At 69.7% G+C, this 56,182-nt stretch carries 46 protein-coding genes; 26 read left to right on the forward strand and 20 right to left on the reverse strand.

The annotated features are described in order from the left end of the window. Nucleotides 1–583: hypothetical protein (locus tag ACJ8AT_RS31055; protein ID WP_407741554.1), on the reverse strand; the 583-nt coding region annotated here is incomplete at its 3' end. A 98-nt stretch (nt 584–681) separates the two neighbouring features. Here ACJ8AT_RS31055 and ACJ8AT_RS31060 point away from each other — a divergent pair. The 3 genes from ACJ8AT_RS31060 (at nt 682) to ACJ8AT_RS31070 (ending at nt 3,738) form a co-directional block, all read left to right on the forward strand. Continuing rightward, nucleotides 682–807: a hypothetical protein gene (locus ACJ8AT_RS31060; RefSeq protein ID WP_407741555.1), complete on the forward strand. Its 126-nt coding sequence runs from the start codon at nt 682–684 to the stop codon at nt 805–807. Between the two features lie 493 nt (nt 808–1,300). After that, nucleotides 1,301–2,986: a hypothetical protein gene (locus tag ACJ8AT_RS31065; RefSeq protein WP_407741556.1), complete on the forward strand. Its 1,686-nt coding sequence runs from the start codon at nt 1,301–1,303 to the stop codon at nt 2,984–2,986. Nucleotides 2,987–2,997: 11 nt separating this feature from the next. Beyond that, nucleotides 2,998–3,738, forward strand: coding sequence for a hypothetical protein (locus ACJ8AT_RS31070; RefSeq protein ID WP_407741557.1), 741 nt, complete (start codon nt 2,998–3,000; stop codon nt 3,736–3,738). Nucleotides 3,739–4,024: 286 nt separating this feature from the next. Here ACJ8AT_RS31070 and ACJ8AT_RS31075 read toward each other — a convergent pair whose 3' ends face one another. Continuing rightward, nucleotides 4,025–5,866, reverse strand: coding sequence for a serine/threonine-protein kinase (locus tag ACJ8AT_RS31075; RefSeq protein ID WP_407741558.1), 1,842 nt, complete (start codon nt 5,864–5,866; stop codon nt 4,025–4,027). Between the two features lie 110 nt (nt 5,867–5,976). Next, nucleotides 5,977–6,555 carry a GAF domain-containing protein gene (locus ACJ8AT_RS31080; RefSeq protein ID WP_407741559.1) on the reverse strand — a complete coding sequence of 193 codons (579 nt, stop codon included), beginning with the start codon at nt 6,553–6,555 and terminating at the stop codon, nt 5,977–5,979. Nucleotides 6,556–6,741: 186 nt separating this feature from the next. Between ACJ8AT_RS31080 and ACJ8AT_RS31085 the strand changes: the two genes are divergently transcribed. Together ACJ8AT_RS31085 and ACJ8AT_RS31090 are read left to right on the forward strand one after the other, a co-directional pair. Further along, nucleotides 6,742–8,010: an ABC transporter permease gene (locus tag ACJ8AT_RS31085; RefSeq protein WP_407741560.1), complete on the forward strand. Its 1,269-nt coding sequence runs from the start codon at nt 6,742–6,744 to the stop codon at nt 8,008–8,010. Next, entirely contained in the window at nt 8,007–9,254 is a 1,248-nt protein-coding gene (locus tag ACJ8AT_RS31090; protein WP_407741561.1) for an ABC transporter permease, read from the forward strand. Before ACJ8AT_RS31085 ends, ACJ8AT_RS31090 begins: the two co-directional genes overlap by 4 nt. Before the next feature lie 30 nt (nt 9,255–9,284). Here ACJ8AT_RS31090 and ACJ8AT_RS31095 read toward each other — a convergent pair whose 3' ends face one another. Next, entirely contained in the window at nt 9,285–13,523 is a 4,239-nt protein-coding gene (locus ACJ8AT_RS31095) for a chemotaxis protein CheB (RefSeq protein WP_407741598.1), read from the reverse strand. Nucleotides 13,524–13,847: 324 nt separating this feature from the next. On the opposite strand from ACJ8AT_RS31095, the gene ACJ8AT_RS31100 reads away from it, so the two are divergent. Genes ACJ8AT_RS31100 through ACJ8AT_RS31110 form a run of 3 tightly spaced genes read left to right on the forward strand, consistent with a single transcriptional unit; the run spans nt 13,848 to nt 16,752 of the window. Continuing rightward, the gene (locus ACJ8AT_RS31100; protein WP_407741562.1) at nt 13,848–14,573 is read left to right on the forward strand and encodes an outer membrane lipoprotein-sorting protein; all 726 of its coding nucleotides are present in this window, start codon (nt 13,848–13,850) and stop codon (nt 14,571–14,573) included. Between the two features lie 8 nt (nt 14,574–14,581). Continuing rightward, on the forward strand, nt 14,582–16,012 hold the full coding sequence (locus ACJ8AT_RS31105) for a hypothetical protein (protein WP_407741563.1): 1,431 nt from the start codon (nt 14,582–14,584) through the stop codon (nt 16,010–16,012). A gap of 8 nt (nt 16,013–16,020) precedes the next feature. Further along, on the forward strand, nt 16,021–16,752 hold the full coding sequence (locus ACJ8AT_RS31110) for an ABC transporter ATP-binding protein (protein ID WP_407741564.1): 732 nt from the start codon (nt 16,021–16,023) through the stop codon (nt 16,750–16,752). A gap of 67 nt (nt 16,753–16,819) precedes the next feature. On the opposite strand, the gene ACJ8AT_RS31115 is transcribed toward ACJ8AT_RS31110, so the two are convergent. Next, complete coding sequence (locus ACJ8AT_RS31115; RefSeq protein WP_407741565.1) at nt 16,820–17,110, reverse strand: hypothetical protein; 291 nt, start codon at nt 17,108–17,110, stop codon at nt 16,820–16,822. Between the two features lie 312 nt (nt 17,111–17,422). Beyond that, the gene (locus tag ACJ8AT_RS31120; protein ID WP_407741566.1) at nt 17,423–17,665 is read right to left on the reverse strand and encodes a hypothetical protein; all 243 of its coding nucleotides are present in this window, start codon (nt 17,663–17,665) and stop codon (nt 17,423–17,425) included. A gap of 225 nt (nt 17,666–17,890) precedes the next feature. Here ACJ8AT_RS31120 and ACJ8AT_RS31125 point away from each other — a divergent pair, with 225 nt between their 5' ends. The 3 genes from ACJ8AT_RS31125 to ACJ8AT_RS31135 are packed head-to-tail and all read left to right on the forward strand — an operon-like array spanning nt 17,891 to nt 21,109. Beyond that, complete coding sequence (locus tag ACJ8AT_RS31125; RefSeq protein WP_407741567.1) at nt 17,891–18,352, forward strand: hypothetical protein; 462 nt, start codon at nt 17,891–17,893, stop codon at nt 18,350–18,352. Beyond that, nucleotides 18,330–19,772 carry a sensor histidine kinase gene (locus ACJ8AT_RS31130; RefSeq protein WP_407741568.1) on the forward strand — a complete coding sequence of 481 codons (1,443 nt, stop codon included), beginning with the start codon at nt 18,330–18,332 and terminating at the stop codon, nt 19,770–19,772. The genes ACJ8AT_RS31125 and ACJ8AT_RS31130 overlap by 23 nt, the downstream gene beginning before the upstream one ends. Beyond that, nucleotides 19,769–21,109, forward strand: coding sequence for a sigma-54-dependent transcriptional regulator (locus tag ACJ8AT_RS31135; protein ID WP_407741569.1), 1,341 nt, complete (start codon nt 19,769–19,771; stop codon nt 21,107–21,109). Before ACJ8AT_RS31130 ends, ACJ8AT_RS31135 begins: the two co-directional genes overlap by 4 nt. Before the next feature lie 6 nt (nt 21,110–21,115). Here ACJ8AT_RS31135 and ACJ8AT_RS31140 read toward each other — a convergent pair whose 3' ends face one another. Next, complete coding sequence (locus tag ACJ8AT_RS31140; RefSeq protein ID WP_407741570.1) at nt 21,116–22,768, reverse strand: hypothetical protein; 1,653 nt, start codon at nt 22,766–22,768, stop codon at nt 21,116–21,118. Nucleotides 22,769–22,940: 172 nt separating this feature from the next. Here ACJ8AT_RS31140 and ACJ8AT_RS31145 point away from each other — a divergent pair, with 172 nt between their 5' ends. The 3 genes from ACJ8AT_RS31145 to ACJ8AT_RS31155 all read left to right on the forward strand — a co-directional run bounded on the left by ACJ8AT_RS31145 (nt 22,941) and on the right by ACJ8AT_RS31155 (nt 26,439). After that, nucleotides 22,941–24,026, forward strand: a complete 1,086-nt coding sequence (locus tag ACJ8AT_RS31145; protein ID WP_407741571.1) for a vWA domain-containing protein — start codon at nt 22,941–22,943, stop codon at nt 24,024–24,026. A gap of 49 nt (nt 24,027–24,075) precedes the next feature. Continuing rightward, the gene (gor, locus tag ACJ8AT_RS31150; protein ID WP_407741572.1) at nt 24,076–25,482 is read left to right on the forward strand and encodes a glutathione-disulfide reductase; all 1,407 of its coding nucleotides are present in this window, start codon (nt 24,076–24,078) and stop codon (nt 25,480–25,482) included. Nucleotides 25,483–25,545: 63 nt separating this feature from the next. After that, nucleotides 25,546–26,439 (forward strand): 1,4-dihydroxy-2-naphthoyl-CoA synthase, encoded by an 894-nt coding sequence (locus tag ACJ8AT_RS31155; RefSeq protein ID WP_407741573.1) that lies wholly within the window; start codon nt 25,546–25,548, stop codon nt 26,437–26,439. A gap of 60 nt (nt 26,440–26,499) precedes the next feature. Here the strand turns inward: ACJ8AT_RS31155 and ACJ8AT_RS31160 are convergent, their stop codons facing one another. The 6 genes from ACJ8AT_RS31160 to ACJ8AT_RS31185 form a co-directional block, all read right to left on the reverse strand. After that, nucleotides 26,500–26,913 (reverse strand): secondary thiamine-phosphate synthase enzyme YjbQ, encoded by a 414-nt coding sequence (locus ACJ8AT_RS31160; protein WP_407741574.1) that lies wholly within the window; start codon nt 26,911–26,913, stop codon nt 26,500–26,502. Nucleotides 26,914–26,926: 13 nt separating this feature from the next. After that, the gene (locus ACJ8AT_RS31165) at nt 26,927–27,661 is read right to left on the reverse strand and encodes an alpha/beta hydrolase (RefSeq protein WP_407741575.1); all 735 of its coding nucleotides are present in this window, start codon (nt 27,659–27,661) and stop codon (nt 26,927–26,929) included. Nucleotides 27,662–27,668: 7 nt separating this feature from the next. Further along, on the reverse strand, nt 27,669–28,427 hold the full coding sequence (locus tag ACJ8AT_RS31170; protein WP_407741576.1) for a peptidylprolyl isomerase: 759 nt from the start codon (nt 28,425–28,427) through the stop codon (nt 27,669–27,671). A gap of 63 nt (nt 28,428–28,490) precedes the next feature. After that, nucleotides 28,491–29,894, reverse strand: a complete 1,404-nt coding sequence (locus ACJ8AT_RS31175; RefSeq protein WP_407741577.1) for a pyridoxal phosphate-dependent decarboxylase family protein — start codon at nt 29,892–29,894, stop codon at nt 28,491–28,493. A 186-nt stretch (nt 29,895–30,080) separates the two neighbouring features. Further along, nucleotides 30,081–30,764, reverse strand: a complete 684-nt coding sequence (locus ACJ8AT_RS31180; protein WP_407741578.1) for a hypothetical protein — start codon at nt 30,762–30,764, stop codon at nt 30,081–30,083. Nucleotides 30,765–30,833: 69 nt separating this feature from the next. After that, the gene (locus ACJ8AT_RS31185) at nt 30,834–31,835 is read right to left on the reverse strand and encodes a lipase (protein ID WP_407741579.1); all 1,002 of its coding nucleotides are present in this window, start codon (nt 31,833–31,835) and stop codon (nt 30,834–30,836) included. Nucleotides 31,836–31,973: 138 nt separating this feature from the next. Between ACJ8AT_RS31185 and speD the strand changes: the two genes are divergently transcribed. Genes speD through ACJ8AT_RS31215 form a run of 6 tightly spaced genes read left to right on the forward strand, consistent with a single transcriptional unit; the run spans nt 31,974 to nt 37,762 of the window. Then, nucleotides 31,974–32,300 carry an S-adenosylmethionine decarboxylase gene (gene speD, locus ACJ8AT_RS31190; RefSeq protein WP_407741580.1) on the forward strand — a complete coding sequence of 109 codons (327 nt, stop codon included), beginning with the start codon at nt 31,974–31,976 and terminating at the stop codon, nt 32,298–32,300. Next, the gene (locus tag ACJ8AT_RS31195; RefSeq protein ID WP_407741581.1) at nt 32,297–34,207 is read left to right on the forward strand and encodes a DUF4178 domain-containing protein; all 1,911 of its coding nucleotides are present in this window, start codon (nt 32,297–32,299) and stop codon (nt 34,205–34,207) included. Before speD ends, ACJ8AT_RS31195 begins: the two co-directional genes overlap by 4 nt. A 19-nt stretch (nt 34,208–34,226) precedes the next feature. Next, the gene (locus tag ACJ8AT_RS31200; protein ID WP_407741582.1) at nt 34,227–34,388 is read left to right on the forward strand and encodes a hypothetical protein; all 162 of its coding nucleotides are present in this window, start codon (nt 34,227–34,229) and stop codon (nt 34,386–34,388) included. Then, complete coding sequence (locus ACJ8AT_RS31205; protein WP_407741583.1) at nt 34,388–34,615, forward strand: DUF350 domain-containing protein; 228 nt, start codon at nt 34,388–34,390, stop codon at nt 34,613–34,615. The genes ACJ8AT_RS31200 and ACJ8AT_RS31205 overlap by 1 nt, the downstream gene beginning before the upstream one ends. 25 nt (nt 34,616–34,640) lie before the next feature. Then, entirely contained in the window at nt 34,641–36,137 is a 1,497-nt protein-coding gene (locus ACJ8AT_RS31210) for a polyamine aminopropyltransferase (RefSeq protein ID WP_407741584.1), read from the forward strand. Beyond that, entirely contained in the window at nt 36,128–37,762 is a 1,635-nt protein-coding gene (locus ACJ8AT_RS31215) for an FAD-dependent oxidoreductase (protein WP_407741585.1), read from the forward strand. The genes ACJ8AT_RS31210 and ACJ8AT_RS31215 overlap by 10 nt, the downstream gene beginning before the upstream one ends. A gap of 27 nt (nt 37,763–37,789) precedes the next feature. Here the strand turns inward: ACJ8AT_RS31215 and ACJ8AT_RS31220 are convergent, their stop codons facing one another. Together ACJ8AT_RS31220 and ACJ8AT_RS31225 are read right to left on the reverse strand one after the other, a co-directional pair. Continuing rightward, nucleotides 37,790–38,884 carry a GntR family transcriptional regulator gene (locus ACJ8AT_RS31220; protein ID WP_407741586.1) on the reverse strand — a complete coding sequence of 365 codons (1,095 nt, stop codon included), beginning with the start codon at nt 38,882–38,884 and terminating at the stop codon, nt 37,790–37,792. A 349-nt stretch (nt 38,885–39,233) separates the two neighbouring features. Next, nucleotides 39,234–40,619 carry a serine/threonine-protein kinase gene (locus ACJ8AT_RS31225; protein ID WP_407741587.1) on the reverse strand — a complete coding sequence of 462 codons (1,386 nt, stop codon included), beginning with the start codon at nt 40,617–40,619 and terminating at the stop codon, nt 39,234–39,236. 181 nt (nt 40,620–40,800) lie between these two features. Here ACJ8AT_RS31225 and ACJ8AT_RS31230 point away from each other — a divergent pair, with 181 nt between their 5' ends. After that, nucleotides 40,801–41,664, forward strand: a complete 864-nt coding sequence (locus tag ACJ8AT_RS31230) for a class I SAM-dependent methyltransferase (RefSeq protein ID WP_407741588.1) — start codon at nt 40,801–40,803, stop codon at nt 41,662–41,664. On the opposite strand, the gene mug is transcribed toward ACJ8AT_RS31230, so the two are convergent. Further along, nucleotides 41,661–42,161, reverse strand: a complete 501-nt coding sequence (mug, locus tag ACJ8AT_RS31235; RefSeq protein ID WP_407741599.1) for a G/U mismatch-specific DNA glycosylase — start codon at nt 42,159–42,161, stop codon at nt 41,661–41,663. The genes ACJ8AT_RS31230 and mug overlap by 4 nt on opposite strands. 195 nt (nt 42,162–42,356) lie before the next feature. On the opposite strand from mug, the gene ACJ8AT_RS31240 reads away from it, so the two are divergent. The 4 genes from ACJ8AT_RS31240 (at nt 42,357) to ACJ8AT_RS31255 (ending at nt 47,803) form a co-directional block, all read left to right on the forward strand. After that, a complete protein-coding gene (locus ACJ8AT_RS31240) occupies nt 42,357–43,403 on the forward strand; it encodes an ABC transporter substrate-binding protein (RefSeq protein WP_407741589.1) in 1,047 nt (348 codons plus the stop codon). Continuing rightward, on the forward strand, nt 43,400–45,070 hold the full coding sequence (locus ACJ8AT_RS31245) for an ABC transporter permease (RefSeq protein WP_407741590.1): 1,671 nt from the start codon (nt 43,400–43,402) through the stop codon (nt 45,068–45,070). The genes ACJ8AT_RS31240 and ACJ8AT_RS31245 overlap by 4 nt, the downstream gene beginning before the upstream one ends. After that, nucleotides 45,070–46,113, forward strand: coding sequence for an ABC transporter ATP-binding protein (locus tag ACJ8AT_RS31250; protein WP_407741591.1), 1,044 nt, complete (start codon nt 45,070–45,072; stop codon nt 46,111–46,113). Before ACJ8AT_RS31245 ends, ACJ8AT_RS31250 begins: the two co-directional genes overlap by 1 nt. 70 nt (nt 46,114–46,183) lie before the next feature. Then, complete coding sequence (locus ACJ8AT_RS31255; protein WP_407741592.1) at nt 46,184–47,803, forward strand: NADP-dependent glyceraldehyde-3-phosphate dehydrogenase; 1,620 nt, start codon at nt 46,184–46,186, stop codon at nt 47,801–47,803. 41 nt (nt 47,804–47,844) lie between these two features. Here the strand turns inward: ACJ8AT_RS31255 and ACJ8AT_RS31260 are convergent, their stop codons facing one another. The 3 genes from ACJ8AT_RS31260 to ACJ8AT_RS31270 all read right to left on the reverse strand — a co-directional run bounded on the left by ACJ8AT_RS31260 (nt 47,845) and on the right by ACJ8AT_RS31270 (nt 52,321). Continuing rightward, nucleotides 47,845–48,444 (reverse strand): DUF4390 domain-containing protein, encoded by a 600-nt coding sequence (locus ACJ8AT_RS31260; protein ID WP_407741593.1) that lies wholly within the window; start codon nt 48,442–48,444, stop codon nt 47,845–47,847. Nucleotides 48,445–48,449: 5 nt separating this feature from the next. Beyond that, complete coding sequence (locus ACJ8AT_RS31265) at nt 48,450–50,831, reverse strand: hypothetical protein (RefSeq protein ID WP_407741594.1); 2,382 nt, start codon at nt 50,829–50,831, stop codon at nt 48,450–48,452. Nucleotides 50,832–50,965: 134 nt separating this feature from the next. After that, entirely contained in the window at nt 50,966–52,321 is a 1,356-nt protein-coding gene (locus ACJ8AT_RS31270; protein ID WP_407741595.1) for a sigma-54-dependent transcriptional regulator, read from the reverse strand. A 183-nt stretch (nt 52,322–52,504) separates the two neighbouring features. Between ACJ8AT_RS31270 and ACJ8AT_RS31275 the strand changes: the two genes are divergently transcribed. Next, nucleotides 52,505–55,918, forward strand: a complete 3,414-nt coding sequence (locus ACJ8AT_RS31275; protein WP_407741596.1) for a protein kinase domain-containing protein — start codon at nt 52,505–52,507, stop codon at nt 55,916–55,918. Nucleotides 55,919–55,959: 41 nt separating this feature from the next. On the opposite strand, the gene ACJ8AT_RS31280 is transcribed toward ACJ8AT_RS31275, so the two are convergent. Beyond that, a partial coding sequence (locus tag ACJ8AT_RS31280; protein ID WP_407741597.1) for an aldehyde dehydrogenase family protein occupies nt 55,960–56,182 on the reverse strand: 223 nt, incomplete at its 5' end.

Raw genomic sequence — 56,182 nt, forward strand, 5'->3', positions numbered from 1 at the left:
CCGGAGCGAGTTCTGGAGCAGGTGCCTTGGCTCTCAGCGGAGCGGGAGGAGCCTCCCCCTTGCCCAAGCCCACCGGCTCCATCGACTCCGGGACACCCCACCCGGGCACCGGCCGCGTGGCCGTCATCAACTTGCCCGCGGCCACGCCTGTCGCCAGCGCCGTGAAGAACTCCTGGGCCGCGCCCAGTTGGGACACCGGCTGCGCGGTGAACAGCTCCTGGCCGCTGCCCATCTGCCAGCCGCGCTCCAGCGCGAAGTGCAGCGGGTTGATGTCCCTGGCCGCCCCATACAGCAGCAGCTGGTACCCAACGATGAGCGGGTGGGTGAGCACGTAGTGCGTGACGATGCGCCGCCGGTTCTCCCAGTGGGCATACGCCTGGGCGGCGGCGGCTCCTGGGCCCAGCTCCTGCTCCCCATCCTGCCGTTGCTGCGGGGTGAGGCGCTCGGGCGTCACCGGCGGCCCCATGCGGAGCGGCTCGGGCACCGTCTGGGCGCTCATGGCCTGCAGGTACTTGAGCTCCCACTCGGACAGAGGGTGGCTCCAGTGCGCGACGTCCTGCCCGGGGCCCGAGTTCCACCACACCTGGACTTCCCTCCAGCGCGCCGCTGCCGCCGGACCTCGACACGCGCGCCCAGCAGTGCAGCGCGGCGTGGACGGCCTGGTTCCCGAAGAACACGGGAGTGCGCGTGGAGGTGCGCAACCACAAGGGCAAGGCGGTGCTGAACCTGAAGGACGTGCCGCTGGAGCAGATGGAGCAGATCGCCGCCCTGCTGGGCCCGAGCCTGCGCCCGGCCCGCGCGGCCTGAGGCGGTCCTCAGCGGCACACACGGCTGTGAGCACCGGGCACTCCCTCTTCACTGGGGAGGGCCTTCGTGTTTGAGACTGCCCCAGTTTCGTGCAGGACAGTGGCAGCGGCGCGGCGCTACGTGGGGAGGGAGCAGGGACGTGGCGAGCGTCCAGGCGTCAGCGTCGGGCGCGAGGCTGCCCCGCAGGGGGGCTGGAGGTGAAGCACGGGCGCCACCCGGCGGATCCTCCTCTTCTCCGTGGCGGCCCTCTAACCTGATCACCTCCTCGCATGAAGGGGTGACACAGGCTGCCGTGGCAGAGGATTCTCTGGAAGGCAGGAGCGCTGTCCCTTGTGTTGCGCGGCGCCAGCGCCGGAGGCGCGGCCCTCGAAGGGCTTGCCGAATGAGGGGCCTGGGAGCGAGTCAGCCCTCGCGGTTCCATGCGGCTGTCAGCCTCTTGCTGTTGGCTGTCTTCGTCGCGCCCGGGGCGTACGCCTCTGACGAGACGAGCCATGTGCGGGCCGTTGTGGGGGCGGGTGTCTCTCGGGGCACCTCGCTGGGCAGCCCCTGGGCGCCGCGCACCTCGTACAGCGTGAGCCTGTGGGGCCTGTCGGAAGCAGGCCAGGGCGTGGGGGCGCGCTTGACGTTGCTGCCCCCGGCCACCTCCGCCGGGGCGTGGGATGTGTCCACGGACGCGGTAGCGCGCTTCACGGGCGAGGGGCCGCTGTACTTCAAGGCCCTCGGTGGAGTGGCCGTCACCCCCCGCCCCTGGGGGCCTCCCCGGCTGCGCGCTGGCGGCGAAGCCGGAGTGCACGCCATCCGTGGAAGCACCGGGCTGGAGGTGGGCGTTGCTGGCGTGTACTCGTTCCCGCCCTCCCAGCTCTCGCAAGGCGAAGGGGTGCTCTCCCTCGGGGTGGGTATCCTCTTCGGCTTCGGCACACCGTCCCGCGCGCCTGCCCTCGCCCCGCCTCGGAGCCAATGGGCGCAGCAGTCCGCCCAGAGTCCACAAGGCGCCTTGCCGCCACGTGGCCCAGGCCCCTCCTCCGCGGCGGAGGCGAGGACGGCGGAGCGTGCGCCCGCTGCTTCGGAGGTGGCGCTCCCCCCCTTCGGACAGCGGGACGTGATTCAGCAGATTCTGCTGCTCCAGACACCCGGGGCCGTCCAGTCCTGGTGGAACTCGGGCCCCTGGGAGGACATACAGCACTGGAGCCACCCGCTGTCCGAGTGGGAACTCAAATACGCCGTGGACATGAGTGCGGAGACGGTGCCCGAGGCCCTCCGCATGTGGCCGCTGGTGACGCCCGAGCGCCTCACCCCCGAGCAGCTCGAGGACATGGAGCGGCGCCTGGGCACGGGAGCCGCCGCCGCCGAGGGGTATGCCCACTGGGAGAACAGGCGGCGCATCGTCAAGCACTACTTCATGACGCACCCAACCACCCTTCAGCAGTTGCTGGGGCTGTATGGGTTGGCGAGGGATGTCAACCCACTGCACTTCGCGCTGGAGCGCGGGTGGCAGATGGGCAGTGGCCAGGAGATGTTCACCGAACGGGAGGTGTCCCAGCTCGGCGCGGCCCAGGAGTTCTTCAAGGCGCTGGCGGTGGGAGTGGCCGCTGGCAAGTTGATGACCGCCACGCGGCCCGTGCCCGGCTGGGGTGTCCCGGAGCCGGTGGAGCCGGTGGGCCCTGGCAGGGTAGAGACTCCACCCGCTCCGCCGAGAGCTGTGGCGCCTGCTCCAGAACCCGCTCCAGCGCCAGCACCGCCCCCTGCGGCGCCGGGAACTCTCGCGCCCTCACCTGCACTGGTCCAAGCCCTCTCGGGCAAGAACCCAACGCCGCAGGTGCCAGCAGGCCCGCGTCTGCGTCAGGACGTCACCGTCAAGCCGGACGTGCCAAAGCTGTTGCCACGGGGCCGTCCCATCAGCCCCAGCCCTAGGCAAAATGCGCAACTCCAGAGGGATATCGAGTATGTGAAGAACGAGCTACTCGCCGAGAACATTCGGGTGAACCAGCAGCAAGTTACGCTGGCGAACGGCCAGCGCGTGGGAATCAACAGGCCGGATCTGCAATTCGATTACCAGGGCCAGCGCTATCATGTGGAGTACGACTCACCCACCTCGGGCCGTGGCCCTGCCCACCAGTCGCGCCTCACCAACAACGACCCCAGCGCCATCATCATCCGGATCATCATCCCCGAGGAATGAGGCGAGCCTGAATGACGCAAGAGATGAAGGGACTGCTGCTGGAGGACCGTTGGGCGCCTGTCACTGAAGAGATGGGCTTTCTGGAGCTGGGGGCGGAGCAGGCGGCGCAAGCCTTCGCGACGTGGGAGAGAGAGGTGATGACGCCCCGTGGCATCAACGTGGAGGTGCTCCCCGTCACGGGCACCCTGGAGCAAGCCCTCTCCCGCCTGCTACCCCTGACCAGTGGGGAGAGGCGGCGGCGCCTGTTCATCCCGACGCGCAGCGCCTGGACAGCCTACGTCGCCGACCAGTGGACTGGGACGGATGCCGCCAGCCCCATGAGCGCCATGGCCCGGAGGCTGAGCATCCGGTGCCTGCGAGTGGTCGCCGTGCCCCATACGCGGCGCAAGAACCAAGGCGTCCGCTATGGCGCGGTGATGCTGGAGGTGTACGGCCCGGAGCAGCCGGGGAAGATCAGCAACACGGTGCGCGCCCTGGCCGCTGCCAATGATGGGGGCCGCTGGGTCTTCGAGCAGTCGGGTGAGCCCTTCCCCTTCGAGCAGGTGGAGCAGTACCAGGCACGCAGGCTGAGGGACCGGTTCACCTTTGAGATGCTCAAGGACTACCTGCGCCACCTGGGGCTGGCTCCCTTCGAGGAGGACTTCTACATGCCGCCGGGCTCCTGCGCGTGGCTCATCCAGAAGACAGGCCCCTTTGGCACCATCATGCAGGAGTACACGCTGGAGGAGGCCCGCGCCGCCCGCGTGTTGTGACCGCACCCCAGGCGGAGGACTGTCTTCGCGGCGCAGGGGCTCACGGCTCCTCCGGGGTGGGTTGGCGCGGAGCACACCCGCATCCAGGCTCGCCTGCTAGGCAGGTCGGGCGCGCACGTCGGACAACTCCAGCTCGGGCTGGTGGTGCGCGCACTCAAGAAGCGGTTGCAGGATTTCATGGAGCCGTTCCGAGACCGGTTTGCTCGTCATGAGGGAAAGCTCGCCGCCTGGCTCGGGAAAATCGGGCCTCGGCTCAGCCCCCCTGAAAAGACTTTGCCCCGAGGACCTAGCGGGACTTCTTGCCTCCCTTGGAAGGAGGCGGCGAGGCCTTGGCCGGCGTCTTCTTGGCGGGGGCCGGCGGGGGCTTGGGCACTGTCTTGGTGGGGACGGGAGCGGGCCGGGGCGTGGCCGTCAGCTCGGCCACGGTGGACGCGGGCGAGGACGCCGGAGCCTGCTTCACGGAGTAGTTGAGGCCCTCGACGCGGCAGGTGCCCTCGATGCAGCCGACAGCGGAGCGGGGCACCTCACCGAACTGCTTCTGCCACTCCCGGCCAAGCATGAGCGGCTCGCCAATGACGCGCCGGTCCTTGCCAGTCCCCACGAAGGCCCGCAGCAGGCCGTCGGGATCCACTTCCATCTCCAGGTGCGCGACGCCGGTGGGCGAGGCCTGCCCCAGCATGGTGCCGCGACGCTCGCCGAGCGCCCACTCCAGCGCCAGGGGCGCGCCGGAGCCTTCCTGGATGAGCGCCACATAACGGCCCGTGGTGCCCACGAGCATGAGCGCCACGCGAGGCTCCGGTGGCGGCCCGTAGACCAGGGTGCGCAGGCGCACGGCCGGCGTGAGCGGGGGCCCCTCGGCGAGCACATCCGCCTTGAGCAGGGCGACATCCCCCGTCATGTCCACCACATCCACCACGGCCCGGCCCGCGTGCACCAGGCTGTAGCTGCCCTCCACGGCGGGGAACACCAGCGCCTTGCCCTCGGCTGTCACGGGGCGGCCCGCCACCAGGAAGGAGAGCGGATCCGGCCCCTCGCCTACCTCCAGGAGCTTGCGCTCGGAGCCCTTGGCCAGCCGCCCCGGCATGCTGCGCACCGAGTCCGGCCCCAGCTCTCCTGCCAGCGCCGCGCCCGGCCGCATTGGAGCGCGCTTCTCTCCGCTGCGCAGCCACGCCACGCCCAGCACCGCCAGGGCCGCCAGCACCACCAGCGTGAGCACCACCTGGGTGGCGCGCCGCACCACGTGCCCCACGCCCACCTTCACCCGCTGCAGGCGGGTGAGCGGCTTGGGCGGCTGGGACATGAGCGCGGGCGCCAGGGGCTCCAGGTCCGCCATCAGCTCGGCCACCGTCGAGTAGCGGTCGGCAGGATCCGGCTTCAGGCAGCGCGCGACGATCGCGTCCAGCCGCACGTCGACGCCCGGCTTGGCCTTGGAGGGCGGATCAAACGTGCCCAGCGGCACCTCGCCGGTGAGCAGCTCATAGAGGATGACGCCCAGCGAGAAGATGTCGGCGCGCTTGTCGGCGTTCTTGGCGTCCACCCGCTGCTCGGGCGCCATGTACGACAGCGTGCCCATGGAGACATGAGTGCTGGTGAGGTTGAAGCGCGAGTTGGCGTCGTCCAGGAACGAGGCCAGCCCGAAGTCCGTCACCTTGGCCAGCCCGCCGGCCTGCTGATCAAAGAGGATGTTCTCCGGCTTCAAGTCGCGGTGGATCACCCCGCGGTTGTGCGCGTAGTCCACGCCCCGGCAGATCTCCATCAGCATCCGCAGGGACTCTTTGGGCGTCAGCAGCGGCGAGCGCACCTGCTCGCGCAGCGAGGGCCCCTCCACGAACTCCATCACCAGGTAATAGGTGGTGTCCGACTTCCCCTTGTCGACGATGGAGACGATGTTGGGGTGCGAGAGGGCCGCCAGCGCCGCGGCCTCCTTCTCGAAGCGCGCCACGAAGGCGGGATCCTTGGCGAGCTCCGGGTTGAGCAGCTTCACCGCGACGGTGCGGCCGAGCGACAGCTGCACGGCCTTGTGCACCTCGCCCATGCCACCCATGCCGACGAGGTTCTCGAGGCGGTAGCCGCTGATGGGATCCGGATGGCGCGACCGGCTGATGGCGGTGGTGTCCAGGGTTGACATGGTGCAGGCAGAGGAGGCGCAGGCTAGCAGACCTGGGGACGCGACGAATCCCCAGGGGGTGAACCCCCTTGCCTTCCGTCCTACCTGGAATGCGGCTCAGTGGAAACGGCTCAGCGGGCGCCCAGGGCCATCATCTCGGCCAGCTGGGTGCGCGTCTGCGACAGCGAGGAGCGCATCTGCCGGTGGCGCAGCGCCGTGCCGAGCCCGCCTGCCAGGGCCTTGAGCAAGGTGGTCTCCTCGGCCGTCCACACGCGGGCGCGCTGGCAGTCGTCGAGACCGACAAAGCCCCACTTCTCCTTGCCCATCTGGATGGGCGACAGCATCAGCGACAGCGTCTTGTGCTCGGTGAGCAGCAGCTTCAGCCGCGGCGGCGCGACGCTCGTCAGGCTGGAGACCGTCTGGCCCTGGGCGAGCGCATCCGCCCACAGGGGCGACAGCTCGCGCATGGAGATCTGCTTCATCGTCTTGGACTCGGTGAGCGAGCTCACCCCGGGCGCGCTCCAGCCGAAGCGTGCATCCGCCAGCATCCGCCCCTTGATGGGGAAGGGCTGGTGCTCGAAGAGGTACACCCGGTCCACGCCCAGCGCGGTGCCCACCTGGGCCAGCGCCGCGTTGACGTGGGTGGGGGCAAAGCCAGTCTCCATCAGCAGCTTGGAGGCTTCGGAGATCTTCGAAAAGAGTTCGATCATCGGAGGCTCCACGGGGGATGAGCGGTTGACGGATTTGGACAGGAAAAGCGCCTATCCAGTAATCACGGATTAAGCATGATTTCGTTTTTCCTGTCAAATCTTGATCTTACTGTATTTTGGGTGGGCGCATGTAGGGAGGCGCCTGCGAGCTTTCCGGAGGGCGAGGGGCCGACAAAGATGGGGCGGGTGACGCTCCTCGCACTGGCCACGCGCAACCTGCTGCGGAACCGCCGGCGGACGGCCATCGCGCTGGCCGCGCTGGTGGTGGGCGTGGGCGCCATGGTGGTGCTGCGAGGGCTGGTCAACGGGCAGCAGCAAGTCATCCTGGAGAACGTCGTCCAGGGGCAGCTGGGCGCGGTGCAGGTGCACCGCGAGGGCTACCTGGCCAACGTGCAGGGCTCGCCGCTGACGCTGGACATGGAGGACTCGGAGGCGCTGCGCCAGCGGATCGCCGCGGTGCCGGGAGTGCTCGGCGTGTCGCCGCGGCTGGCCTTCGGGGGGATGTTGTCCATGCCCGAGCCCGAGGGCGCGGCGGACAGCGAGCCCCGGACGACGTTCCTGCAGGTGATTGCGTTTGATCCGGCGCTGGAGCCGCGGGTGACGCCCAAGCGCATGGCGTGGATGGGCGAGGGGGCCTTCCTCTCGGGAGCGGGAGCGCCGGAGCTGATGCTCAACGCGGATCTGGCGCGCAGCCTGGGAGCGCGGGTGATGGACGGCAAGTCGCCGCCGCCGCCGGAGCAGTGGCCGGCGTTGCTGGCGGCGGACCGGGACGGCGCGCTGAACGGCGAGGGCGTGCGCATCTCCGGGACGCTGGTGTCGGCGTCGCCGGGAGATCGCCGGGTGGGGTACCTGCCGCTGGCCACCGCTCAGCGAGTGCTGCGCATGGAGGGCCGCGTCACCGAGTACGCGGTGTCGGTGGAGCCGCTGGAGCACGCGAACCGGGTGAGGGATGCGCTGAGGGCCTCGCTGGGGCCCGGCTACGAGGTGCACACCTGGGAGGAGGTGTTCCCGTTCGTGGCGCAGATCCTGGGGCAGCAGGACTTCCTGTTCGGGATTCTGAGCACGGTGTTCCTGCTGGCGGTGCTGCTGGGCATCGTCAACGTGATGTTGATGAGCGTGCTGGAGCGGGTGAGGGAGATCGGCACGATGCTGGCGGTGGGGATGCGGCGGCGGAGCATCATCGCGCTGTTCCTGCTGGTGGGGTGGGTGCTGGGGCTGGCGGGCGGAGTGCTGGGAGCGATGGTGGGCGGCGCGGTGACGTGGTGGCTGCACCAGCGGGGAATCCTGCTGCCCTCGCCGGGAGCGAACGCGGACAGCATCATCCGGCCGTTCGTGCCGCTCACCTACGTGGCGCGAGCGGTGGTGACGGCGGCGGTGGGGGCGGGGCTGGCGGCGCTGTGGCCGGCGTGGCGCGCCTCGCGGCTGCGGCCGGTGGAGGCGCTGTCGAGCACATGAGCACCTTTGTCCGGCTCGCCGTGCGCAACGTGGCGCGCAACCGGCGCCGAAGTCTGATCACGCTCTCGGCGGTGCTGCTGGGAGTCACCGCGGTGCTGGTGACTCGCGGAATCATGGACGGCTTCCTGCGGATGGTGGTGGACGACGTGGTGCAGGGCCGCACGGGCGCGCTGCAGATCCACCCGGCGGGCTACATGGCGAGCATCGAGGCGCTGCCGCTCGAGCCGAGCCTGCCGTATGACGAGGCGCTGCTGTCCCGCATCCAGGCGGTGCCGGGGGTGGCGGGGGTATCGGGGCACCTGATCTTCTCGGGGCTGGTGAGCAACGGGCTGTCGCAGACGACGTTCCTGGGCCGAGGGCTGGATCTGGCGCGGGAGAAGCAGGCGGTGCCTCGGTTCGGCGTCGAGGTGCGCGCCGGGGGCCGGGTGCTGGCGCCCGGGGATCATGCCCAGGCGCTGCTGGGCAGCGAGCTGGCGCGCTCCTTCAAGGCCGTGCCCACGAACCAGAAGGCGGAGGGGATGGTGGACCGGGTCACCCTGGCGGCCTCCAGCCCCAAGGGGAGGGCCAACTCGTTGGACGTGGCGGTGGAGGGGCTGACCGAGTCGACGCTGCCCTTCGAGAACAAGCGCGTGGTGGCGGTGCCACTGAAGCTGGCGCAGGAGCTGCTGGGGATGGAGGGGCGGGTGACGGAGCTGGCGGTGGCGGTGGAGGACCTGGGGGAGCTGGATCAGGTCGCGGAGCGGCTCCGGGCGGCGTTGGGACCGGCCTACGAGGTGCACACTTGGCAGGAGCTACAGCCCTTCGTGCGAGACATCCTCCGCCGGCAGAAGTTCATGCTGGCGCTCATCTCCACCATCCTCTTCGTCATCATCCTGACGGGCATCATCAACACGATGCTGATGAGCGTGTTCGAGCGGGTGCGGGAGATCGGCACCATGCTGGCGGTGGGCGTGCGGCGGCGGCAGGTGCTGGGGTTGTTCTTGCTGGAGGCCGCGGTGTTGGGGTTGGTGGGCGGGGTGGGGGGCGTGGGGCTCGGCGCCGCGATCGTGGGAGTGCTGGCGGCGCGGGGGATTGCGATGGAGAACCTGGGCACGGGAGGGCCGGTGCTGCTGCGCCCGGAGCTGGACCTGCCGTTCGTGGCCATGGCGTTTGCCGTCGCGGTGGTGGGGGCGGTGGTGGCGGCGGCCTGGCCGGCCTGGAAGGCGAGCCGGTTGAACCCCGTGGACGCGCTGCGCTCGAGCTGAGGAAGCGCCTCGTCTGCGCTCCGGGCCGGCTCAGCCGTGCTTGCCCGCCTCCACGAGGGTCTCCACGAGGCGATCGATGTCGATGGGCTTGCCCAGGTGGTGCTGGAATCCCGCGCTGAGCGCCTGTCGCCGGTCCGCGTCGCCGACCAGCGCTGTGAGTGCTACCGCCGGGACATCTCCCCCTCGCTCGGGGCCCAGGGCCCTCACCCTGCGCAGGAGCGTGTAGCCGTCCTCTCCGGGCATCGCGATGTCGCTCAAGAGCACCTCGGGCCTGAAGTCCTCGACGAGCGCCAGCGCCGAGGCCGCTGAGGTCGCCGCACGGACCTCCGCTCCCTCCTGTCTCAGCAGCTCGGTGGTGGCTTCGCTCGTTCCTGGGTCGTCATCCACCATGAGGATCCGCAGGCCCCTGAGCCGCGGGGAGTCTCCACCGTTCCGGCGCTGAGGCGCGGCGCGGGCGGGCTCGGAATCAGGAGGGCTGGCCATGCCGGCTTGGGCCGCGCGGGCATCCATGAGCGGCAGGGTGACGGTGAAGGTCGCTCCCTGGCCCTTGCCCGGACTCTCCGCCTGCACGGTTCCGCCATGGAGCTCCACCAGGTGGCGCACGATCGCCAGCCCCAGGCCGAGCCCACCGAACACCCGGGTGCTCGAGCTGTCCTCCTGCATGAACCTGTCGAAGATGCGCGGCAGGAACTCGGGCTCGATCCCCGCCCCCCGGTCGCTCACCCGGAGCCTGGCGTGGCCGTTCAGGGGCTCGAGCACGACGGCCACCTGCTGGCCCTCGGGGGAGAACTTGATGGCGTTGGTGAGCAGGTTCCAAACCACTTGTTGCAGCCGCGTCGGATCGCCGGAGACCGGCCCGAGCGACTCATCCAGGGTGACCTCGAAGGTGATCGACTTCTTGTCGGCCTGCGCGCTCACGCTCTCGAGCGCGGCCCGGACCACCGCGGGCAGGTAGGCCGGCTGGAGCTGCACCCGGAGCTTGCCGGAGACGATGCGCGAGACGTCGAGCAGATCATCAATGAGCTGCACCTGGACCTTCGTGCTCCGCTCGATGGCCTCGCTGGCGCGCTTGAGCTTGGCGGCCTCCAGGTCCCCGCGGCGCAGCAGCTGCGCCTGCATCAGCATGGTGGACAGGGGGGTGCGCAGCTCGTGAGACAGGGTGGCCAGGAACTGGTCCTTCGCGCGGTTGGCCTTCTCGGCCTCCTCCTTCGCCCGCTGCGCATGGGCGAGCAGCTCCGCGCGCTCGCGCTCCGCCTGCTTGCGCTCGGTGATGTCCTCGATGGCGAGCAGGAGCATGGGGACGCCGGTGCGTGAGTGGACAGAGCGCGCGGAGAGCGACATCCGCCGGGTGCCCAGGCGCGGGAACGTGTGCTCGATCTCCAGGCCCTGGAGGAGCGTGTTCTTGGCGAGCATCCCCTCCAGCGCGGCTCGCAGCTCGGGGACGTCCCACGCGCCTCCACTCAGCGCGAAGAGGCTCTCCTTCTCGGTCTCGTCCGCCGAGGCGCCATAGGCCAGGTAGAAGGCCCGGTTCGCCGAGATGACGCGCATGCTCTCATCGAGCACCATGAGCGGCACCTGCACGGCCTCCACGATGCCCGTGGCGTAGTCGCGCGCCCACTCCACCTGGCTGACGTGGTGCTTGAGCGCGTCGATATCGACGAGCGACAGGATGGCGCCGTCGATCTTGTTCTCGGTCGTCTTGTAGGGCCGCACCTGCATCCGGTGCCAGCGGCCGGCCCGGTCCTGGATCTCGGCCTCCCGCCCCGTGGCCGTCTCGATCACCGCGGCGATCTGCGAGTCCAGATCCGCCACGCTGATGTTCAGCGCGATGTCCGCGAGCGGCCGCCCCACGTCGGAGGACAGGACGTTCATGATGCTGCGCGCCTTCGGCGTGAAGCGCCGGATCCTCCGCTCGAGATCCAGGATGAGGATCGGGATGTCGACGGTGTTGAGCAGGTTGACGAGATCTCCGTTGGCCTGGTTCAGCTCCTGGTTGCGGCTGTGGAGCTCGTCGTTGACCGTGGTCAGCTCCTCGTTGGTGGACTGGAGCTCCTCCTTCGCGGTCTCGAGCTCCTCGTTCATGCTCTGGAGCTCTTCATTGCCCGAGATGAGCTCTTCGTTGGCGGAGGCGAGCGCCTCGTTGGTGTGGGTATGCTCGTCGAGCAGGGACTGGAGGTAGTCCTTCGTGGCGGCCAGCTCGAGCTTCATCGCGGGGACACGGGGTGTCTCCCGCTTCGTCTCCTTCCGGGTGGTTCTTCCCCGGACGGGCTTGCCCGCCCGTTTCACGGCCAGGGCCCCCTCTTCGAACAGCACCAGGTAGAGGCGCTCCTTCTGCTCGGGCCTGTCCAGGACGGGGACCACGACGATGTCACAGAGCTGCCTGGCGCCACCCAAGCCCACCTGCACTCCCTCCATCCGGACGGCGGCGCTCTGCTTCTCCGCCTGGGCGAGCGCCGCGCGCAGCGGAGAGAGCAGCCCCTCGCGCGCCATCTTGAGGAGGTTGAACTGGGCCTCTCCCTCTGCGGGCTCGAGGTAGGGGCCGGTGTGCCCGCGAAACTGGAGGATCTCCATCTTCTCGTTGATGACGACGGCCGGCGGTACGTACCGGCTCAAGAGGAGGCGATCGATCCGCCTGGCCACCTCGGCGCTGGACCGGACGGGCTCGCTTTCAGCGCGGGCGCTCCCCGGCTTGCCTGGCGGGTGGAGCTCGGCGCCTCGCGTGAACTGGAGCATGCTGGGACCCTCCCGCCGCGCCAGGAGCTTGTGGGACTTGTTCACCGTCGAGAAGAGCTGACCGAACGCCGAGAGGCTCTCCGAGCGCCCGAGCAGGAGGAAGCCTGGGCTGTTCAGGCAGTAATGGAAGGTGGCCAGCACCCGCTTCTGGAGCGCGGGGGTGAAGTAGATGAGGACGTTGCGGCAGGCCACCAGATCCAGCCGGGAGAAGGGGGGATCCCGGGCGAGATCATGCCGGACGAACACGCACAGCTCGCGCACGCTCTTGGCGATGCGGTAGCCGCCATCGACCTGTGTGAAGTAGCGAGCCCTTCGCTCCATGCTCAGCTCTCGCAGGGCGCTGTCCGGATAGACCCCGGCGCGGGCCTTCTGGATGGCCTGCTCGCTGATGTCCGAGCCGAAGATCTGGATCGGATGCGGGCGCGGTTGGTCTCCCAGGAACTCCAGGAGGCAGATGGCGAGCGAGTACACCTCTTCCCCGGTGGAGCATCCCGCCGCCCACATCCGGAACGGGGCTCCCAGGGGCTTGTTCTTGAGCAGCTCGGGGAAGACATGCTGCTTCAGCGTCTCGAAGGCCTCGGGATCCCGGAAGAAGGAGGTGACGTGGATGAGGACATCCTCGGAGAGGGCCTGCGCCTCCGCGGGGGTCTCCTCGAGGAGCTTCACATAGCCCCGCAGGTCCACCACGTGGCGCAGCGCCATCCGGCGGGCGAGCCGTCGCTCGAAGGTGGCCGACTTGTATTCGCTGAAGTCGATCCGGACGGCATTGCGCACCAGGGAGAACAGCCGCTCGAGCGTCCCGCCATCATGGGCATTCTTGCGCCGCTCCGTCTCGTGGGCCGTGGTGTACGGGTGATGGGCCAGCCGCATGAGCTCCTGGGCGAGCTGCGGCAGCGGCAGGCAGGAGTCCACCACGCCGGCCTGGAGCGCGTTCTGGGGCATGTCCGCGAACTTCGCCGAGCGCGGCTCCTGCGCGAGCGTGATGCCACCCTCCGCCTTGATGGCCCTGAGCCCTTCGGTGCCATCCGAGCCAGTCCCCGAGAGGATGACTCCGATCGCGTGGCTGCCGCGCGCGGCGGCCAGGGAGCGCAGGAAGATGTCCACCGGCAGGTGCAGCTTGCGCGGCTCGGCCATTCGCGCCCGCAGGGTGATCACGTCATCCGCAAGCTCGATGTCGGCGCTCGGCGGGATGACGTAGATGTGGTTGGGCTCCACGCGCACTCCATGGGTGGCCTCGGCGACGGGCATCTGGGTCGCCTTGGCCAGGGCCTGGCTCAGGAGGCTGATGTGCGTGGGGGACAGGTGCTGGATGAAGACAAAGGACATCCCGCTGTCGGGCGGAAGGTGCTCGAGGAGCTGGGTGAACGCCTCGAGCCCTCCCGCGGACGCACCGACTCCGACAATCGGAAAGGACGTACTGGAGGCACGCTGGGGAGGCAGAGACGCGGTGCGCTGGGGCTTGGAACCAGAAGCGGCGGGACGCCTCGCCTTGGCGGCTCGCGCCGTGCTCATCCTCTTGTTCACTGAAGCCCCCATTCCCAACAGGTGTGCGCGTGATGCCAGCGGTATGGGCTTCATGGTGCTGGGAGTCAACGGACGAGGGAGGAGATGAAAGGTGGTGTCCTCTTCTGCCTACACATCTGGCAACCTGTTCTTCCCTCGGCGGCCGGAGGCGGTGCTTGGCCGGATGGGCATCGGCGGCAGGCCACAGGAGCCCTTGGCGCACGCCGGACGCGGGGGGCCTGCGCCTGCACCGCTTGCCGCGAGCGAGGTGCGGGACGTGGGCTGGGTGGGACCCGTGGACGCGCTACGCTCGAACTGGCGAAGCTCCGTTGGCAGGCCTCACGGAAAGGACCTTGAATGAAAGCCCTCATGCTCATGTTGCTTGCTCTGCTGGAGGCCAGCCCAGCGCTCGCGGTGGAGCCCACGCCGGAGGAGCTGCTCCAGCGCTACGACGAGGTGATGGGGCCACGCACCTTCGAGGCTGAGTCCCAGATGACGGCCTGGCGCGAGGACGGCAGCAGCCGCACGTATGAGCTGCGGATGTTGAAGGCGGAGGACGACAAGTCGCGCATCTGGTTCAAGGCTCCGGCCAGCGTGAAGGGCCAGGAGATTCTGCGGGTGGGAGACAACCTCTGGGTGTACCTGCCCAACCTGAAGCGGGCCACGCGGATGGCGAACCGGGACAGCTTCCAAGGAGGAGACTTCAACAACGCGGACATCCTGCGGGTGAGCTACTCGAGGGACTACGCGGGGAAGCGGGTGCCCTCGGACGTGCCGGAGACGTGGGCGTTGGAGCTGAAGGCGAAGTCACCGGAGACGGCGTATGACGCCATCAAGCTGTGGCTGCGCAAGTCGGACGGGCAGCCGGTGAAGGCGCAGTACTTCGGCACGAGCGGGCAGATGCTGCGCAGCGCCGAGTTCAGCGACTACACGGAGTTCGAGAAGGGCTACTCGCGCCCGGCGAAGGTGGTGATGCGCAACGAGCTGGTGAAGAGCCGCCGCTCGGAGCTGGTGCTGAAGTCGCTGAAGCGCGGGGTGGACGCGCCCTCGCAGCGCTTCACCCAGGCGGACCTGGGGCGCTGATCACCTTCATGCGCCTCCTGGGCTCCATCCTCCTGTTGCTCGCCGCCGCGCCGGCCCTGGCCGCGGAGGTGACCGGCTATGTGGAGAGCCGCACGCAGTACCAGCGCTCGCGGGTGCACGGCCTGCTCCCCACCGACGCGCAGCCCGAGCTTCAGCAGCTCCTGGAGTTCAACACGCAGCCTCGCCACGAGTACCGCCCTGGCGGCTTCGTGGCGGCGGACCTGTCCCTCTTCCTCGCGGGCGCGTGGAGCTACCGGGGACTGGATGCGGACGGCCAGGAGGTGGCAGTCCCCGTGCGGGAGGCCACCGCGGCCCGCCCCTTCGTCTCGCTCAGCGAGCTGTACGTGAGCCACGAGGTGAGGCCCGCGCTCCACCTGCTCGCGGGCAAGAAGCGCATCCTCTGGGGCTCGGGCTGGGCCTACAACCCCACGGACCTGCTCAACCCGCCCAAGGACCCGACGGACCCCAGCTCGCAGCGCGTGGGCGCGTACATGCTCCGCGTGGAGGTGCCCCTGGAGAAGTACACCTTCTCCCTGGTGGCCAGCCCCGCCGTGCTCGAGCAGGACAGCGGCCTGCCCCGAGCGCTCCTCGTCTACCCCGAGTGGAACAAGCGCGACCGCGAGCTGCACTACCTGGTGGCCGCTCGCGCCTATGCCCTGGTCGCCAACGCCGACCTGAACCTCATGCTCTTCCAGTCCAACCTCTACGGCGATGCCTTCGAGAACAAGACGCGCCTGGGGTTCTCCTTCTCGCGCTACTTCTTCAATGACTACGAGCTGCACCTGGAGGCGCTGGTCGGCCGAGGCTCGGACCGCAACTACCCCACTCCCGGGTGCCTGGACGGCCCTGAGTCCGCCGTGGCCTGCTTCCGCAATGGCGAGCCGCTCATCTCCCAGCGGCGCCTGGACGAGAAACGCCTGCGCCCCCACATCCTCGTGGGCACCCGGTACCAGTTCTCCGACGAGTCGCTGCTCTCCGCCGAGTACCTGTACCAGGCAGACGGGCTGACGCGCTCCGAGTTCCAGGGCTTCGTCAACGGGCTGTCGCTCCTGTCCGTGGCGCGCGGGCTCGGGCTGGACACCTCCCAGCTCCAGGGGCAGCTCCTCGGAGCAACGGAGGAGGGGCTCCCCCAGCGCTTCCGCTTCGTGCCCATCTCCCGCCACTACGCCTTCCTCACCTTCCAGAAGCCGAAGATCCGAGATGACTTCACCGTCTCCGCCACGGTGATCGCCAGCCTGGGAGACCTGTCCACGCTGCTGGCCCCGAGCGTCGCCTGGTCCACCACCGAGTGGATGACGCTCATCCTGTCCGGCTTCGTGCCCCTCCCCGGCCCCCGCTCGCTCGCCGCCACCGTGCCCACCACGGGCCAGCACGTGAGCGAGTTCGAGCTGCTCCCGTCCTCCTACCGCGTCCTGCTCCAGGCCCGCCTCTTCTACTGAGCGCCCCCATGCCGCCCCGCAACCTCATCGAGCTGAGTGCCATCACCAAGGACTACCTGCTGGGCAAGACCCGGGTCAGCGCGCTGCGCGGCGTGGACCTGAGCGTGAGCGCCGGCGAGTTCACCGTCGTCACCGGCCCCTCGGGCAGCGGGAAGACGACGCTGCTCAACATCATCGGCTGCCTGGACCGCGCCACCAGCGGCTCCTACCGGCTGGAGGACGAGGAGGTGGGGGATCGCGACTTCGATGCGCTCGCGGAGGTGCGCAACCGGAAGATCGGCTTCATCTTCCAGAGCTTCAACCTCATCCCCGTGCTGGACGTGGCCGAGAACATCGAGTTCCCCTGCCTGGTGCGCAAGGACGGCGAGGGCCGCGCGGCGCTGCGCAAGCGGGTGGAGGCGCTCGCGGACGCGGTGGGCCTGCTGCCCTACCTCCGCCACCGGCCGGAGGAGCTCTCCGGGGGCCAGCGCCAGCGCGTGGCCATTGCTCGCGCCCTGATTACGCAGCCCCGGCTCGTGCTGGCCGACGAGCCCACCGCCAACCTGGACTCGGCCACCAGCGAGCAGATCATCGACCTGATGCTGGCGCTCAACCGGGACAAGGGCGTCACCTTCCTCTTCTCCACGCATGATCCGCGGGTGGTCTCTCACGCGCGGCGCGCCCTGCACATCCACGACGGGAGGATGCTGCCCGGCGAGCTCACCCCCAGCGCGCCGCGGACCCAGGCCGGAGCGCCCTGAAAAACAAAAAGGGGACGCCCTCCGAGAGGAGGACGCCCCCATGCGGCTCCCAGAGGGAGCGCGGGAACTACTTGGTGTCCGCGGCGGTCTTCGGGGCCTCGGCCTTCTTGGCGCCCTTCTTCGCGGCGGGCTTGGCCTCGGCCTTGGCGGGCTTGGCCTCGGCCTTGGCGGGCTTGGCCTCGGCCTTCATCTCGGGCTTGGCCTCAGCCTTCATCTCGGGCTTGGCCTCAGGCTTCGCCTCAGCGGCAGGAGCCTTGGCCTCAGCGGCGGCGGCGGGCTTGGCCTCGGCGGGCTTGGCGGCCTCACCAGCGAAGGCAGTGGCGGCAACGAGAACGGCGGCGGCGATGATCTTCTTCATGACGGGTATCTCCAGGTTCGGGGCAAACACGGCGCGCAATGCGGCCGCGTCCACTGCCTGACAAAGCACCATCCATGCCAGTGAGAACCCCTCGAACTCTGGGCGGTCGGAGCTGTCCAGTGGGGAACTTTTCCTCAAAGTCGGCCCGGCGGTGGTGAAACCCTCCACAGGGAGTGTTTCTCGCACATGGAACCACACGCTCCGGGCTTCGGAGGCGCCCACCGGGGCCCACCCTGGGGGCCGGAAATGCAACGGGGGCGTCCCCTCATTAGAGGAGACACCCCCGCGCAATGGGTGCCTTGCGGCGACTGACTACTTCGAGCCCTCGGCAGGAGCGGCCTTGTCGGCCTTCTTGGAGGACTTCTTGGTGGTGGTGGTCTTCTTCTCGGTCTTGGTGTCGGCCTTGGTGTCGGCCTTCGCGTCAGCGGCCGGCGCGGACTCGGTGGTCTTCATCTCGGTCTTGGTCTCGGCCTTGGTGTCGGCGGCCGGCTTGGTGTCGGCGGCAAACGCGGCGGTGGAGGCGGCGATCACGACGGCGGCGATGAGGTTCTTCATGACGGGTAGCTCCGGTTTCAAGCAGACACGGCGCGAGATGCGTCCGTGTGCACCCCCTCTCCAGAGCACCCTTCGTGCCACGCGCCCCCCCTCTGAGCGTCAGACCCCGAATGTCTACTCCCGGGGAAATCCTCCACATTTTGAACACCAACGATGAGGATGTTCTCCCCAGGAGCAAGCGTGCTGTCTTTGACGACTTCCCCCCTCTTCTGCAATGTGCGGGGCATGCGGTACCTCTTCATCGCCGCGGTGGCTGCGTGGTGGGGGGTGGGGTGCGCGACGGTCCCACCTGCCGCGCTCCCACCGGTCCAGGTTCAGGTGCAGGAATCGGCGGAGTGGCAACTCCTCTATGAGGAGGAGCGCGCCCGTTCGGAGGAGCTGGCCCAGCGGCTGGCGGCGGCCGAGGCCGCCCTGGAGGTGCGCCGGCTGGAGAATGCCGAGGCGGAGCAGTCCCGGCAGATGCTGAGCGAGGAGCTGGCGCACGTGGAGTCCGAGCGCCATCTGCTGGAGGAGCACAACGCCCAGCTCCAGGCCCGGCAGAAGGAGCTGGCCGAGATGCACGAGCAGATGGCGGACGTGTGGTTCGAGTCGGCGCTGTCCCGGGCCCGGCGGCACAGCCCGCCGCCCGAGCCCCCGGCCCCAGAGCCGCCGCCCGAGCCCGAGGATGCAGAGGGGGCCTCGCCCTGAGCGCCTCGTGAACTCGCGCGCTCCCATTCGCGGCTACCGGGCCGGCTTTCTCTTCGCCGTGACCCTCCTGTCCGCCGTCGCGGGCTTCACCTTGTGGACGGAGGTGCGCTCCAGCCACCGGGTGGAGACGCTCGTTCGAGAGGCCCTCGAGCGGGCGAGCCTGATCGGCCGCATCCGCGTGGACGCGCTCTCGCTGGAGAGCGCCATCGAGGCCCACATCCGCGCCTCGGATGACGAGGAGCGCAAGGCCGCCAACGCGGTGATGGAGGACATCCTCGAGGGCATCCGCCGCTCCACCGAGGCCTACACGCGCAACCTGCCACCGGGAGAGAAGGTGGCCTGGCAGCAGTTCAACGCCGCGTGCCAGAAGCTGGCGGACTCGGTGAGGACCGCCGCCGTGCTCTCCCACCGCCGCGAGGCGGAGCGGGCCCGGCACCACCTGGCCGAGCGCATCCGCCCGCTGGTGACGGAGGTGGACACGCTGGCCACCCAGCTGGCGGAGGAGAACGCGGACGAGGCGCAGGAGCTGGTGGGGCACCTGGCCTACCTGCGGGTGCGCAACACGGCGGTGGGCGCCGGGGTGACGCTGGTGGCGGTGTTCATCTCGCTGCTGGTGGGCTGGCGGATCTCCACGGTGCTGCGGCGGCAGGAGGACACCATCCAGCGGCAGATTGAAGAGCTGGGCCGCGTCAACCAGGAGCTGGACGCGTTCACCCGCCGGGTGGCGCATGACTTGATGGGGCCGCTGGCGCCGCTGAAGGGCTACCTGACGTTGATCCGGCGCACGGGCGCGGTGCAGGACGCGGGGGCGCTGGAGATGCTGTCCCAGTGCGAGTCGAGCGCGGTGCGCATGGGCGAGCTGATTGAGGCGCTGCTGCGCTTCTGCCGCTCGGGCACGCGGGGCGAGCACACCTCGGCGGAGCTGGACACGGCGGTGAGCACGGTGCTGCTGGAGCTGGCGCAGACGGCCGCGGCCCAGGGCGTGGCGCTGGAGCGCGAGCTGGAGCCCCGTGTGCGGGTGGACTGCCCCAACCAGCTGCTCCAGGTGATCGCGCGCAACCTGGTGTCCAACGCGGTGAAGTACACGGCGGGGCGGCCCGCGCCGCGCGTCTCGGTGCGTGTCTTCCGGGAGGGCGGCGAGGCGGTGCTGCGGGTGGAGGACAATGGTATCGGCATGAGCGCGGCGACGCGGGGCTCGCTCTTCCAGCCCTTCTTCCGCGCGCCGGAGGCTCGGGGGCTGCCGGGCCATGGGCTGGGGCTGGCCACCGCGAAGCGGCTGGTGGAGGCGCACGGGGGCACGTTGGTGGTGGACTCGCAGGAGGGGGTGGGTACGACGATGACGGTTCGCCTGACGCTGGTGGCTGTGCCCGAGGCCGCGGGGCCTGAGGCGGCTTCTGCTGCTCGGAGGGTGACGTCATGACCACGGTGCGAATCCTGGCCGTGGACGATGATCCTCACGCGAGGGATCTGCTCCAGCGGCTGCTGGGCACGCTGGGCGAGGTGCTGCTGGCCCCCGATCCGAAGCGCGCCGCCGAGCGGCTGGCGGAGGATGGGCCGTTTGATCTCGTGCTCACGGACATGGCGATGCCCAACCCGGGCGATGGGCTGCAGGTGCTCCAGGCGGTGAAGACGCGGCTGCCGGACACGCCGGTCATCGTGGTGACGGCGTTCGGGAACATCGAGGGGGCGCTGGACAGCATCCAGCAGGGCGCCTTCGACTACCTGGCCAAGCCGTTCGACGTGGACGCCATCCTGCGGGTGGCGCGGCGGGCGCTGGAGCAGAAGCGGCTGGTGGAGGAGAACCGCTCACTGCGCAAGCAGGTGGAGCGCAGCACGCTGGTGGGCCGCAGCCCCGCGCTGCTGGAGGTCTACAAGCAGGTGGCGCGGGCGGCGACGACGCACGTGCCGGTGCTCATTACGGGCGAGACGGGGACGGGCAAGGAGATGGTGGCGCGCGCGCTGCACAGGCGCTCGCCGCGCGCGAAGGAGACGTTCATCCCGGTGGATTGTGGCTCCATCGCCGAGTCGCTGATGGAGAGCGAGCTGTTCGGGCACGCGCGAGGGGCCTTCACGGGAGCGATGGGAGCCCGGCGAGGTGTGTTCGAGGAGGCCAACGGCGGCACGCTGTTCCTGGACGAGATCGGCGACGTGGGGCCGAAGGTGCAGTCGCAGCTCTTGCGCGTGCTGCAGGAGGGGGAGATCCGGCGGGTGGGCGAGAGCTCCCCGGTGAAGGTGGACGTGCGGGTGGTGGCGGCGACGAACAAGGACTTGAAGGAGCGGGTGGCGGAGGGGTTGTTCCGCGAGGACTTGCTGTACCGGCTGGACGTGGTGCACCTGCACCTGCCGCCGCTCCGCGAGCGGAAGGAGGACATCCCGGCGTTGGTGGAGCACTTCGCGGCGCTGCACGCGCGGGGAGGGGTGCGGCCGGTGGTGACACCCGAGGGGATGGCGCGGCTGATGGCGTATGACTGGCCGGGCAACGTGCGGCAACTGGAGAACGTGGTGGCTCGGGCGCTGGCGCTCAACGTGACAGGGGTGCTGGGGCCGCAGGACTTCCCGGAGCCCATCGGAGACGCGTCGAAGAAGGCCACGGGGCTGGCGGAGGACATGCCGAGCCTGGCGGAGCTGTCGCGCCGGTACGCGGCGCATGTGCTCCAGCACGTGGGCGGCAACAAGAGCGAGGCGGCACGGCTGCTGGGAGTGGACCGCAAGACGCTCTACAAGCTGCTGGAGTCAGCCGAGCCCGAGGAGCGCTGAGCCTCATCAGGGAGGGTACCTGCCCGTGCTCACAGGCCCAGGCCGCTGGCCGAGCAGCTCTCGGCGGCGCTGGAGCACGTCCTGGACGGGATCCCACGTGCCACAGACCCAAGGAAGCACGTCCTCCACGATGGCCTTGCGCACCTCCTGGGCGGCCTCCTCCGCGGAGAGCCGAGGCGGCTCCTCGCTGTCGCCGAGGGCCCAGGTGATCACGGACCTGTTGCCCAGCGCGCGGCAGGCGCTCAGGACGGCCGAGCCCAGGAAGCCGCCCTCCGCGGAGTCGAGCGGCTCCGTGCCACGGGTCCACTCCGCGCGCTGCTCATCGGTGGCCACACACAGGGTGGCGAACGTGGTGGCCCAGGAGGCCGAGAACGCGGACGGCGCGCAGAGCTGGCTCGGGATGAAGTCTCCCAACTGGACCGCTGTCCGCGCGGCCGTTTCATTCGGATCGCACAGCCAGTCCTCCACGGCATGGAGGGCATCCCGAGGCGAGCCGTTCAACGAGTACTGTACCTCCCAGAATCCGACGACTCGTCGCGCCGCTGCCAACGCGATGCGCACACACAGCTCACGGCCGTAGGGAAGGAAGCCCGCGGCCCAGCGGGAGAGCGCCTTGTCTGGGGGTTCGGTGGGCTCCTGTGGAGCGGGCTGCTCCAGGAGCCGGACGGCGCGCTCGTCCCGGAGCTGCTCGGGGCTGGGCGCCGGCTTCTCGGCGGAGAGCTGGCCGCGCGCGATGCTGTTGACGGCCGTGTAGATGAGCCCCTCGAGTCTGGTGACGGGATACACGCGGCGCAGGGCGGGCTGGGTGGGCTCGGCCCGCACGCCCAACTGCGCGACGAGCTCGAGGGCGCGCGCACAGGCCAGCACGTGGCGGTCATTCCGGTCGGACTTCTCCGCGACCAGGATCTCCTGTTGGAGGAAGTCGAGCGCCCGGGGCTCATCGAACCCGAGCAAGGCGGCGATGGCCTCGAGCCGGTTGGCGTCATCCAGGATGATCTGCTCCTCGAGCGCGGTGCGAACCTCCGGATCGGGCGCAGGCAGCCGGGCGAGGATCCGAAGCGCGTATCGCCTCACCCGCTTGTCCGGATCCGTCAGGCGCTCGAGCGCGGCGCGGCGAACCTCGGAGGGGAGTGGGCCTTGGAGCCTGGACAGGGTGTGCGCGGCCTCGGTCCGCACAGCTGGCTCATGACGGCTCGCGAGACACGCGAGCAGCTCTCGAACGGCGAGAGGGGTCGGGCGAAGCGGGAACTCCGCCAGCACTCGAAGCGTCAACCGCCGGAGTTGGAGGCTGTGAACGTGGAGCGTCTCCAGCAGTGCGGGGATGGCGCACGTGGGTGTCGGTTTGATCCGCGCCAGCGTCTCGACACAGTGCAGGCGGATCCGGATATCGAGAGGGCTCTTGGGCGACAGCTGCTTCGTCCGCAGCGTCTCGATCAAGGCCGGCACGGCGGCGAGCCCCGCGCTGATCAACACCTCCGCGGGCTGAGGCCCGCCGATGTAGTGGCCCCAGGGATGCTGGACGAACTCCGAGATCCACTCCCGGACAGTCTTGCCCTCCACGCGCCAGTCTTTGTGTTGGAGGGCCCGGTCCAGACGACGCAATGACTCGATGTCGTCCGGCCGGGCCTTGTGCCTCAGGTGTTCGAGTTCATCGCTCATCGCGGCACCAGTCTAACCGTTTGGACGGGCGCCCGACGCGCGCTGACACAGCGGTCTGACGTGCCGCGGAGGCCCGAAAATCGGCCCCAATCCGCTCTGGCGGAGCGGATTTTTTTGTCAGACCTCCCACGTATCACTGTGCCCGTTCAGCCACTTTCAAACGAGGGGAACGATGAGCACTGAGGTGATCGATAACCGCGTCGAGGTCGTCTTCAGCTTTGACACCACGGGCAGCATGTATCCGTGTCTGGCGCAGGTGCGGAAGAAGGTGGGCGCCACCGTCTCGCGGCTCATGAAAGAGATTCCGGGCATCCGCATCGGGATCATCGCTCATGGCGACTACTGCGATGAGGGCTCCACCTATGTCACGAAGAGCCTCGACCTGACGGATGACAAGGACGCCATCGTCCGCTTCGTCGAGCGCGTCGAGGCCACGGGCGGCGGTGATGCGCCCGAGTGCTACGAGCTGGTGCTGCACCAGGCGCAGAAGCTGTCGTGGACGGCCGGGTACACGAAGGCGTTCGTGCTCATCGGCGACGACGTGCCGCACGGGCCGAGCCAGAACCCGCGCAAGCTGGACTGGCGCGTGGAGGTGGATGCGCTGGGGCGGATGGGCATCCCCGTGTACGGCGTGCAGGCGCTCAACCGGCGCCACGCGACGCACTTCTACAAGGAGCTGGCGCAGAAGTCCGGCGGCTTCCACCTGAGCCTGGATCAGTTCGCGTACATCACCGATACGCTGCTGGCCATCTGCTACAAGCAGTCGGGGGACATGAAGCTCCAGGCGTACGAGGCGGAGGTGGCCAAGGAGGGCCGCCTGACCCGTGGCCTCAACACCCTGTTCAACACCATGCTCAAGCGCGCGACGCCGACCGTGTACGCGGACACGGATCTGCGCGCCGTACCCACGGGCCGCTTCCAGTTCCTGGATGTGGACTCGGACACGCCCATCAAGAACTTCGTCACGGAGAACGGCCTCAAGTTCAAGGCGGGCCGCGGCTTCTACGAGTTCACCAAGACCGAGACCATTCAGGGCCGCAAGGAGATCGTCCTCATGGATCGCAAGACGGGCGACCTCTTCAGCGGCGACGGCGCGCGGGAGCTGCTCGGGCTGCCTCCGGGAGAGACGGCGCGCATCCGCCCGGCCAACCTCGAGAAGTACGTGGTGTTCGTCCAGAGCACCTCCAACAACCGCAAGCTGATGGGTGGCTCACGCTTCCTCTACGAGGTCGAGGACTGGGACGGCGCTCGGGCTTGAGCCCGGCTATGGTCTCCTCCAACGGCCGCTGGCTCGAGGGAGGAGCACCATGCCTCAGTACGACTTCGATCTGTTCACGATTGGCGCGGGCTCGGGAGGCGTGGCCTCCAGCCGCCGGGCAGGTTCCTACGGCGCCCGGGTGGCCATCTGCGAGGACGATCGCGTGGGCGGCACCTGTGTCCTCCGCGGCTGTGTCCCCAAGAAGCTGCTCGTCTACGGCGCCCACTTCCGCCATGACTTCGAGGATGCCGCCGGCTTTGGCTGGTCCGTCCCCGAGACCAAGCACGACTGGAAGAAGCTCCAGGCCGCCAAGGACAAGGAGCTGGACCGGCTCAACGGCGTGTACAAGCGCCTGCTGCGGGACTCGGGCGTGCAGCTCATCGAGGGCCGGGGGCGCATCGTGGATCCCCACACGGTCGAGGTGGCCGGCCAGCGCTACACGGCGGCCCACATCCTCGTGTCCACCGGCTCGCGGCCCTTCCTCCCCGAGCTGCCGGGCATCGAGCACGTCATCACCTCGGATGGCGCGCTCAGCCTGAAGGAGCTGCCGCGCCGGATCATCATCGTCGGCGGGGGCTACATCGGGGTGGAGTTCGCCGGCATCTTCAACGCCATGGGCGTCAAGGTGACGATCCTCATCCGCGGCGACACCGTGCTGCGCGGCTTCGATGATGACGTGCGCGCGTTTCTCACCCAGGAGATGCGCAAGAAGGGCGTCGACATCCGCTCGGAGGTGTTCGTGCGAGACATCGAGAAGCGCTCGGACGGCACCCTGAGCGTGCTCACGCGCATGGGTGACACGCTCGAGGCGGATGCGGTGCTGTTCGCCACGGGCCGGGCCCCCAACACCCAGGGGATGGGGCTCGAAGAGGTGGGCGTGAAGCTGAACGAGCGCGGGGCGGTGAAGGTGGATGAGGGCTCGCGCTCCTCCGTGCCCAACATCTACGCGGTGGGAGATGTGACGGACCGCCTCAACCTCACGCCCGTGGCCATCGCCGAGGGGCGCGCCCTGGCCGAGACGCTCTTCAACAACAACCCCATGCGGATGGACCACTCGGGGGTGCCCTCCGCGGTGTTCAGCCAGCCCCCGGTGGGCACGGTGGGGCTCTCGGAGCTCGAGGCGCGTGAGCAGCACGGCGCGATGGATGTGTACGTGTCCAGCTTCCGGCCCATGAAGTACACGCTGAGCGGCCGCGACGAGCGCTCGATGATGAAGGTCATCGTCGAGCGGAAGACCCAGCGGGTGCTGGGCTTCCACATGGTGGGCGCGGACGCCCCGGAGATCATCCAGGGGCTGGCGGTGGCCTTCAAGTGCGGCGTCACCAAGAAGCAGCTCGACTCCACCGTGGGCATCCACCCCACGGCGGCCGAGGAGTTCGTCACCATGCGTGACAAGCGCCCCGACCCCGAGGCGAGCGCCGAGGAGGAGCTCGGCCAGGACGCCGTGAAGATGTGAGCCAGCGCACCGGAGGGCTGGTAGGGTCCGCGCCCGCTCCAACCCTTTCCTGAGAGTGACTCCATGGTCTCGGCCATCTTCAACCCGGCGCGCTGGAAGGCCGTCGAGGGCTTCAACTTCAAGGATCTCACCTTCCACCGGGCGGTGGAGCAGGGCACGGTGCGCATCGCCTTCAACCGCCCCGAGGTGCGCAACGCCTTCCGGCCTCGCACGGTGGACGAGCTGGCCACGGCGCTGGATGCCACGCGCTTCATGACGGACGTGGGCTGCGTGCTCCTCACCGGCAATGGGCCCTCGCCCAAGGATGGGGGCTGGGCGTTCTGCTCGGGCGGAGACCAGCGCATCCGCGGCAAGGACGGCTACAAGTACGAGGGCGAGGAGGGCAAGGTGGATCCCGCGCGCCTGGGGCGCCTGCACATCCTCGAGGTGCAGCGGCAGATCCGCTTCATGCCCAAGGTCGTCATCGCCGTGGTGCCGGGCTGGGCGGTGGGCGGCGGGCACAGCCTCCACGTGGTGTGCGACTTGACGCTGGCCAGCAAGGAGCACGCCCTGTTCAAGCAGACGGATCCAGACGTGGCCAGCTTCGACAGCGGCTACGGCTCGGCGCTGCTGGCGCGGCAGGTGGGGCAGAAGCGCGCTCGCGAGGTCTTCTTCATCGGCCGCAACTACACGGCGGAAGAGGCCTTCCAGATGGGCATGGTCAACGCGGTGGTGCCGCACGCGCAGCTCGAGGAGTTCGCGCTCGACTGGGCCGCCGAGATCAACACCAAGAGCCCCACCGCCATCAAGATGCTCAAGTACGGCTTCAACCTGCCGGATGACGGGCTGGTGGGCCAGCAGCTCTTCGCCGGCGAGGCCACGCGCCTGGCCTACGGCACCGAGGAGGCCCAGGAGGGCCGCGACGCCTTCGTGCAGAAGCGCAAGCGCAACTTCTCGCGCTTCCCGTGGACGTACTGAGGGCTTATTGAAGCTCAGGGCCTCGGCTCACGGGCCTGGGCCTGAGACCGGGCCAGGGCCTCAGCTCACCACGGAGACGGTGACGCGGCGGCGGTGCGGCGAGGTCCGGTGCTCCCAGACGTAGATGCCCTGCCACGTGCCCAGGTCCGTCGCCCCATCCTGGACGGGGATGGACAGCGAGCTCTGCGTCAGCACCGTGCGCACGTGGGCCGGCATGTCATCCGGCCCCTCCGCGTCGTGCTGGAACAGCGAGTCCCCATCCTTCACCAGCCGCGCGAAGAAGGACTCCAGGTCCCTGCGCACGTCCGGGTCCGCGTTCTCGCAGAGGATGAGCGAGGCGCTGGTGTGGTGCAGGAACACCGTGCACAGGCCCTGGCGGGCGCCGCTCTCCTTCACGGCGCGCTGCACCTCGGGGGTGATGTCGTGGAACCCCCGGCCTCGCGTGGACACCGTCAGCTCCCGGGCGTGGTACACGGCGCGCTCCTCCTCAGCGGGCCGGGAGCCGCGCCACGAGGAAGTCCGCCAGCTTCTCGAGCTCCTCGGGCGCGATGGTGTGCGGCCCATCGAAAGGTACGAACTCCACCTTCAGCCCGGCCTCTGTCAGCAGCCCGTGCAGGCGCTCGGCAGCCTGGTAGGGGAGGATGTCGTCGTACCGGCCGTGGCCCTGGAACACCGGCATCCCCTTGCGGGCCGCGGCTTTGGCCTTCCACTCCTCCCGAGCGATGAGCGTGCCCGAGAGGATGCACAGGCCCGCGGGCGGCTCCTCCAGGCGCAGGGCGACGTCCGTCGTCACCATGCCGCCCTGGCTGAAGCCTCCCAGCACGATGCGCCCATACGGCAGGCCCGTCCCGGCCGACAGCGCGGAGAGGGCGCTCATCACCGCTCGGCGAGCGGCCGGAAGCCCCTCGGGCACGTTGCGGGCGTACGCGTCCCAGTCACGCTGCCGCCCCGTCAGCAGCTCCATGGGCAGGTGGAACCAGGCCCGGCTGGAGGGCATCCCCAGCTCCATCAGCGACAGCGGCGCCGCGGGGAACACGAAGCGGACGTGGCGCGCCAGATCGGGCCGCAGCGCCATCAGCTCGGCCGCCAGCGGCACCAGGTCCGTCGCCGGCGCCCCGTAGCCGTGGCACAGGAGGAGGGCGAGCTCGGGAGCGGCCCCCGGAGGCAGGGCATCGACGATCTGGCAGTCCAGCTCTCCGAGCCGTGTGGAGACGCGTTTCATGGCGCGCCTACGGCTGCTTGTCGCTGATGGTGACCTTCTTGATGACCACGGGCGTCGCCGGCACGCTGGTCCCGACGGTGGGCACCTTGGAGATCTTCTCCACCACGTCGTAGCCCTTCACCGTCTCGCCGAAGATGGTGTGGTGGTTGGTGAGCCAGGGCGTGGCCGCCACGGTGATGAAGAACTGGCTGCCGTTGGTGCCCGGGCCGCGGTTGGCCATGGCCAGGATGCCCGGCTTGTCGAACGTGCGGCCGCTCTGGAACTCGTCCTCGAAGGCGTAGCCCGGGCCGCCAATGCCCTTGCCGAGCGGATCTCCTCCCTGGATCATGAAGTTGGGGATGACGCGGTGGAAGAGGGTGCCGTCGTACAGCGGGCGCGTCGTCATCTCCAGGGTGGCGGGGTCCTTCCACTCCTTCTGGCCGCTGGCCAGGCCCACGAAGTTGGCCACCGTCTTCGGCGCGTCCTTCGAGAAGAGCTTCACCACGATGGTGCCCTCGCTCGTCTCCAGGGTGGCGTAGAGCTCCTTGCCCTCCATCGCCTCCTTCTGCCAGCCCGTGAGGTTGGCCGGAGGCGGAGCCGGGGTGGCGCTCTGGGCGGCGGAGCCCTGCTGAGCGGCGGAGCCCGGCGGCGGCTTGAACTCGGAGCCCTTCACCGAGGAGGAGGCGGTCTCGGGCGGCTTGGCCGGAGTGGTCTCCTTGTCCTTGTCCTTGGAGCAAGCGGTGAGAGCGAGCAACAACAGTCCAGTGGTCAGGATTCGGGTGTGCATGGCGCGCGCATCCTAACGCCAAGCCGGGCCGGTGGCGCTAGTTTCTGTAGCGTTTCCGGTGGGTTACGCAGAGCGCCACTCTCGGAGCACGGCCTCTCCCTGATCGACCACGGCTTGGAGCAGCGCATCCACGTCGGCCCGAGTGGCCCGGTGGTTGACGTTGCACGCGCGGATGGCGAAGGCGCCGTTCACCACCGTCTGGGAGGGCACGGCCGCCCCGCTCTCCTGGACGCGCAGGAGGATCTCCGTGTTGAGCCGATCGAGCTGCTCGGCCGAGAGCCCCTCGGCACGGAAGCGGAAGCACGCCACGTTGAGCGGCGCGGGCGCCAGGAGCTCGAGGCGTGGATGGGCCTCGATCTTGCCGACGAGGTAGCGCGTCTGCTCGACGTTCTGCTCGATGAGGCGCGCGAAGGAGTCCACACCGTACGCCTTGAGGCACATCCAGGCCTTGAGCGCCTTGAAGCTGCGGGTCAGGTCCACGCCTCGGTCGGAGAAGGGGAACCCGCCCGCGCTGACGCCGCGAGGCTGCCGGGCGATGTAGCTGGGCGCGAGCGCGAACGTTCCGGTGTGGGCCTCCGGGTGACGGACGAGCACGCAGGCGATCTCGAAGGGGAGGTACATCCACTTGTGCAGATCAAAGGCCAGCGAGTCCGCGCGCTCGATGCCCGAGAGGAGCGGCGCGAGCTTCGGAGACAACCGGGCCAGCGCTCCGAATGCACCGTCCACGTGGAACCAGAGTCCCTGCTGCTGGCAGAAGTCCGCGAGCGACTGCAGATCATCGACGGCGCCCGTGTTCACGGTGCCGGCGGAACCGACGACGCAGAGGGGCCGGTGCCCGGCGGCCACATCGGATGCGACCGCGGCTCGGAGCGCCGAGACATCCATCCGGAACTGCGTGTCGACGGGGATGCGGCGCAGCCAGTCGGTGCCGATGCCGAGCAGCTCCACGCCCTTCTGTACCCAGCCATGGGTCTCAGTGGAGCAGTACACCGTGAGCCGGGGCCCACCGCTCTGGAGTCCCTGCTTCCGCACGTCCACGCCCGCCTTTGCGTTCCGGGCCACGGCGAGCCCGAGGATGCTGGCCATGGTGCCGCCCGATTCGAGGACTCCGCTGGAGTTCTCCGGGAAGCCCATGAGCGCGGCGAGCCAGGAGACGACCTTCTGCTCGACGAGCGCGGGAGCCTGATTGAAGCCCGCGAGGTGCGGATTCATGCCCGAGGCGAGCATGTCCGCGAGCATCGCGAGGGGAATGCCGTTGCCCTGGACCCAGCCGAAGAAGCGCGGGTGGAGGTTGCCATTGGGGTAGGGGAGGACGTCGCGACGGAACTCCTCGTAGACGGCGGCCTCTCCCTGCGGCTGGCGGGGCACGGGTTCACTCAGGAGGGCGGACCGGGTGGCTTCGGGCACCAGCCTCCAAGCGGGCTGCTCGCGGAGGGTCGAGAGGTGGTCGACCATGTCATCGAGCATCCGATGCCCGAGCTCCCTGAAAGCCGCCCAGTCATGGGGATCCAGAGTGAGTTCCTGGGAGCCTGGTCCCGCCGCCTTGTCCGTGTCACGCGCCATGCTGTCTCCGTGGAGCCAATTGCGCGTGGACTCTCTGTCACCCCAGGGCCAATCTCCACCCGGAACTTGCGCTGGATTGCAGCGCCACGGTCAGCGCAGCTCGCGGATGGTCGCTCGGGCATTGCCGAGCAGATCCCGCTTCTTCAAGTCCAAAGCGCGGCCCCGGCGCTGGAAGGCGCTCCGGATGATCCGAGCGCGCGTCTCCGCCGGGTAGTAGTCCGTCGGCTTCACCGCCTCGAACGCCTCGTGCGCTCGGAGGAACTCGCAGAGCGAGTCCGGCTTCGCGCCCAGCTCCGCCAGCACCAGCCCCGCGAACCGGTCCGCCTTGGCCTCCTCCTCACGGTAGAGGGCGTCCAGCTTCGCCTTCGTCATCCCGCGCGGATCCAGCTCCTCCGGCCACGCCCACGGCTGGTGCCCAATCTCGTGCCCCAGCACCGCCACCATCAGATCGTCATCGTCTCCGTGGCGCTCCAGCAGCTCCACGCCCATGGAGATCTCCCCGTCCCGGGAGATGCACGCGTTCTCTCCCTCGCACAGCTCCAGGGACAGCTCCTCGCCCGAGCGCCCCAGCAGCTCGGCGATCTGATCCTTCACGTACTCGAGCTTCTTCAGGCTCTTGCCCAGCTTCGGGTGCTTGCGGCGATCCACCTTCTTCGGCGGACGCTTGCCGAACAGCAGCACGCTCATCGGGTGCATCCCCGGTGGAGGCGTCCAGACCGTCTGGCCTCCGCCGAGCTGCGTCGAGGTTCCAATATTGCTGGAACTGATCTTCATGGCCCGGCCAGCATAACGGGTGGCCCGGCGCTTCGCTCGCCTCCGAGCCCCACCGGCCCCACCGGCCCATCAGGACTCCAGGGCCAGCGCCACGGCGGCCTCGGTGATGTCTCCCGGGTTGTAGTTGGCGAAGCCCGGCAGACCTGTCAGCGCCGCCTCCGCGTGGTCCATGTCATCCAGCCGCACCACCCGCGAGCCGGGGATCTCCGCGTCCACCTGCGCCACCAGCCCGTCACTCGGCAGCTGGTAGCGCTCGAAGATGTAGCGGGCCACCGGCCACAGCAGCGAGCGCATTGAATAGCGCGAGGTGGCCAGCGCCACCGTGGGCACCTCCCCCGCATAGGGGTGCTTGCGCACGAACTCCATCCGGCTCGGGTAGCGCAGATCCTCCACCGAGCTGGACACCCCGTAGAAGAACAGCGGGAACGCGATGCCCAGCATGCGCCGCAGCTCCGGCGTGTCCGTCATGTCATGCGCGATGGGCGAGCCCCCATACGGCCCCTGGAGGGCCACCACCGCGCGCACCCGCGGGCGCAGCTCCGGGTACATCGCCAGCGTGGACACGCACTCCACCGCGCCCTTGCTGTGGCCCACCAGCACCACCGAGCGGTTGAAGAAGGCCGCGTCCTCCAGCGCCTTGCGCACCACCTCGACGTTGCTCTCGAGCGAGCCCTCCGTGTCCACCTGCACCTCGCGCGTCTCCAGCCCCCGGCGCTCCAGCCGAAGCTGGTTGTCCACCAGGTAGCCGAACATCTCGTCCCCCAGCAGCCCCTTCACCAGCAGGTACTGGTGGCCCTTGGCCTCGGCCGGCAGCACCGGCTCGCCGTGACGCACCTTGGCGAGGAGCTCCCGGAAGCGCGGCGTCACCTCCGTGGTCGGCGCGGACTCGGCCCGGAACCACCCCGCCAGGCCCGCACAGCCCGGCCCCTTCCACGGCGCCGCCGGAGGCAGGCCTCGAAGGGCGCGCACCATCCGGGCGATGGCCCCCGGCGTCGGGCCTGGAGCCGGGACGTGCTCGGGAGAGGTGGGGGACGACTCGGGAAGATCGGGAGGGAGCTCCGACGAGGCCATGATTCCCGCAGCGTACCGGGTGGGGCCCCACCTCCGCCAACCCCCCTCCGGAAGGACTCACCTCCGAGGGCCGGGCTCGTGCTAGAAAGTCCCCAGTCTGGGAGGTCGCCAACGCTGACCACGGGACAGGAATGGCTGGTGGACGCGAGCGCCTGCGCGCCCGAGCGTCTCAAGGACCGGGCCGCGCTGGCCGCCCTCTTCGAGGAGCTCATCGTCCTGCTGGAGCTCAAGGTGGTGGGCCAGCCGCAGTGGCACGTGTTCCCCGAGCCCGGAGGCGTCACCGGGCTGGCGCTGCTGGCCGAGAGCCACCTGGCCATCCACACCTTCCCCGAGCACGGCTTCGCCGCGCTCAACCTCTACTGCTGCCGCCCCCGCCCCCGCCCGGACTTCGAGGCGCTGGTGGCCCGGCACCTGGGCTCGCGGGAGTGTCAGGTGCGTGAGCTGGCGCGGGGGGTGAGGGCGTGACGCAGGGAGCTTGTCCCTCGTGTGGAGCGCCCGTGGAGTTCACCGCGGGCTCCGCCCAGGTGCTCATCTGCGCCTACTGCCAGACGGTGGTGGCGAAGAAGGGCGTCAACCTCGAGGCGCACGGGAAGATTGGCGCCATCGTGGACACGGACTCGCCGCTGCGGCTGGGGCTGGAGGGCCGCCACGCCAAGGTGGGCTACAAGCTGGTGGGCCACCTCCAGAAGGACCACGGCGCGGGCCCGTGGGACGAGTGGTACGTGGAGTTCGAAGACGGGCGCACCGGCTGGCTCAGCGAGTCCGAGGGCACCTTCCACCTCATGTTCGAGGCCGGGGTGGAGGAGGGGCTCAAGCTGGACGAGGCGTACCCGGGCCAGCGCCTGCGCCTGCGCAACCGCCCCTTCGTGGTGGAGGAGCGAGGCCACGGGCACGTGGCCTCCGCCGAGGGCCAGCTCCCCAGCGATGTGGACCCATCACAGGACGGCTACTACGTGGACGCCACGGGGCCCAAGGGCGCCTTTGCCTCGCTGGACTTCGGCACCCGCGCGCACAGCCCGGAGGTGTTCCTGGGCCAGCGGCTCTCCGTGGAGCAGCTCGGCATTCCGTTGGATCAGCTGCGCCCCCGGGTGCGCAAGGTGGGGTTGCAGCAGGCGCGGTGTCCCCAGTGCAGCGGCGCGCTGGAGCTTCGCGCCCCGGACCGCACCATGCGCGTGGCGTGCCCGTTCTGCGGCGCGCTGCTGGATGCCAGCCACGGCCAGCTGGCCTTCCTCCAGCTGCTCGACAAGCCGGACCACGAGCCCCTCATTCCCCTGGGCGCCAAGGGCCAGCTCGGCGGCGTGGAGTGGATCTGCATCGGGTTCGTGGTGCGCTCGTGCAGGGTGGAGGGCACACGCTACCCGTGGGAGGAGTACCTGCTCTTCCACAAGACGCGCGGCTTCACCTGGTTGATGCAGTCCAACGGGCACTGGGTGTACCTCCAGCCGATCGCCGCGGGGGACGTGTCCCTGTCGCCCCGAGTGGCCGCCCACTACAAGGGCCAGCGCTACAGGGCCTTCCAGTCCGTCACGGCCGTCACGGAGGCGGTGCTGGGCGAGTTCTACTGGGAGGTGCACGCTGGGGAGCTGGCGCAGGCCGTGGAGTACGTGGCGCCGCCGTACTCGGTGAACGAGGACGCCACGGACAACGAGGTGACGTACACCCACGGCGAGTACCTGTCCCCCGCGGCCATCCAGCAGGCCTTCCACCTGAAGCGTCCGCTGCCCTCGCCCCATGGCGTCGCGCCCAGCCAGCCCAACCCCCACAGCTCCGCCTCGGCCTGGAAGTGGGCCGGCATCTGGGGCGTGGTGCTGGTGGCCTTGTTCGTGTTCGTCAGCGCGCGCTCCGCCAACGAGCAGGTGCTGGACGAGATGGTGAACCTCCCGCCCGACGCGGTGTCCGGCCAGCCGAGCGCCATGCACTTCAGCGAGCCGTTCCAAATCCACAAGCGCGGCAACGTGCGGGCGGAGGTGTTCTCGCAGGTGGACAACGACTGGATGGGCCTCCAGGGCGACCTGGTGAACCAGGAGACGGGCGAGGTGAGCAGCTTCTACGAGGAGATCAGCTACTACCACGGGCAGGACTCGGACGGCTCGTGGTCCGAGGGTGACACCCACGAGACGGAGTACCTGTCCGTGGTGGAGCCGGGCACCTACGTGCTGCGGACCACGGCGGCCTTCGCCACCCCCACCACGGGAGGCCAGTCCACCTTTGGCCGCAGCTTCCGGGTGCAGCTCACCAGTGATACGCCGCGCGGCCTGTGGTTCTTCCTCGCGGTGGTGGTGCTGCTGGTGGGGCCCATTCTCTCGCTGGTGCGCACCGCGGGCTTCGAGTCCACCCGGTGGGCCGACAGCAACCTGACGGACTCGGATTGATGAGGAGGGGCGCAAGGACATGAAAATCTTCGGCGGGCTCGTGGTGCTGGCCTACGCGGCGATGATGCTCTCGGGCTGGGAGCCCTTCACCACGGAGGAGAAGGGCAGTGTGCCGGATGACGTGCGCCACGCGCCGGGCGGCGTGCTGCACTGGACCAGTGGATTCCAAGGAGGCAAGTGATGCTGCTGCTCGGGGTGGTGAGCCTGCAGGGCGTGCTGGCGAGCATTATCTACTCGCTCATCGGCCTGGCGGTGTTCGTGCTCGGCTTCTACGTCATCCGCTTCATCCTGCCGTATGACGTGCACAAGGAGATCGAGACGGACCAGAACACGGCGCTGGGCATCGTCATCGGCTCCTTCATCATCGGGTTGGCCATCATCATCGCGGCCGCCATCTCTGGCGGATGAGCGCGCCGTGGAGTGAAGTGAAGACTTGAACAAGACGCTGCTGTTCATCACCGTCCTCGTCATCGCCACGTGTGGGCTCATCTACGAGCTCATCGTGGGGGCGCTCGCCAGCTATCTGCTGGGGGACTCGATTACGCAGTTCTCCACCGTCATCGGCGGCTACCTGTTCGCCATGGGCATTGGCAGCTACCTGTCGCGCTTCCTCGACAAGGGGCTGGCCCAGCGCTTCGTGGAGGTGGAATTGGGCGTGGCGCTGGTGGGCGGCCTGTGCGCCCCGGTGCTGTTCCTCACCTTCGCACTCACCAACGTGTTCACGGTGGCGCTGTACGGCAGCGTGCTCGCCATTGGCACGCTGGTGGGGCTGGAGATCCCCCTGCTGCTGCGCATCCTGAAGGACCAGGTGAAGTTCAAGGACCTGGTCAGCCAGGTGCTGACGTTCGACTACCTGGGCGCGCTGGTGGCCAGCGTGTGCTTCCCGCTGTTCTTCGTGCCGAAGCTGGGGCTGGTGCGCACCTCGCTGTTCTTCGGGCTGCTCAACGCGCTGGTGGGGCTGTGGAGCACGTGGCTCTTGGCCCCCGTGCTGGCCCACCCCGTGCGGCTGCGAGTGAAGGCCGTGGCCCTCTCCCTGTTCCTCGTGGTGGGGCTGGCCCTGGGCGAGCGGCTGACGACGTTCTCCGAGGAGCAGCTCTTCGCGGATGAGGTCGTCAACGCCACCACGTCGCCGTATCAGCGCATTGTCCTGACGCGGGGCAAGCGTGGGTTCTCGCTGTTCCTCAATGGCAACCTGCAGTTCGCCAGCGTGGACGAGTACCGCTATCACGAGTCGCTGGTGCACCCGCCCATGGTGCGAGCCGGCTCGGTGGAGCGGGTGCTGATCCTCGGAGGCGGGGACGGGCTCGCGGCGCGCGAGGTGCTGCGCTACCCGGAGGTCCAGTCCATCACCCTGGTGGATCTGGATCCGGCGATTACCGGGCTCGCCACCCGGTACGAGGAGCTGGCCACGCTCAACCACCACTCGCTGACGAACCCGAAGATGCGGGTCATCAACACGGACGCGATGAAGTTCCTGGAGGAGGGGGACTCACTCTTCGATGTGATCATCATCGACTTCCCGGACCCGAACAACTTCGCGCTGGGGAAGCTGTACACCACGGGCTTCTACAAGCTGGTGAAGAAGCGGCTGGCCAAGGACGGGGTGGGCGTCATCCAGAGCACCAGCCCGCTGTTCGCGCGGCGCTCGTTCTGGTGCGTGGACAACACGCTGAAGGCCGCGGGGTTCTGGACGCAGCCGTACCACGCGCTGGTGCCCTCGTTCGGCGAGTGGGGCTACGTGCTGGTGGCCCACGAGGCCCCGCCGCGTCACCGCCCGCTGCCCGAGGGCCTGTCCTTCCTGGATGAGCCTACCTTGGAGGGGCTCACCCAGTTCTCTCTGGACATGAGCCCGCTGCCGGCCGAGGTGAACCGGCTGAACAACCAGGTGCTGGTGCACTACTACGAGGAGGAGTGGCGGCGGTGGAACTGACGCGGCGGGAGCTCATCGCCGCGTTCCTGGGCTCGGCGGTGGCGGCCAGCGCGTGCCGGCGCTCGCGGCCTCGGGAGCCCGTGCCGGGAGCCATCATCGACAAGGCCGTGGACGTCGGGCACCGCCTGCGCGGCGGGCCGCTGCCACGCGCGGAGACGGTGGAGCCGGTGGAGGTGCTGATTGTGGGCGCGGGCGCGGCGGGCCTGTCCGCGGCGTGGCGGCTGATGGGGGCGGGGCTGAAGGACGTGCGGGTGGTGGAGCTGGATGACGAGCCCGGGGGCACGGCGCGCTCGGGGAAGAACTCGGTGTCCGCGTATCCGTGGGGAGCGCACTACCTGCCGGCGCCGCTGACGGAGCAGGGCGCGGTGATGCGGCTGCTGCGAGAGATGGGCGCCGTCTCGGGAGTGGATGCCGAGGGCTCTCCCACCTTCGCGGAGGAGCTGCTCATCCGTGAGCCGGACGAGCGTCTCTTCTACCAGGGCGAGTGGTACGAGGGGCTGTACCTGCGAGCGGGCGCGAGCGCGGCGGATCTGGCGGAGGCGGAGCGCTTCGACGCGCGGATGAACGCGTTCGCCGCGGCGAAGGATTCGAAGGGGCGCAAGGCGTTCGCGGTGCCCACGGCGCTCTCGAGCGATGACGCGGAGTGGACGGCGCTGGACAAGCTGAGCATGGCGCAGTGGATGGAGGCCGAGGGCTTCCGCTCGCCGCGCTTGAAGTGGATGGTGGACTACGCGTGCCGGGATGACTACGGGACGACGGCGGACGGAGTCTCCGCGTGGGCGGGCATCTGGTACTACGCCGCGCGGCAGGCGGGGAGAGGGGAGCGCGGCGAGGGCTTTCTGAGCTGGCCCGAGGGCAACGGGCGGCTGATCCGGCAGTTGCTGTCCTCGCTGCCACCGGGGCGGGTAGAGCGGCACGTGCTGGTGCACACGGTGGAGCCGGGCGCGGAGGGCTGCCGGGTGGAGGCGCTGGAGGCGGGGACGGGGAAGGCTCGGGCGTTCCAGGCGAGGCAGGTGGTGTTCACGGGCCCGCGGTTCGTGGCGGGGCACGTGGTGGCGCCGTGGCGGGAGCAGCGGCCCGAGTGGATGGGGGCGTTCTCGTACGGGCCGTGGGTGGTGGCGAACCTCACGCTGTCGAGCCCGCCGAGATCTCGCGGCTTCCCGCTGGCCTGGGACAACGTCTTCCACGACAGCAAGAGCCTGGGCTACGTGGTGGCCACGCACCAGGCCATGAGGCAGTACGAGGGTGGGCCGACGGTGCTCACGTGGTACCTGCCGATGGTGGGCAAGGACGTGAAGGCCGAGCGTGAGAAGGTGCTCTCAGCCGGGTACGGGGAGTGGGAGGGGCTGGTGATGGCGGACCTGATGGCGGCGCACCCGGGGATCGCCGAGCAGGCGCTGCGGCTGGAGGTGATGCGCTGGGGGCACGCGATGATCCGGCCCTCACCGGGGCTGATGTGGGGCCCGGCGCGCTTCGCGGCGCAGGAGAGCCTGGGGCGCACGCTGCACTTCGCGCACACGGACCTGGGAGGCATGGCGCTGTTCGAGGAGGCCAACTGGTTCGGAGTGAAGGCAGCGGAGCGCGTGCTGAAGGAATTGGGGCACTCGTTCACGAGCTGGCTGTAGCCGTGATCGGCGCTCCCCAATGAGGCGTTACGCCCGCACTTGGAGACACTGCTCCGAGCGAGCCGAACTACCGGCTCCAACTGCCGGGCCAGCGGGCGCAGGAGCCGAGCCGAGGGATGCGGACACAGGTGGTGGGCTGCTTGGCGGCGGCGCCTGGCACAATCTGGTCTGACAGCCAGACCGGTTGCGGCAGTGCGCGCCCGACAGCCCCACCCCCGCGCACTCAGGCTCAGGCTCAGGCTCGGGCTCGGCCTCAGGCTCGGACTTGGCCTCAGGCTCGGACTTGGCCGCGGGCTCGGGCTTGGCCGCGGGCTCGGACTTGGCCTCAGGCTCGGACTTGGCCGCGGGCTCGGAGTTTTCTGCGGGAAGTGGCTCCGACTGGGAGGCCTGGAGTGAGTCATCCACCTGGCAGGTCGGCGCCAGACTCGCGAGCACACGCTCATCGACGGCCTGCAGCAGCGCGAGCACCTGTGTGCGTACGGCCTGAGTGTTCCTCTCCCCCAAGGTGTGAAGCGCGCACAGCGACCACTGCTGGACGGCCTCACAGTCCAGGTGCGGCAGCACCCGCTCGGCCATTGCCCAGAAGGCCCGCTCCAGCGACTGAATGAGTAGGAAGTGGCCAGGACGCGCCGCCACGAGTGCCGCTCGCCTCAGCAGTTCGAACTCCCGCCGGGCCCACGCACTCGGAGGCTCTTGCCAGCGTGCCGCCTCCCGCAGCGCGAAGCAGTGCTGCTCCAATTCCGCCAAGTCCTGCTGGGAGGCGTTCTCACAGCAGGCCGCTAGCAACTCGACAGCAGTGTCACGCTTGAGCGCCAGGAAGCCCTCCAGCAACCGGCGCCTCTCCGGGAGCATTCGGTCCCTGGTGTGCAGTGCCACGGCCAGGTTCTCTAGCGTCACCGCCTCGTCCAGTGCCACCGTGCGGCTCCGGCGCCCCGGGTGCTTCACCACCAAGCCCTTCGCCTCCAGCCGTAGCAGCGCCTCCCGCACCGTGGCACGCGAGACACCGTAGCTGCGCGCCAGGCTCAGCTCCGAGGGCAGTCTGCCGTCCCCCGGCAACTGCCCCAGGCCAATGACTCGCTCCAGCTCTTCCTCTACCTGCGCGACGAGCCCCCACCGTTCCATGTCCGCCACCCTCCTTGCTGCTCAGGGCCGCCATCCAACCACCTGAGTCTGACATCGGCGTGCTACCCGGGAAGGCGGCTCCTCCGCGCTCATCCCTTCAGCGCGGCTTGGGCCGCTTCCACATGGCTCGGGAGGCGAATGTCGGGGTGTACTGGCTCCCTGTTGCCAGGGTGAATCTGGCTGGGCTGGGGAGCGCTGTTGAAGGCGAGAAACCACGCCGGCCGCTGCTCGAGGTGGTACCTGTGGAGCAGGTGGACTCGCGCTGCGCATCCCTGAAGCCCTGGATGTACGCGTGCAGCAGCTCGATGTGCAGCCCCGCGAGCATGTCGTCCGTCCCTCATACCCGTCCTCACGGATTCTTCAGGGGCACCGAGGTGGGGGGATGCTTGCGCCCGGGAGGGATGAAGGGCACGTAGCAGGTGCCCTTGAACATCTGGCCGCCGAGTTCAGTGCACCCCTCACGCTCGACGGAGGTCTCCGCCCAGCACCCTCCGTTGAGAGCGACCAGCCCCTTGCGAGGGCAACGTCCCTTCTGATCGGGCCGCACCTGTCCGGGCTCCGGCTCGGGCAGGGCGTCCTCGCCCATTCCCTGATCCATGGCTCCAGAGGGCACCTTATCCGGGGTTGCGATCGTCGCGGCATCGCCGAGCCCCGCAGTCCCTGCATCCGGGGAATCGCCCTTCACGGGCGCTGCTCGTGCGACGGAGGGCTGCTCCAGGGGCTCATGAAAAACTGATCGCCCCATCCACACGGTCAGAGCCAGACCCGCCACTGCCGCTGGCACCCAGAGCCATCCATGTCTCCGAGGCGCTCGGGTGCTGGAGGATTTCCGAGAGGGGCTCACCGGTGGGACAGGCTCCAGCTCCTGAGCGAGTTGGGCCGCGGTGCCGCGCTGCTCGGGGGCCACCGAGAGCAGGCGCAGCATCAGGGAGCGCAGAGAGGGCTCCACCACGAGGCTGTTCCGCAGCGAGCGAGGCAGGCGCACGCCCTTCAGGTGCCAGGTGCCGTGTTCATCCCGGAAGGGCTCGGCCAGCTCCGGGTACTCACCGGTGAGCAGCCGGCACGCGGTCACGCCCAGCGAGTAGAGATCATCCGCCGCCGAGGGCCGGTAGAGCGCGGAGGTGTCCCCATGGAATTGGATCTCGAAGAGCCAGGACTGAGGGGAGCGGTAAAGAGGGGTGCCCGGAAAGCCCATGGCGGGAGTGAGGGCCTCGGCGCCCGGGTAGAGGCCAGTGCCGAAGTCCATGAGCATGGCCCGGTCGTCCGAGCGGCGCACCAGGACATTGGCGCCCTTGAGGTCTCGGTGGATGGCGCCTTGAGCATGGAGGGTGGCCAGCGCCTGAGCCAACTGAGCCAGCCAGCGCCGCACCCTTTCGGGAGCGGGAGGGTGAAGGCGGGCGTGCTCATACAAGGGCTCGCCCTCCACCCACTGCATGACGAGGAAAGGATGGAGTGTGCCAGCCGGAGAGCGCCAGGAGCCCTGATCCACCAGCCGAGGAATGCTGGGGTGGTGGCAGCGGGAGAGCAGCCGGGCCTCGCGGGCGAAGCGAGGGTCCTCCGGACGCAGAGCCAGCTTCAGGGCCACGGGAGAGGCGTGTTCGTCGTGGCAGGGCACGGCGCGGAAGACAGCGCCAAAGGCCCCAGCGCCCGCCCAGGCCTGCACGCGCCAGGTGCCAAGCACCGTGCCCGGAGGCACCAGGGTAGGGGGGAGTACGAGGGGAGAGGAGCTGTCCATGCGGTTGGGCGGAAAGTTTCCAATGGCTCGGGAGGAAAGGAGGTTTTCTTCCATTCCAAGCCGACGTTTCCAGTCGAAAGTCGAGCGCCACTTCTCGTCGACGAGAAGTGAGCGCCACCTCACGGATGCGCTGGGGCCTCGTTGGAGCTAAACCCTGGATTCGCTTGGGGAGGGGCAGGGCATGAAAGCAGGACGTGCGAGCCAGACCGCGTCGATGGTGGCGTTCATGCGAGCGCTGGCGGATGTCGGCATCACCTCCGTGCCCGAGTTCAGCGACCCGACGGCGCGTCACCTGCTGGCGCCTCCGTGGTCGACTTTCTTCCGCCTCGCGGAGCGGCGCCTGCAAAAGGCGTCTCCCAAGGCGCGCCAGGGCGCCGCGGTCGGAGTCGACGTGCTGGCGCTGCGCACCGTGCTCATCGATGCGTATCTCCGGGAGGCGCTCGCGCGGGGCATCCGCCAGGTCGTCATCCTGGGGGCGGGCCTGGACGGGCGGGCCTACCGCATCCAGGAGCTCGGGGAGACCACGGTCTTCGAAGTGGATCACCCTGACACGCAGGCGTTCAAGAGGTCCCGGCTGGAGCCGCTGACGCCGACCGCGAAGCAGCTTCGCTTCGTCTCCGTCGACTTCGAGAAGGACTCCCTCGACCGGGCGCTCGAACAGGCGGGCCAACTCACCGGTGAGCCCACGTTCTTTATCTGGGAGGGCGTGGTGATGTACCTCACGGATCAGGCGGTGCGCGGCACGCTGCGCGTGGTTGCCTCGCGCTCCGCTCCCGGCTCCAGCATCCTCATCAACTATTCGGTTCCTGGTACACGTCCCGGACCGTTGAGCTTGCTCCTGCGCCTGTGGCGCGAGCCGCAGATCGGCGAGCGGACCCCAGAGGAGATGAAGGCCCTGGTGGAGGAGGTTGGCTTCGAGGCCGCCGAGGACTCCGGCATGCCCGAGTGGGCCCAGCGCTTCGGCGCCAAGCCCCCTCCGCCGCGTATCGAGCGTCGCTTCCGGATCGTGATCGCCAACGCGAGAGGTACCCACACGGCCCGTTAGTCCCGCTCGGCCGCTTGCCGCAGCTCTCGGAACAGCCGCGCCAGATCCTTCAACTGGTAGTGCGCATTGAGTCCGCTCGGGTTGGGGAGCACCCAGAGCCGTGCGTCTCCCAGCGTCTCCGTCTGGAGCCCCAGGATGGCCTCGGGGCGCGCGAAGGCGGCCCGGAAGGCGCTGATTCCCAGCAGCGCGATGAAGCGGGGCCGGTAGCGCCGCACCTTGGCGATCAGCCTCCGCCCGCCGGTGACGAGCTCCTCGGGCGCGAGCTGGTCCGCCGTCGCCGTGGCGCGGTCCACCACGTTGGTGATGCCGTACCCGAGCTCCAGCAGCTCGTGCTGCTCGGAAGGGGCCAACAGGCGCCGAGTGATGCCCGCGGCATGCAGCGTGGGCCAGAACCGGTTGCCCGGCCGGGCGAAGTGGTGGCCCACCACCGCCGAGTACAGGCTGGGGTTGATGCCACAGAACAGGACCCGCAGCCTCGGCGCAATCAGGTCCGGCATGGAGCGCCCCACGGCCGCGCGCAGCTCCTCCGGGGTGGGTCTTCGAGCGGGAATCATCGGCAGGCAACCTACCGGGTAGGCGGGGCGACAGTCTACCGTGTCCGTCCAGCCCGGTGCCGAGTTGGGACGCCCTCGGGAGCTCTCGCGCCTGGAGCGCCGGTGACATTCCGTGTGCGTGCCGCATAATCGCGGTGAATGTCACGCCTCTCGCTCCTTCCTCGGGCCGGCCTTGTGTCCGTGCTCGTTCTCCTGGCGTCGTGCCGGATCGAATCGGCCGCGCCTTCGGATGCACCCGCCTCGGCGGCTCGGGAAGGGACGCCCTCTGGAGATGTGTGGGTCTACAGCTCCATGTACCAGCACGTGATTGATGCGCTCGATCCGCTGCTGAAAGAGAAGCTCCCGAACGTTCAGGTCCACTGGTACCAGGCCGGAAGCGAGAAGGTCGCCAGCCGCCTCGAAGCCGAGCGGGCCGCGGGCGCCGTCCGAGCGGACATCCTCGCCACGTCCGATCCCTTCCTGTACGAGCGGCTCGCTCGCGAGGGCGCCTTCCTGCGCTATGCCTCTCCGAACGTGCTCCGGGTGCCCCGCTCGCTGCTGGACCTCGATGCGCGCTACGCCGCGATGCGCCTGTCCACCATGGTCCTCGTCCACCGCACGGGCGCGCCGCCGCCTCCCGCCTCTTTTGCTGACCTGGGCGGCGAGGGATGGAAGGGCCGTGCCGCGGTGGGAGACCCGCTCACCTCGGGCACGGCGTTCACGTGGGCCGTGTTCATCCAGGCGAAGTATGGCGAGGCCTTCTTCGAGCACCTGCGCGCCAAGGGCGCCATCGTCGCGGGCGGAAACGCCGCCGTGCTCCAGAAGGTGGAGAGCGGGGAGGTGGACGTGGGCGTGCTGCTGCTCGAGAACGCCCTGGCCGCGAAGGCGCGCGGCAGTCCCATCGACATCCTCTGGCCCGAGGACGGCGCCGTCGTCATCCCCGGCCCCGTGGCCATCTTCAGCACCACGCACAACGCCGTGGCGGCCCAGGCGCTGGTGGATGTGCTCCTGTCCCCCGAGGGCCAGCGCATCATCGTGCAGGGCGACATGCACGCGGTGGATCCCCGGCTCGAAGGGCCTCGCGGCCAGCCCGGACTGGAGACGCTGATGACCCGCTCCCAGCCGTGGACCCCCGAGCTCGTCGAGCTGGGGCTCACGCGCGGTGGGAACATCAAGGAAACGTTCAGCAAGGCGTTCTCGCGATGAGTGCCCGCGTGCCTGATGCTCGGTGGTTCGGGCTCGGCGCCTGGCTGGGGCCCCTGCTGTTCTTCGCCATCGGCCCGGTGGCGCTGCTGGTGGTGCGCAGTGTGTCGCTGGGAGGCGTCACGCTCTCCTCGCTGACCGGTGAGATGGGGGCGTTCGTGAACACGCTCGTCATCTCGTTGGGGGCGGCGGGGTTCGCGTTCGCGCTCGGCGCGCCCTTGTCGCTCCTGCTGTTTCGCACGGACCTTCCGCTCCGAGGCGCCTTCGCCGGGCTCTTCACGCTCCCGTCCGCCATCCCGCCGTTCATCTGGGGCATGGGGTGGATCCTGCTCGCCAGTCCCCGCGCGGGTTACCTGAACCGGGTGCTGGGCGAGGGGACGCTCAACATCTACGGGCCCGTGGGGATCGCGTTCGTCGAGGGCTTGTCGGGGCTGCCGCTCGTGCTGCTCGCGGGGGCGGCCGCGCTCCGGCGGGTGGATCCAGCGCTGGAGGAGGCCGCCCGGGTGTGCGGCGCTTCGCCGGTTCGGGCGCTGCTCGCGGCGACGGTTCCGCTCACCCTGCCGACGCTGCTCTCCGGGGCGGTGATGGTGTTCCTGATGGCGGCGTCCGCCTTTGGCGTTCCGTACATCCTCGGCGTGTCCGCGACGCCGCCCACGCGGGTGCTCACCACGCGCATCTACGAGCTCGTGCTTCTGGGCGGGGAGGGGAGCCTGGGGCGGGGCGTGGTGCTCGCCACGGGGCTCCTGCTGCTCACGCCGCTGGCGCTGTGGGCCACCTGGGCGCTGGGCCGCTCCGGCCGAGTCCGCCTGAGCGCCGGCAAGGGCGTCTCTCCCCGGCTCTTTCCGCTGGGGCGGGCTCGGCTCCCCGTGGCGGTGGCGGTGGGGGCTGTGTGCGCGCTCCTCGTCCTGCTCCCGCTCGGCGCCGTGGCGCTCACCTCCGTCCAGCGCAGCTTCGGCGCGACGCTGACGTGGCAGAGCTTCACGCTCCAGCACTGGTCGGGCGTGCTCTTCGAGGCGAGGACGCTGCAGGCCCTGGGGCGCAGCCTCCTGCTCGCGGCCGGCGCGGGGGTGCTGGTCTGCGCCTTCGGGCTCGCGAGCGCCGTGCTCCAGCGCCACTTCCGCCGCCTGGGAGCGGGCCTCGAGGCGCTCGCCGTGTGGCCCTATGCCGTCCCCGGGACGGTGCTCGCCATCGCGCTCCTCATCGCGTTCTCGCGCGATCTGCGGTTCATCCTCTTCAACCGGGTGGCCTTCATCCTGGCGCTCTCGCACACGCCCTGGCTGCTCCTGGTCGCGTATGCCGGGAAGTACCTCGCGCTGGGTACCCGTAACAGCTCGGAGGCGCTCGCCCAGGTGGATCCCTCGCTCGCGGAGGCGGCTCGGGTCAGCGGGGCCGGCCCGCTGCGAGCGTTCATCGATGCGCCCCTGCCGTTGCTGCGGCCCGCGCTCTTCGCCGCGTTCGTGCTGGCCTTCCTCGCCTGTGCCACGGAGATCACCATGTCCGTCCTCCTCGTCCCGGCTGGCTCCCAAGTGCTGGGCACGCTCCTGTTCGAGCTCCAGAGCTATGCGGATCCCGCCGCCGCGGCGGTGCTCGCCTGTGCGTTCGTGGCGCTGGTGCTGCTGGGGCAGGGGCTCCTCGTGCTCGCGCGGCGGCGAGCGGTGGAGGTGCGGTGATGGCGGCCCTCTCGCTCGAAGGCCTGTTCAAGTCGTTCGGTGCCACGCCCGTGGTCCGGGGCCTCTCGCTCGAGGTGCGCGAGGGGGAGCTCGTCTCGCTGCTCGGACCGTCCGGGTGCGGGAAGACGACGACGCTGCGGATGCTCGCGGGGCTGGAGCACCCGGACTCGGGCGTCATCCGCATTGGCGGCGAGACGGTGGCGGGGCCCAGCGTCCGGGTCCCTCCCGAGCGGCGCGGGCTGGGCATGGTGTTCCAGAGCTATGCCGTCTGGCCGCACCGCTCGGTGGAGGCCAATGTGGCGTATCCGCTCTCGCTGCGCCGCCTGCCGAAGACGGAGCTTGCCGAGCGAGTGCGAGAGGCCCTGCGCTGGGTGCGGCTGGAGAGCTTCGCCTCGCGGATGCCTCACGAGCTGTCCGGCGGGCAGCTCCAGCGGGTCGCGCTCGCGCGGGCGCTCGTGGCGAATCCGCGCGTGCTCCTGCTCGACGAGCCCCTGTCGAACCTGGACGCCGCGCTCCGAGAGGAGCTGCGCGCCGAGATCGCCACCCTGCGGGCCCGGTTGGGCACGACGATGGTCTTCGTCACGCATGATCAGGCGGAGGCGCTGGCGCTCTCGGACCGGATCGCGGTGATGAACCGCGGCGTCATCGAGCAGGTGGACGCCCCCGAGCGCCTGTACCGCGAGCCCTCGACTGCATTCGTCGCGGCGTTCGTGGGCGGCGCCAACGTGTTCGCCGGTGAGGCGCGAGAGGGCACGTTCCGCTGCTCCGGCCGGGACATTACGTTCGCGCTGCCCGAGGAGCTGCGCGGGAGCACGGGGCCGGGCACGCTGGTGTTCCGCCCGGAGGATGTCGAGGTGGGGGGAGAGGGCACGCCGCTGCCGCTCTCGGCGCGGCTGTTCCTGGGGCACGCGGCGGAGTACCGCTTCCCGGTCGGTGACACGCTGCTGCGCGTGGTCGGCCCGCCGCTCGACATCCGAGCGGGACAGGTGCTCCCGGTCCGCATCCGGAAGGCGAAGCTGTTCCCCGCTCCCAGCCAGGGCTGAGTCACGCCGCCCGAGGCGTGGCACAATGGCGGGCCTCCGGCGCCCTTCGCGCCCTCTTCCAGGATCCGCCATGTCGAACTTCCTCGAGAACCTTTTTGCCGGCGCGGGAGACCCCCCGTCCGCCGCTCGCATCCCCGAGTTCACCGAGCAGCGCGAGTACCTGATCGACGGCAAGCTCCTCACCTGGCAGGGCGAGCTGAACCCGGTGCGCAGCCCCGTCTGCGTGAAGACGGACAAGGGGCTGGAGCAGAAGGTCATCGGCAGCACGCCGCTGCTCACCCGTCAGGAGTCGCTGGCGGCGCTCGACGCGGCGGTGCGAGCCTATGACTTGGGCCGCGGCGCGTGGCCCACCATGAGAGTGGCCGAGCGCATCGAGCACGTGGAGCGCTTCATCGCCCGCATGCAGGAGCAGCGGCAGGCGGTGGTGAACCTGCTCATGTGGGAGATCGGCAAGACGCAGAAGGACGCCGAGAAGGAGTTCGATCGCACGCGGGACTACATCAACGACACCCTGCTGGCGCTCAAGGAGCTGGACCACAACTCGACGCGGTTCCTCCAGGAGCAGGGCATCATGGGGCAGGTGCGGCGCGTGCCGTTCGGCGTGGCCCTGTGCATGGGCCCCTACAACTACCCGCTCAACGAGACGTTCAGCACGCTCTTCCCGGCGCTCGTCATGGGCAACACGGTCATCTTCAAGCCGGCCAAGTTCGGCGTGCTCCTCATGCGCCCGCTGCTGGAGGCCTTCCGTGACAGCTTCCCGCCCGGCGTCATCAACATCATCTACGGCCGCGGCCGAGAGACAGTGGGCGCGCTGATGGAGAGCGGCAAGGTGGACGTGTTCGCCTTCATCGGCACCAACGTGGGCGCCAGCGAGCTGAAGAAGATGCACCCCAAGCCGCACCGGCTCAAGGCGGTGCTCGGGCTGGATGCGAAGAACCCGGGTGTCATCCTCGAGGACGCGGACCTGGACAACGCCGTGAGCGAGTGCGTCACCGGCACGCTGTCCTTCAACGGCCAGCGGTGCACGGCGCTCAAGGTGCTCCTGGTGCAGAAGAAGCTCCTCGAGCCCTTCCTCGAGAAGTTCATCGCGGCGGTGAGCAAGCTCAAGCCGGGCCTGCCCTGGGAGCCCGGCGTGGCGCTCACGCCGCTGCCCGAGCCGGGCAAGCCCGCGTACCTCAAGGGGCTGGTGGACGACGCGATTCAGCACGGCGCCCAGGTGCTCAACCCGCACGGCGGGGAGATCCACGGCTCGTTCTTCTTCCCGGCCGTCGTCTCACCGGTGAGCGAGAAGATGCGCCTGTTCTACGAGGAGCAGTTCGGTCCCATCATCCCCATCGTGCCCTTCGAGGAGGACGAGGAGGCCATGCGCTACGTAGTGAACTCGCCCTTCGGCCAGCAGCTGAGCATCTTCGGCAGGGACTCGCAGCGGGTGGCACGGCTCATTGACGCGTGCGCCAACCAGGTGGGCCGCATCAACATCAACACCCAGTGCCAGCGCGGACCGGACTCGTTCCCCTTCAGCGGGCGGAAGGACTCGGCGGAGGGCACGCTCTCGGTGGCCGACGCGCTGCGGGTGTTCTCCATCCGCACGCTGGTGGCCACGAAGACGACGGCGGAGAACAAGGCGCTCTTCCACAACATCCTCACCCGCCGCGAGTCGGCCTTCCTCACGACGGATTACATCTTCTGACGCGCCCGCCGCGCCTGGGTCAGTCCCGGTAGCCCGGCGGTCTACTGGACTGGACTGACCTCACACCGGCCCGAGGCCCGGCGGGTGAGGTCCTCGGCCACGGTGAGCAGCAGGTTGCGGGTGACGGGGGAGCGCTCGTCCTCGGCGGACGGCCCCTGCGTGAGCCACGAGGCCACCTTGCCCAGGCTCGACGCCGTCACCACCTGCAGCCGGACGCTCAACTGCACGACAAAGGACTCGCCAGGCTCGGGCGGCTGCTCCAGCGTCCACGCGGTGCGCTCCAGCTCCAGCGCGGCGGCTCCCGAGGACAGGGGACGCCCGTCCAGCAGGTACGCGCCCTGGGAGAAGGAGAGCACCTGCGTGAGCCGCGCCGAGTCCACCTGCTCGTCGAACCACAGCTTGCGGCGGCGCAGCAGCGTCAGCTCCACCTCCAGCCGCCCCGCCAGCCCCAGCCGCAACAGCCGCTCCAGCTCCGCCGTCAGGAGGGCCTGGGCCTCGGGGCGCACCACCACGCGCCGCCCGCTGAGGGTGGCGGTGCACTGCGCCCGAGGCTCCTCCGCCCTGGCTCCAGACGCGAGCAGCCCCACCGCGGCGAACAGCGCCGCGCCGAGCCCTCGTGCCTGTGTCCCGAGCCGTCTCATGCGTGTCAGAAGGGCCGGGTGAAGAGGAGCCGGGCCTCGGGGATCCACACGGCGCGATCATCCGTGCGCCAGGCCGCGGTGAGCTCCACCTCGTCTCCGAAGTGCAGGCTGGCACCCGCCCCCAGCCGCGCGTCCGTCCAGCCCTCCGCCTGCCGCACCGAGCCCACGTCCACGAAGGCTCCCAGGGCATCCCACCGGTACTCGGCGCTGGCGAGCACCGAGGCGTCCCCGCGGAACTCCTTGAAGCCGTAGCCCCGCAGCGCGCTCCAGCCGCCCAGGCCCTCGAGTTTCTGTAGGGGCAAGTCCTCTCCGCCCGCGCCCCGCAGGCGCAGGCGCAGGGACTGCTCATCCCCCGTGGGCACGTAGAGGACGTTGTCGCTCACCAGCTTCCAGAAGCGCGTCTCCTCGTCGCCTCCGAGCGAGGGGCTGCCCACCTCCACGGTGAGCACGCTCCGCAGCGCGAGGCGGTCCGTCCATTCGCCCGCGGAGGAGAGCAGCGACAGCTCCGGGGTGCGGAAGAGCGAGCCCAGCTCCTCGCGGCGCCTCCCATCGCTGGCGTACTCGAGCCGGCCGATGACGGAGCCGAAGCGGCCCTCGGTGACGGGGGTGTTGGGGAAGGGCGGAGAGTCCCGCCGGAACAGGGACAGCGGGGGCGCGAGGCTCACCATGCTGGCGTAGGTGTCGCGGCGGTACTCGCCGCCCAGCAGCCAGTGGCTCCCGAGGTGCCACGTCGCGAAGGCGGAGACTCCCTTGCGGCGGAAGTAGTCCGCGTCCGGGCGGTTGATCAGCGCCGAGTAGATGTACGAGTCGATCGCGCCGATCCGCCACCGATCGAACGTGTCGGTGAAGTCATGGAGCTGCGCGCCCAGCTCGGCCAGCCCCAGGGAGGGGATCCGCGCCTTGGCGCCCAGCAACCAGTTGAGCCGGCGCTGGCGGTGCGTCTGCTCCGGATCGTCCGGGATGTGCTGGCCTCCCAGGTGGAAGGGGATGAAGAACGCGGTCTGCAGCGTCAGGTGCGCCCGGTCTTTCGGATCCCACAGCCGGAGCGTCCCTTCGAGCCCGGGCGCCAGGCCCGTCACCTGCGTGTGCACGGGCAGCAGATCCAGATCGAAGTCCGGCCGGCGCGTCCGGACGCGGGCCACCACCCGGTGGCCTCGGGTGATGATCCCCGTGGCCTTGCCGTGGCCCTCTTCCTCGCTCCACCAGCCGTCGAAGACCTCCGTCCAATCGTACTCGGCGTGCTCGCGCCGACGCGGGCGCCGGGGCTCCTTGGGCTCCTCGCGGACGGTGCGGTAACCGCGCGTGCCGTCCTCGGTTTCCTCCTCGACGAGCCGGACTTCCTCCCCGTGCCGCTCCACGCCTCGGATCTCCAGGTAGGGCAGCCTCTCCTCCAGGCGATGGATGGCGCGGGACATGTCGCTGCGCAGGAAGAGGTCCCCGGGCTGGATCCCCAGCGCCTCCCGGACGCGCGGCACCACGTCCGCGTCCACGCCCTCCACGTCCACGCCCTCGATGTGGCCCTCGTCCACCACCACCTCGAGCCGTCCGTCCGGGTGCAACGTGGCGGTGAGGCTGGCCAGGAGGTAGCCGCTCCCGCGCAGCTTCGAGAGCTCATGCTCCAGCGCCGCCTGGAGGCCCCCCGAGACGATGCCGGGCAGGAGCTCGCCTCGCGCATCGATCCGGGCGAGCCACTCCCGCGGAGTCCGGACAGGCGGGCAGGGCGGAGGAACCGGCGTGACGCTGACCTTCACGCTCCGCTGGTGGATGTGCACCGTGGCCACCACCTCGTCGTCGTCGTCGTCGGCCTCCTCCCCATCGCCGGGCTTGAGGGGAGGGAACAGGTCCTCGCGCAGCTCGCGGGGCGTGAAGTCCTGGGCCCCCTGGAAGGAGACGGAGGCGACGAAGGGCTGCTCCTCGAGCGTGACCTCCAGCGTAGGCGCCGCGCCGTCCACGAGCCGCAGCGTGGGGGTGATGCTGGCAAAGAGGCTCGTCCGCGTGAGGCGGCGCAGGGCCCGGGTGGCCTGCTCCACGGTGAGCGGACCCGCCGTGGGCAGCCCCGACAGCGAGCGCACCTGCTCCACGGTGAGATGCTGGAGGCCCTTCCACTCGATCCCCGAGATCCTCTGGGCCTGCCCGTCGATGCGGAGCTGGAGCGAGCCGAGGGTAGAGGGCGGGGCCTCCGAGTCCTCGTCCGAATCCAGGCACATGTCCGCCTGCACCGGAGGCGTGGTGCCAGCGCCGGGGGGAGTGCCGGCCTCGGGCTCGCCCATGGGGCCGGGGGAGCTGGAGGGAGGGACCGCCACGGGAAGACCTGCATCCGGGGGCTCGCCCTGAGCACCCGCCAGGAGCGGGAGGACACAGCAGAGAAGGAGAACGAAGCGGTTCATGCCTGGATGGAAGAGCACGCGCCGTTCCAGCCGAGGCCGTGCCGTAAGTGCTCGAAAGGACGAGGAGCGAGCCGCCAAAGGGATGTCATTTCCACATCTCGATGTCACGGCGTGATGTGAGCGCGACATCACCCTCATGATACGGGGAGGCCGAGCGCCTTGATGCGGCGGTAGAGGTTGCCCCGGTCCACCCGCAGCAGGCGCGCCGCGCCGGCGATGCTGCCCCCCTCCTCCAGCGCCGCGCGGATCAGCTCTCGCTCGAAGTCCTCCACGTGCTCGCGGTAGGCCTTCTCTCCCAGGGTGGGGCGGGCGGCGCGAGCGGCCAGCGGCGCGGGGCCTTCGAGCGAGTCAGCCGTCAGCGTCAGCGGGCCATCGCCGCGCAGGAGGTTCAGGCGCTCGATGTAGTTGCGGAGCTCGCGGACGTTGCCGGGCCAGCGGTACGCGCGCAGCGCCACCTCGGCGCCGGGGGCGAGCTCCAGCGCCACGTGAGGCCCGGCGATCTCGGCGGTGAAGGCTCGGGCGAGCGGGAGGAGATCCTCGGGGCGCTCGCGCAGGGGCGGCACCGCGAGCGGCATGACGTTGAGCCGGAAGAAGAGATCCTGCCGGAAGCGCCCCTCCTTCACCGCGCGAGCCAGGTCCTGATGTGTGGCGGCCAGGATGCGGACATCCACGGCGATGGGGCCGGTGCCGCCCAGGCGCTCCACCTCCTTGGTCTCCAGGGCGCGCAGCAGCTTGGCCTGCAGCTCCAGCGGCATGTCGCCCAGCTCGTCGAGGAAGAGCGTGCCTCCGTGGGCCTGCTCGAAGCGGCCGGAGCGGCGCGCGGTGGCTCCGGAGAAGGCGCCCTTCTCGTGGCCGAACAGCTCGCTCTCCAGCAGGGTGGCGGGGATGGCCGCACAGTTGATGGCCACGAAGCGCCCCTTGCGCCCCGAGGCCAGGTGGAGGGCGCGGGCCACGCGCTCCTTGCCGGTGCCCGTCTCGCCGGTGATGAGGACGGCGGCGTCGCTCGGGCCCACGCGGGTGATGAGGTGGCGCAGGTGCTCCATCGCGGGGCTGTCCCCCACGAGGTGTCCGGGGCGGGCCAGCTCCTCCAGGAGCCGCTGGCGCTCCTCGCGCAGCAAGCCCAGCGCGAGCGCGTTGCGCAGGGCGGTGAGCAGGCGCTCGGGGGAGGGCGGCTTCTCCACGAAGTCGGTGGCCCCCAGCTTCAGGGCCTGCACGGCCTCGGCGGGCGAGGCCTCACCGGAGAGCACCACCACGGGAGCGGGCAGGGGCCGCGGCAGGCGAGCGAGCAGCTCCAGCCCCGTCTCCCCGGGCATCCGAAGATCCAGCAGCACGAGATCCGGCGGACCCTCGGGAGCCTCCAGCAGGCGCGCGGCCTCGGCGGCGGAGCGGGCCTCCAGGGGCTGGAAGCCCTCGTCCGAGAGCAACCCGCGCAGGCCCTTGAGGACTCCGGGATCATCATCGACCAGGAGGATGCGAGGGCCGGGCTTCATGTCTCGGGTGGGGAGAGGGGGAGATCCACGCTCACCAGCGTACCGCTATCGGGAGCGGGTTCGAGGCGCAAGGTGCCTCCGTGCGCGTCTCGGAGACCCGCCTGGGGGCGCGTGGACTTCGGTCACCGGATCAGAAACAATTTGGAGGAGGATTCCCCGCTTCGCAGGGCTTCGCTGGCAGTCATGGGTCAAGACGATTTGCGGAAGCCGGGTGACGGGCAGGGCGAGCCAGCCGCCGCGGCCCTGGACGAGACGCTCACCCTCGCCGGTGGCCAAGGGCCGGGAGGAACTCCCACCCCCAAGTTCGGAGACATGGGCCTGGCGGCGCTCCTGGCGAAGGCGGAGCTGCCGGTGGTGGAGCCCGGCAGGTACACCCTCCACGGGGAGTTCGCCCGCGGCGGCATGGGCCGCATCTTCCACGCGTACGATTCCCGCCTGGGCCGGAGGGTGGCGCTCAAGCAGCTCCAGGCGCCCGGCGGCGAGGCGGAGAAGCGGTTCCGCGCGGAGGCGCTCCTCACGGCGCGGCTTCAGCATCCGGCCATCGTGTCCATCTACGATGTGGGCCGCTGGCCGACGGGCGAGTGCTTCTACAGCATGAGGTTCGTGCCGGGCCGCTCGCTCGACATGGCGATCCGCGAGGCGCTGACGCTCCCGCAGCGGATGGCGCTCCTTCCCTATGCGCTCGCGGTGGCCGAGGCCGTGGCCTACGCCCACAGCCAGGGCATCATCCACCGGGATCTGAAGCCCACCAACGTGCTCGTCGGTGAGTTCGGAGAGACCGTGGTGATCGACTGGGGGCTGGCCAAGGAGCTCTCCCGAGAGGCGGAGGGGGTTGTCGCGGCGCAGGCCCCCCGCGCTGCCCCGAACGAGCTGGACGAGGGCCTCACGGTGGCGGGCACGGTGATGGGGACGCCGGCGTACATGCCGCCCGAGCAGGCCCGGGGCGAGCCGGTGGATGAGCGCGCCGACGTCTACGCCCTGGGCGCCCTGCTCTACCGCATGCTGTCGGGCTGCGTGCCCTACGAGGGAGCCCTGCCGGAGCGAGTGCTCCAGACCGTGCTGGAGGGGCCTCCTCCGCCGCTCGCCAGCCGCCAGCAGGGGGTTCCCCAGGATCTGCTCACCCTCGTGGCCAAGGCGATGGCGCGCGATCCCCGGGAGCGCTACCGCACCGCGCGGGAGCTGGCGGAGGATCTGCGGCGCTTCCAGACGGGGCAGATCGTCGGCGCGCACGCGTACACCCGCTGGGAGCTCCTGCGCCGCTTCGTCCGCCGCTACCGGGCCGTGCTGTCCGTGGCGGCCGTGGCGCTGCTGGTGCTGGCGGGCTTGGGCGCGGTGAGCACCTGGCAGATCCTGGCTGCGCGAGATCGCGCCGAGCGCAATGAGGCCGAGGCCCTCAAGCGCGCCGACAACCTCTCCCTCATGCAGGCGCGCACTGCGCTGGAGCAGGATCCGAACGCCGTGGCCCTGCTGCGCAAGCTCTCGCCAGGCTTCACCCGGTGGCAGGAGGTGCGGCTCATCGCGGCGGATGCCAAGGCCCGAGGCCTGGCGACGCTGCTGAAGGGCCACCAGAGAGTCTTGACTGCCCAGCGCTTCATGCCGGACGGCGAGCACATCATCACCAGCAGCGACGACCAGACCTTGCGCATCTGGGATCTGGCGCGGCATGACCAGAGCCGCGTGCTGTCCGGGCACACGGATGAAGTCTGGAACCTGGAGGTCTCGGCGGATGGCCAGTGGGTGGCTTCCGCCGGGAAGGACGGCACGGTGCGGCTCTGGGAGCTGGCGACAGGCCAGAGCCGGGTCCTCGTGGGCCATGAGGGGGCCGTGGTGGCCGTGGCCTTCCTCCCGGACGGCAAGCGCCTGCTCTCCGAGGGGCACGACGGCACGCTCCGGCTCTGGGATCGTGAGACAGGCAAGCCCCTGCGCGTCTTCCAGTCCGAGGACCGCCTGCTCGCCCGGATGGCCATGACTCCGGACATGCGGTGGGTGGCCACCCCGGCGTTCAACAAGCCCGGGGTGCGGCTGTGGGATCTCGAGAGTGGCGAGCAGCGCGTGCTGATGGGGCACCGGGGTAGGTCATGCGCCGTGTTCTCGCCTGGCGGGGACGTGCTCGCCACGGGGGGAGACAATGAGACGGTGCGCGTGTGGGACCCGAGAACCGAGAAGGGGCGCGTGCTCGGCGAGCACCTGGGCCGCATCACCACCCTGGCGTTCTCCCCGGATGGTCGGAGCGTGGCGGCCGGAGGTCTCGAGCCCACGGTGCGGTGGTGGGACGTGACGACCGGCCAGCTCCATGAGCTGGTGGGGCACGAGGGGCAGGTGGAGGCCCTGGCGTTCTCGCCGGATGGAAGATTCCTGGCCTCCGGCGGCTATGACCGAGCGGTGCGGCTGTGGGAGCTGTCTACCGGCAAGGTCCAGGTCCTTCACGGCTCCGAAGGCACCATCTACAACCTCTCGTTCTCTCCGGATGGCCGGAGACTGGCCGTGAGCGGATCGGACGCCATCGTCCGCGTGTATGAGCTCCAGCCCCAGGTCAGCGTCCTCCAGGTCCCGAACAGCTTTGATCCCAGTGGCGTGCAGCTGTCCTCGGATGGACGGAGGCTCGCGACGGGGAGCCGGGATGGGACCGCGCGCTTGTGGGATCTCTCGACGGGCGCGGCCCTCGTCCTGGGAGGCCATCAGGCGAGCACGGTGGTGGCGCTCTCGCCGGATGGCGCCGTCCTCGCCTCTGGAGGAGAGGAGGGCACTGTTCGCCTGTGGGATGCGGACGGGCGCCTGATCCGCGTCCTCAACGCCCACTCCACCGCCGTGACGTCCCTGGTCTTCTCTCCCGATGGGCGGCAGCTTGCCTCCGCGTCGCTCCGGGGCGAGGTGCGCCTGTGGGAGCTGGCCACGGGCCAACCGCGGCTGCTGCAGGGCGAAGCTCCACAGCCTCCAGGCCGAGTGTCGCTGGTGTTCTCGCCCGATGGGAGCCACCTCGCCGCGGTGGCGGAGCTGGCGACCTCCGCGCAGCTCTGGGACCTGAGCACGGGAGCGCGCGTCCTCGTCAACCCCGGGAGTTACATCATCCGGGAGCTCGTCTTCTCGCCGGATGGACACGGCCTCTTCATCGGAGGATTCGACAACACCCTGCACCTCTTGGACCTGGAGGGGACCCAGCGCCTGCGCATCCACACGGGGGGAAAGGGAGTCCGGCAGGTGCTCGTCACACCGGATGGGCGGACGGTGGTAACCCGCGGGGAGCGTGAGAGCTTCGTGCGCCTGTGGGATGTGCAGTCAGGACAACCGCTGGCACACCTGGAGGGCCACAATGGCAACGTGAACCGCATTGCCCTCTCGGCGGACGGCAAGTGGCTTGCGTCCGCCAGTGATGACCAGACCGTGCGGCTCTGGGACATGGAGAGCCACCAGAGCCGTGTCCTGCAAGGACACACGGCCCCCGTGGTGGATGTGCGCTTCTCTCCGGATGGCCGTCAGGTCTTCTCCCTCGGCGCGGATGACACCCTGCGGATCTGGCCGGACGATCTGCCGTCATCGCCCGCGGCGCTGCGCGCCTGGTTGCAGGCAGTGGACGCGCCCACGCTCGGGGACGACTGAGCCGCGGAGCAGCCCCAAGCGTGAGCGTCTACGCTCCTGCCTCAACCCTGGCGCATCACGAGCAGGCGCAGCTCGGTCATGTCCTCGATGGCGTACTTCACGCCCTCGCGTCCCAGCCCGGAGCTCTTCACGCCGCCGTAGGGCATCGTGTCGACGCGGAAGCTCGGTACGTCACCCACGACGACACCGCCCACCTCCAGCTCATCCCACGCCTGCATGGCCCGGGACAGGTTGTCGGTGAAGACGCCCGCCTGCAACCCGTAG

This window comes from Hyalangium sp. (assembly GCF_045802625.1).
In the GTDB taxonomy this organism is placed as follows: Bacteria; Myxococcota; Myxococcia; order Myxococcales; family Myxococcaceae; genus Hyalangium.

Bases quoted from the DNA above. Each gene is read 5' to 3' on its own strand.
- ACJ8AT_RS31270 (WP_407741595.1), bottom strand. From the start codon at position 52,321: ATGAAGCCCGGCCCTCGCATCCTCCTGGTCGATGATGATCCCGGAGTC.
- ACJ8AT_RS31220 (WP_407741586.1), bottom strand. From the start codon at position 38,884: ATGGAACGGTGGGGGCTCGTCGCGCAGGTAGAGGAAGAGCTGGAGCGA.
- ACJ8AT_RS31095 (WP_407741598.1), bottom strand. From the start codon at position 13,523: ATGGGGGCTTCAGTGAACAAGAGGATGAGCACGGCGCGAGCCGCCAAG.
- ACJ8AT_RS31205 (WP_407741583.1), top strand. From the start codon at position 34,388: ATGCTGCTGCTCGGGGTGGTGAGCCTGCAGGGCGTGCTGGCGAGCATT.
- ACJ8AT_RS31090 (WP_407741561.1), top strand. From the start codon at position 8,007: ATGAGCACCTTTGTCCGGCTCGCCGTGCGCAACGTGGCGCGCAACCGG.
- ACJ8AT_RS31265 (WP_407741594.1), bottom strand. From the start codon at position 50,831: ATGAACCGCTTCGTTCTCCTTCTCTGCTGTGTCCTCCCGCTCCTGGCG.
- ACJ8AT_RS31130 (WP_407741568.1), top strand. From the start codon at position 18,330: ATGCAGAGGGGGCCTCGCCCTGAGCGCCTCGTGAACTCGCGCGCTCCC.
- ACJ8AT_RS31225 (WP_407741587.1), bottom strand. From the start codon at position 40,619: ATGGACAGCTCCTCTCCCCTCGTACTCCCCCCTACCCTGGTGCCTCCG.
- ACJ8AT_RS31115 (WP_407741565.1), bottom strand. From the start codon at position 17,110: ATGAAGAAGATCATCGCCGCCGCCGTTCTCGTTGCCGCCACTGCCTTC.
- ACJ8AT_RS31245 (WP_407741590.1), top strand. From the start codon at position 43,400: ATGAGTGCCCGCGTGCCTGATGCTCGGTGGTTCGGGCTCGGCGCCTGG.
- gor (WP_407741572.1), top strand. From the start codon at position 24,076: ATGCCTCAGTACGACTTCGATCTGTTCACGATTGGCGCGGGCTCGGGA.
- ACJ8AT_RS31170 (WP_407741576.1), bottom strand. From the start codon at position 28,427: ATGCACACCCGAATCCTGACCACTGGACTGTTGTTGCTCGCTCTCACC.
- ACJ8AT_RS31250 (WP_407741591.1), top strand. From the start codon at position 45,070: ATGGCGGCCCTCTCGCTCGAAGGCCTGTTCAAGTCGTTCGGTGCCACG.
- ACJ8AT_RS31105 (WP_407741563.1), top strand. From the start codon at position 14,582: ATGCGCCTCCTGGGCTCCATCCTCCTGTTGCTCGCCGCCGCGCCGGCC.
- ACJ8AT_RS31175 (WP_407741577.1), bottom strand. From the start codon at position 29,894: ATGCTCGATGACATGGTCGACCACCTCTCGACCCTCCGCGAGCAGCCC.
- ACJ8AT_RS31165 (WP_407741575.1), bottom strand. From the start codon at position 27,661: ATGAAACGCGTCTCCACACGGCTCGGAGAGCTGGACTGCCAGATCGTC.
- ACJ8AT_RS31240 (WP_407741589.1), top strand. From the start codon at position 42,357: ATGTCACGCCTCTCGCTCCTTCCTCGGGCCGGCCTTGTGTCCGTGCTC.
- ACJ8AT_RS31100 (WP_407741562.1), top strand. From the start codon at position 13,848: ATGAAAGCCCTCATGCTCATGTTGCTTGCTCTGCTGGAGGCCAGCCCA.
- ACJ8AT_RS31140 (WP_407741570.1), bottom strand. From the start codon at position 22,768: ATGAGCGATGAACTCGAACACCTGAGGCACAAGGCCCGGCCGGACGAC.
- mug (WP_407741599.1), bottom strand. From the start codon at position 42,161: ATGCCGGACCTGATTGCGCCGAGGCTGCGGGTCCTGTTCTGTGGCATC.
- ACJ8AT_RS31230 (WP_407741588.1), top strand. From the start codon at position 40,801: ATGAAAGCAGGACGTGCGAGCCAGACCGCGTCGATGGTGGCGTTCATG.
- ACJ8AT_RS31070 (WP_407741557.1), top strand. From the start codon at position 2,998: ATGACGCAAGAGATGAAGGGACTGCTGCTGGAGGACCGTTGGGCGCCT.
- ACJ8AT_RS31120 (WP_407741566.1), bottom strand. From the start codon at position 17,665: ATGAAGAACCTCATCGCCGCCGTCGTGATCGCCGCCTCCACCGCCGCG.
- ACJ8AT_RS31145 (WP_407741571.1), top strand. From the start codon at position 22,941: ATGAGCACTGAGGTGATCGATAACCGCGTCGAGGTCGTCTTCAGCTTT.
- ACJ8AT_RS31080 (WP_407741559.1), bottom strand. From the start codon at position 6,555: ATGATCGAACTCTTTTCGAAGATCTCCGAAGCCTCCAAGCTGCTGATG.
- ACJ8AT_RS31180 (WP_407741578.1), bottom strand. From the start codon at position 30,764: ATGAAGATCAGTTCCAGCAATATTGGAACCTCGACGCAGCTCGGCGGA.
- ACJ8AT_RS31110 (WP_407741564.1), top strand. From the start codon at position 16,021: ATGCCGCCCCGCAACCTCATCGAGCTGAGTGCCATCACCAAGGACTAC.
- ACJ8AT_RS31135 (WP_407741569.1), top strand. From the start codon at position 19,769: ATGACCACGGTGCGAATCCTGGCCGTGGACGATGATCCTCACGCGAGG.
- ACJ8AT_RS31275 (WP_407741596.1), top strand. From the start codon at position 52,505: ATGGGTCAAGACGATTTGCGGAAGCCGGGTGACGGGCAGGGCGAGCCA.
- ACJ8AT_RS31155 (WP_407741573.1), top strand. From the start codon at position 25,546: ATGGTCTCGGCCATCTTCAACCCGGCGCGCTGGAAGGCCGTCGAGGGC.
- ACJ8AT_RS31255 (WP_407741592.1), top strand. From the start codon at position 46,184: ATGTCGAACTTCCTCGAGAACCTTTTTGCCGGCGCGGGAGACCCCCCG.
- ACJ8AT_RS31075 (WP_407741558.1), bottom strand. From the start codon at position 5,866: ATGTCAACCCTGGACACCACCGCCATCAGCCGGTCGCGCCATCCGGAT.
- ACJ8AT_RS31260 (WP_407741593.1), bottom strand. From the start codon at position 48,444: ATGAGACGGCTCGGGACACAGGCACGAGGGCTCGGCGCGGCGCTGTTC.
- ACJ8AT_RS31200 (WP_407741582.1), top strand. From the start codon at position 34,227: ATGAAAATCTTCGGCGGGCTCGTGGTGCTGGCCTACGCGGCGATGATG.
- ACJ8AT_RS31185 (WP_407741579.1), bottom strand. From the start codon at position 31,835: ATGGCCTCGTCGGAGCTCCCTCCCGATCTTCCCGAGTCGTCCCCCACC.
- ACJ8AT_RS31125 (WP_407741567.1), top strand. From the start codon at position 17,891: ATGCGGTACCTCTTCATCGCCGCGGTGGCTGCGTGGTGGGGGGTGGGG.